At 53.7% G+C, this 57,671-nt stretch carries 53 protein-coding genes, 1 tRNA gene and 2 pseudogenes (1 of these 56 only partly in view); 36 read left to right on the top strand and 20 right to left on the bottom strand.

Going from position 1 to position 57,671, the window contains the following annotated elements:
• The 3 genes from RKA07_RS01065 to RKA07_RS01055 all read left to right on the top strand — a co-directional run.
• Positions 1-294: the 3' portion of a neutral/alkaline non-lysosomal ceramidase N-terminal domain-containing protein gene (locus RKA07_RS01065; protein ID WP_310965323.1), read on the top strand. The gene continues 2,112 nt to the left of window position 1, outside the view; 294 of the gene's 2,406 nt are visible here — the last part of the coding sequence; the start codon falls outside the window, past its left edge; its stop codon occupies positions 292-294.
• A gap of 100 nt (positions 295-394) precedes the next feature.
• The gene (locus RKA07_RS01060) at positions 395-1,441 is read left to right on the top strand and encodes a polyamine ABC transporter substrate-binding protein (RefSeq protein WP_200370387.1); all 1,047 of its coding nucleotides are present in this window, start codon (positions 395-397) and stop codon (positions 1,439-1,441) included.
• 15 nt (positions 1,442-1,456) lie between these two features.
• On the top strand, positions 1,457-3,943 hold the full coding sequence (locus RKA07_RS01055) for a bifunctional diguanylate cyclase/phosphodiesterase (RefSeq protein ID WP_200370385.1): 2,487 nt from the start codon (positions 1,457-1,459) through the stop codon (positions 3,941-3,943).
• A gap of 36 nt (positions 3,944-3,979) precedes the next feature.
• Here the strand turns inward: RKA07_RS01055 and RKA07_RS01050 are convergent, their stop codons facing one another.
• From RKA07_RS01050 to RKA07_RS17930, 5 genes and pseudogenes are all read right to left on the bottom strand, one after another.
• Entirely contained in the window at positions 3,980-6,343 is a 2,364-nt protein-coding gene (locus RKA07_RS01050; protein ID WP_310965322.1) for a M66 family metalloprotease, read from the bottom strand.
• 17 nt (positions 6,344-6,360) lie between these two features.
• On the bottom strand, positions 6,361-6,801 hold the full coding sequence (locus RKA07_RS01045; RefSeq protein WP_310965321.1) for a putative Ig domain-containing protein: 441 nt from the start codon (positions 6,799-6,801) through the stop codon (positions 6,361-6,363).
• A 159-nt stretch (positions 6,802-6,960) separates the two neighbouring features.
• The gene (gene codA / locus RKA07_RS01040) at positions 6,961-8,217 is read right to left on the bottom strand and encodes a cytosine deaminase (protein WP_200370382.1); all 1,257 of its coding nucleotides are present in this window, start codon (positions 8,215-8,217) and stop codon (positions 6,961-6,963) included.
• 130 nt (positions 8,218-8,347) lie between these two features.
• Complete coding sequence (locus RKA07_RS17935) at positions 8,348-8,662, bottom strand: hypothetical protein (RefSeq protein ID WP_353962130.1); 315 nt, start codon at positions 8,660-8,662, stop codon at positions 8,348-8,350.
• Positions 8,663-8,725: 63 nt separating this feature from the next.
• Positions 8,726-8,839: pseudogene (locus RKA07_RS17930) on the bottom strand (CarD family transcriptional regulator); the annotation flags it as partial.
• A 203-nt stretch (positions 8,840-9,042) separates the two neighbouring features.
• On the opposite strand from RKA07_RS17930, the gene RKA07_RS01030 reads away from it, so the two are divergent.
• The 10 genes from RKA07_RS01030 (at position 9,043) to RKA07_RS00985 (ending at position 18,538) form a co-directional block, all read left to right on the top strand.
• On the top strand, positions 9,043-9,735 hold the full coding sequence (locus RKA07_RS01030) for a MotA/TolQ/ExbB proton channel family protein (protein ID WP_200201335.1): 693 nt from the start codon (positions 9,043-9,045) through the stop codon (positions 9,733-9,735).
• Positions 9,725-10,123 (top strand): ExbD/TolR family protein, encoded by a 399-nt coding sequence (locus RKA07_RS01025; RefSeq protein WP_200201334.1) that lies wholly within the window; start codon positions 9,725-9,727, stop codon positions 10,121-10,123. Before RKA07_RS01030 ends, RKA07_RS01025 begins: the two co-directional genes overlap by 11 nt.
• A complete protein-coding gene (locus RKA07_RS01020) occupies positions 10,120-10,545 on the top strand; it encodes an ExbD/TolR family protein (RefSeq protein WP_200201333.1) in 426 nt (141 codons plus the stop codon). Before RKA07_RS01025 ends, RKA07_RS01020 begins: the two co-directional genes overlap by 4 nt.
• On the top strand, positions 10,542-11,399 hold the full coding sequence (locus tag RKA07_RS01015; protein WP_310965320.1) for an energy transducer TonB: 858 nt from the start codon (positions 10,542-10,544) through the stop codon (positions 11,397-11,399). The genes RKA07_RS01020 and RKA07_RS01015 overlap by 4 nt, the downstream gene beginning before the upstream one ends.
• A 143-nt stretch (positions 11,400-11,542) precedes the next feature.
• Positions 11,543-13,567: a TonB-dependent receptor plug domain-containing protein gene (locus RKA07_RS01010; RefSeq protein ID WP_310965319.1), complete on the top strand. Its 2,025-nt coding sequence runs from the start codon at positions 11,543-11,545 to the stop codon at positions 13,565-13,567.
• Between the two features lie 25 nt (positions 13,568-13,592).
• On the top strand, positions 13,593-14,756 hold the full coding sequence (locus RKA07_RS01005; RefSeq protein WP_310965317.1) for an HmuY family protein: 1,164 nt from the start codon (positions 13,593-13,595) through the stop codon (positions 14,754-14,756).
• Between the two features lie 5 nt (positions 14,757-14,761).
• Positions 14,762-15,853 carry a hemin-degrading factor gene (locus RKA07_RS01000; RefSeq protein ID WP_200370376.1) on the top strand — a complete coding sequence of 364 codons (1,092 nt, stop codon included), beginning with the start codon at positions 14,762-14,764 and terminating at the stop codon, positions 15,851-15,853.
• Positions 15,844-16,725 (top strand): heme/hemin ABC transporter substrate-binding protein, encoded by an 882-nt coding sequence (locus RKA07_RS00995; RefSeq protein ID WP_200370374.1) that lies wholly within the window; start codon positions 15,844-15,846, stop codon positions 16,723-16,725. Before RKA07_RS01000 ends, RKA07_RS00995 begins: the two co-directional genes overlap by 10 nt.
• Positions 16,715-17,755, top strand: coding sequence for a FecCD family ABC transporter permease (locus RKA07_RS00990; protein WP_200201328.1), 1,041 nt, complete (start codon positions 16,715-16,717; stop codon positions 17,753-17,755). Before RKA07_RS00995 ends, RKA07_RS00990 begins: the two co-directional genes overlap by 11 nt.
• A 12-nt stretch (positions 17,756-17,767) precedes the next feature.
• Positions 17,768-18,538, top strand: coding sequence for a heme ABC transporter ATP-binding protein (locus tag RKA07_RS00985; RefSeq protein WP_200370370.1), 771 nt, complete (start codon positions 17,768-17,770; stop codon positions 18,536-18,538).
• A gap of 43 nt (positions 18,539-18,581) precedes the next feature.
• Here the strand turns inward: RKA07_RS00985 and RKA07_RS00980 are convergent, their stop codons facing one another.
• From RKA07_RS00980 to RKA07_RS00960, 5 genes are all read right to left on the bottom strand, one after another.
• On the bottom strand, positions 18,582-19,343 hold the full coding sequence (locus RKA07_RS00980; RefSeq protein WP_227714856.1) for a M15 family metallopeptidase: 762 nt from the start codon (positions 19,341-19,343) through the stop codon (positions 18,582-18,584).
• 4 nt (positions 19,344-19,347) lie between these two features.
• Positions 19,348-20,625 (bottom strand): TRAP transporter large permease, encoded by a 1,278-nt coding sequence (locus RKA07_RS00975; RefSeq protein ID WP_200201326.1) that lies wholly within the window; start codon positions 20,623-20,625, stop codon positions 19,348-19,350.
• Positions 20,622-21,113 carry a TRAP transporter small permease gene (locus RKA07_RS00970; RefSeq protein WP_200201325.1) on the bottom strand — a complete coding sequence of 164 codons (492 nt, stop codon included), beginning with the start codon at positions 21,111-21,113 and terminating at the stop codon, positions 20,622-20,624. The genes RKA07_RS00975 and RKA07_RS00970 overlap by 4 nt, the downstream gene beginning before the upstream one ends.
• Before the next feature lie 77 nt (positions 21,114-21,190).
• Complete coding sequence (dctP, locus tag RKA07_RS00965; RefSeq protein WP_200201324.1) at positions 21,191-22,216, bottom strand: TRAP transporter substrate-binding protein DctP; 1,026 nt, start codon at positions 22,214-22,216, stop codon at positions 21,191-21,193.
• 126 nt (positions 22,217-22,342) lie between these two features.
• Positions 22,343-23,269 carry a LysR family transcriptional regulator gene (locus tag RKA07_RS00960; protein WP_200201323.1) on the bottom strand — a complete coding sequence of 309 codons (927 nt, stop codon included), beginning with the start codon at positions 23,267-23,269 and terminating at the stop codon, positions 22,343-22,345.
• 95 nt (positions 23,270-23,364) lie between these two features.
• Between RKA07_RS00960 and RKA07_RS00955 the strand changes: the two genes are divergently transcribed.
• On the top strand, positions 23,365-24,300 hold the full coding sequence (locus RKA07_RS00955) for a ketopantoate reductase family protein (RefSeq protein WP_200370369.1): 936 nt from the start codon (positions 23,365-23,367) through the stop codon (positions 24,298-24,300).
• Positions 24,301-24,373: 73 nt separating this feature from the next.
• Here the strand turns inward: RKA07_RS00955 and RKA07_RS00950 are convergent, their stop codons facing one another.
• A complete protein-coding gene (locus RKA07_RS00950; protein ID WP_200201321.1) occupies positions 24,374-24,553 on the bottom strand; it encodes an RSP_7527 family protein in 180 nt (59 codons plus the stop codon).
• On the opposite strand from RKA07_RS00950, the gene RKA07_RS00945 reads away from it, so the two are divergent.
• The 4 genes and pseudogenes from RKA07_RS00945 to RKA07_RS00930 form a co-directional block, all read left to right on the top strand.
• Positions 24,542-25,321, top strand: a complete 780-nt coding sequence (locus RKA07_RS00945) for a LysR substrate-binding domain-containing protein (protein WP_200370368.1) — start codon at positions 24,542-24,544, stop codon at positions 25,319-25,321. The two genes, RKA07_RS00950 and RKA07_RS00945, sit on opposite strands and share 12 nt — an antisense overlap.
• 617 nt (positions 25,322-25,938) lie before the next feature.
• Complete coding sequence (locus RKA07_RS00940) at positions 25,939-26,382, top strand: hypothetical protein (protein ID WP_200370366.1); 444 nt, start codon at positions 25,939-25,941, stop codon at positions 26,380-26,382.
• A 948-nt stretch (positions 26,383-27,330) separates the two neighbouring features.
• On the top strand, positions 27,331-27,570 hold the full coding sequence (locus RKA07_RS00935; protein WP_200370364.1) for a hypothetical protein: 240 nt from the start codon (positions 27,331-27,333) through the stop codon (positions 27,568-27,570).
• A pseudogene (locus RKA07_RS00930) lies at positions 27,563-28,453 on the top strand (IS3 family transposase); the annotation flags it as partial. The gene RKA07_RS00935 and the pseudogene RKA07_RS00930, both read left to right, overlap by 8 nt.
• On the opposite strand, the gene RKA07_RS00925 reads toward RKA07_RS00930, so the two are convergent.
• The 5 genes from RKA07_RS00925 to RKA07_RS00905 form a co-directional block, all read right to left on the bottom strand.
• Positions 28,363-30,045, bottom strand: a complete 1,683-nt coding sequence (locus RKA07_RS00925; RefSeq protein WP_310965316.1) for a DNA phosphorothioation-associated putative methyltransferase — start codon at positions 30,043-30,045, stop codon at positions 28,363-28,365. The pseudogene RKA07_RS00930 and the gene RKA07_RS00925 sit on opposite strands and share 91 nt — an antisense overlap.
• A gap of 426 nt (positions 30,046-30,471) precedes the next feature.
• Positions 30,472-31,785, bottom strand: a complete 1,314-nt coding sequence (locus tag RKA07_RS00920; RefSeq protein WP_310965315.1) for a hypothetical protein — start codon at positions 31,783-31,785, stop codon at positions 30,472-30,474.
• A 243-nt stretch (positions 31,786-32,028) separates the two neighbouring features.
• Positions 32,029-32,988, bottom strand: a complete 960-nt coding sequence (locus RKA07_RS00915; RefSeq protein ID WP_200371913.1) for a hypothetical protein — start codon at positions 32,986-32,988, stop codon at positions 32,029-32,031.
• Positions 32,989-33,650: 662 nt separating this feature from the next.
• A tRNA-Arg gene (locus tag RKA07_RS00910) sits at positions 33,651-33,727 on the bottom strand.
• A 100-nt stretch (positions 33,728-33,827) separates the two neighbouring features.
• Positions 33,828-34,367: a YaeQ family protein gene (locus RKA07_RS00905; protein WP_310965314.1), complete on the bottom strand. Its 540-nt coding sequence runs from the start codon at positions 34,365-34,367 to the stop codon at positions 33,828-33,830.
• A 75-nt stretch (positions 34,368-34,442) separates the two neighbouring features.
• On the opposite strand from RKA07_RS00905, the gene RKA07_RS00900 reads away from it, so the two are divergent.
• The 12 genes from RKA07_RS00900 to RKA07_RS00845 all read left to right on the top strand — a co-directional run bounded on the left by RKA07_RS00900 (position 34,443) and on the right by RKA07_RS00845 (position 45,969).
• Entirely contained in the window at positions 34,443-34,808 is a 366-nt protein-coding gene (locus RKA07_RS00900; protein WP_310965313.1) for a CidA/LrgA family protein, read from the top strand.
• Complete coding sequence (locus RKA07_RS00895) at positions 34,801-35,523, top strand: LrgB family protein (RefSeq protein ID WP_310965312.1); 723 nt, start codon at positions 34,801-34,803, stop codon at positions 35,521-35,523. Before RKA07_RS00900 ends, RKA07_RS00895 begins: the two co-directional genes overlap by 8 nt.
• Before the next feature lie 167 nt (positions 35,524-35,690).
• Positions 35,691-37,253 carry an ABC transporter substrate-binding protein gene (locus RKA07_RS00890; RefSeq protein WP_310965311.1) on the top strand — a complete coding sequence of 521 codons (1,563 nt, stop codon included), beginning with the start codon at positions 35,691-35,693 and terminating at the stop codon, positions 37,251-37,253.
• An 84-nt stretch (positions 37,254-37,337) separates the two neighbouring features.
• Entirely contained in the window at positions 37,338-38,387 is a 1,050-nt protein-coding gene (locus RKA07_RS00885; RefSeq protein ID WP_200371623.1) for an ABC transporter permease, read from the top strand.
• Positions 38,384-39,316 carry an ABC transporter permease gene (locus RKA07_RS00880; RefSeq protein ID WP_298453087.1) on the top strand — a complete coding sequence of 311 codons (933 nt, stop codon included), beginning with the start codon at positions 38,384-38,386 and terminating at the stop codon, positions 39,314-39,316. The genes RKA07_RS00885 and RKA07_RS00880 overlap by 4 nt, the downstream gene beginning before the upstream one ends.
• Before the next feature lie 2 nt (positions 39,317-39,318).
• Positions 39,319-40,329 carry an ABC transporter ATP-binding protein gene (locus tag RKA07_RS00875; protein ID WP_200371625.1) on the top strand — a complete coding sequence of 337 codons (1,011 nt, stop codon included), beginning with the start codon at positions 39,319-39,321 and terminating at the stop codon, positions 40,327-40,329.
• Positions 40,326-41,336: an ABC transporter ATP-binding protein gene (locus tag RKA07_RS00870; RefSeq protein WP_200371629.1), complete on the top strand. Its 1,011-nt coding sequence runs from the start codon at positions 40,326-40,328 to the stop codon at positions 41,334-41,336. Before RKA07_RS00875 ends, RKA07_RS00870 begins: the two co-directional genes overlap by 4 nt.
• 108 nt (positions 41,337-41,444) lie before the next feature.
• Entirely contained in the window at positions 41,445-42,359 is a 915-nt protein-coding gene (locus RKA07_RS00865) for a LysR family transcriptional regulator (protein ID WP_200203192.1), read from the top strand.
• A complete protein-coding gene (gene pepQ / locus RKA07_RS00860; RefSeq protein ID WP_310965310.1) occupies positions 42,352-43,644 on the top strand; it encodes a Xaa-Pro dipeptidase in 1,293 nt (430 codons plus the stop codon). Before RKA07_RS00865 ends, pepQ begins: the two co-directional genes overlap by 8 nt.
• A gap of 98 nt (positions 43,645-43,742) precedes the next feature.
• Entirely contained in the window at positions 43,743-43,949 is a 207-nt protein-coding gene (locus RKA07_RS00855) for a bacterioferritin-associated ferredoxin (RefSeq protein ID WP_200203197.1), read from the top strand.
• A 182-nt stretch (positions 43,950-44,131) separates the two neighbouring features.
• A complete protein-coding gene (bfr, locus tag RKA07_RS00850) occupies positions 44,132-44,608 on the top strand; it encodes a bacterioferritin (RefSeq protein WP_200203199.1) in 477 nt (158 codons plus the stop codon).
• 8 nt (positions 44,609-44,616) lie between these two features.
• Positions 44,617-45,969: a phosphohexomutase domain-containing protein gene (locus RKA07_RS00845; RefSeq protein ID WP_200203201.1), complete on the top strand. Its 1,353-nt coding sequence runs from the start codon at positions 44,617-44,619 to the stop codon at positions 45,967-45,969.
• Between the two features lie 82 nt (positions 45,970-46,051).
• Here RKA07_RS00845 and RKA07_RS00840 read toward each other — a convergent pair whose 3' ends face one another.
• A complete protein-coding gene (locus tag RKA07_RS00840; protein ID WP_200371634.1) occupies positions 46,052-47,176 on the bottom strand; it encodes a phospholipase A in 1,125 nt (374 codons plus the stop codon).
• Between the two features lie 13 nt (positions 47,177-47,189).
• Positions 47,190-47,528, bottom strand: a complete 339-nt coding sequence (locus tag RKA07_RS00835) for a hypothetical protein (protein WP_200203206.1) — start codon at positions 47,526-47,528, stop codon at positions 47,190-47,192.
• Between the two features lie 199 nt (positions 47,529-47,727).
• Between RKA07_RS00835 and RKA07_RS00830 the strand changes: the two genes are divergently transcribed.
• Complete coding sequence (locus RKA07_RS00830) at positions 47,728-48,141, top strand: c-type cytochrome (RefSeq protein ID WP_200203208.1); 414 nt, start codon at positions 47,728-47,730, stop codon at positions 48,139-48,141.
• A gap of 50 nt (positions 48,142-48,191) precedes the next feature.
• Here the strand turns inward: RKA07_RS00830 and rep are convergent, their stop codons facing one another.
• Positions 48,192-50,210 (bottom strand): DNA helicase Rep, encoded by a 2,019-nt coding sequence (rep, locus tag RKA07_RS00825; RefSeq protein ID WP_200203210.1) that lies wholly within the window; start codon positions 50,208-50,210, stop codon positions 48,192-48,194.
• Between the two features lie 149 nt (positions 50,211-50,359).
• Here rep and RKA07_RS00820 point away from each other — a divergent pair, with 149 nt between their 5' ends.
• The 4 genes from RKA07_RS00820 to rmf all read left to right on the top strand — a co-directional run bounded on the left by RKA07_RS00820 (position 50,360) and on the right by rmf (position 56,485).
• Positions 50,360-52,096: a putative bifunctional diguanylate cyclase/phosphodiesterase gene (locus tag RKA07_RS00820; protein ID WP_310965309.1), complete on the top strand. Its 1,737-nt coding sequence runs from the start codon at positions 50,360-50,362 to the stop codon at positions 52,094-52,096.
• A gap of 47 nt (positions 52,097-52,143) precedes the next feature.
• Entirely contained in the window at positions 52,144-54,501 is a 2,358-nt protein-coding gene (locus RKA07_RS00815; protein WP_200371640.1) for a Tex family protein, read from the top strand.
• A 68-nt stretch (positions 54,502-54,569) separates the two neighbouring features.
• The gene (gene gshA, locus RKA07_RS00810; RefSeq protein WP_200371642.1) at positions 54,570-56,123 is read left to right on the top strand and encodes a glutamate--cysteine ligase; all 1,554 of its coding nucleotides are present in this window, start codon (positions 54,570-54,572) and stop codon (positions 56,121-56,123) included.
• A gap of 143 nt (positions 56,124-56,266) precedes the next feature.
• Complete coding sequence (gene rmf / locus RKA07_RS00805; RefSeq protein WP_200203218.1) at positions 56,267-56,485, top strand: ribosome modulation factor; 219 nt, start codon at positions 56,267-56,269, stop codon at positions 56,483-56,485.
• 38 nt (positions 56,486-56,523) lie between these two features.
• Here rmf and RKA07_RS00800 read toward each other — a convergent pair whose 3' ends face one another.
• Positions 56,524-56,985 carry a flagellar basal body-associated FliL family protein gene (locus tag RKA07_RS00800; protein ID WP_413785011.1) on the bottom strand — a complete coding sequence of 154 codons (462 nt, stop codon included), beginning with the start codon at positions 56,983-56,985 and terminating at the stop codon, positions 56,524-56,526.
• 96 nt (positions 56,986-57,081) lie between these two features.
• On the opposite strand from RKA07_RS00800, the gene RKA07_RS00795 reads away from it, so the two are divergent.
• Entirely contained in the window at positions 57,082-57,588 is a 507-nt protein-coding gene (locus tag RKA07_RS00795; protein WP_200203222.1) for a disulfide bond formation protein B, read from the top strand.
• The last annotated feature ends 83 nt before the right edge of the window (positions 57,589-57,671 follow it).

The following is a 57,671-nucleotide window of genomic DNA, read 5'->3' as shown; positions in this document are numbered from 1 at the left end:
AACGACAGTTACGCGTTTGCTGAAAAGCTTGATGACGATGGCCGCTGGGCGGTGATTGCCACCGATCGCCATCCGGACCTGCTGTACACATGGCACCCCGAGTATTTGCCGCCCATGCCTTTGGATTTGCCCTTCACCGGAGCGTCGGAAGCCACGGTTAGCTGGAAACTACCCCGTAATTTGGCTCCGGGCAGCTATCGCCTCAGAACCAAAGGTGTCGCCAGCCCTGGTGGAGCCTGGGAAGGCGTGAGTGGAACCGTGAAAGTAGAGGGTGTGCAAGCAAGTTGCCCATAGCAGGGGATGGAAGCCAACGAATCCTGTAGCATTGTCGAAGGTTGGTTCGTGGCACAGGGCGGACAGTATGCGTTGTTGACTGTAGACGGTGGGAAAGAATATGCGCTCAAGAAAACCTCTATGGCTAACGCTTTGTTTGCTCGCCACTGCAGTGTTTGCCCAGGCCGCTGAATCAAGGGAACTGGTGTTCCTCAACTGGCAGGATTACATGGACCCTGCGATTCTCGAGGAATTTGAGCAGCGCACGGGCATCGCTGTAAAGCAAAGCTATTTCGATTCCGATACCTCCAGGGACGAACTGCTGCTTGAAACGGAAGGCAAGGGCTTTGATGTTGTGCTCATCAATGGGGCGTCCATCCGAATTCTGGCCAAGCGCGGCTGGCTCGAACCTCTTGGTGAATCCAGCATTCCCAATCTGGTGCATGTGGACCCGCGTTGGCGCTCCGCGTTTGAAAAAGCCGAAGAGTATGGTGTGCCTTATTTCTGGGGAACACTCGGCATTGTCTACCGTAAAGATCTGGTTCCCTTCGAGGTGACAAGCTGGATGGACCTGTTGCAGCCGGTGGCAGAGCTACAGGGCAAAATCGCCATGATCGGCGACAGCGCGGATATGATTGGCGTAGCGCTCAAGGCGCTGGGCTACTCGCTTAATAGCACTGACAGGCAAGAGCTGAGAGAAGCGGAAGCGCTTCTGCATGCACAGGCACCAGCGGTCGAAACCTATCGCTACATTTCCCTGAATGAGGACTCTGCCCTGCTATCCGGCCAGGTTGTCATGAGCATGATGTACAACGGCGACACTCGTATGTTGCAGGAACACAGTGACGATGTTGTGTTTGTACTCCCTGAGGAAGGTAGCAATATCTGGACTGATTATTTGGGGGTACTCCGAGCCTCCACCAGAAAAGCGGATGCCAAGCGATTCATCGATTTTCTCAATGAGCCTGAGATTGCCGCGCGGCTGGCCCGGTATGTCCATTATGCAACCCCGAATCAGGCTGCCGAAGCATTGCTTCCCGCGAGCTTCAGAGATGACCAGGTTATCTATCCAACAGGGGAGGCGCTGGACAACTCGGAAGCCTATAGCCGTCTACCGCCTCGTGCCAAAAAGAACCGTGCCGTTATCTATTCGCGCCTCGTCAACTGAGACTCAGATACGCCTATGCGTCTTCATGCCAAGGTTCTGCTAGTCGTCGTACCCTTAGCGGTAATTCCGCTAATGATTCTGGGCTGGCTGGCCTACGAACAGCTGCGCTCGACGGCGGTGGAACGTAGCTCAAGCCAGATGACAACGCTAATGGATCAAATGGCGCGCAACTTTCAGGTGCATAGAGACGTTGCCAAAGCCAACGTGAAACTGTTTGCCGATGCCTCGCTGATGCGGGCCTATGCGCTAACGGAGGATGAGGAAGAGCGGTATGCATTGATGTTGCCTTCACTGCTTAAACTGTTCTCCAGTTATCTGCGTGCTTACCCCGATTACACGGAGATTCGATACCTGCTGCCCGATGGTTATGAAGATGCGCGTGTCGCCTTGGCGTCGGCGTCAAATTTTGGCGAAGAGGAGGGGGATACACCGTTCTTTCAGAAACTTAGCCAGTTTGAGGGTGAGACGTTTGTGTGGGTTACCCCTACCCCTGGTAGCAGTGCGGTATCTCTGCAAATTGCGCGGCCCATGCGGCTAATCGACCCAACCACCCAGGACCCGCTCAACAGCAAGCCGACACTGCGCGGTTATCTGGTCGTCACCATGGGGCTGGGCTTCATGGTGGAGCAAATGGCTGCGAGCAGGATTGGCGAAGACGGCCACACCCTTATTATCAATGACGATGGCACGATTTTGTTCCATCAGGACCGCTCCCGTTTGGGTCAAAAAATACCTGAGTCCCTGTTGAGCAGGATCTCCGGAACGGAAAATAGTGAGCAGCTTGTGCCGGCGTCCTACCAGCAGGAAGCGAGTCTTCTCGCAACCCGGCGATTGCACGAAGGTTTGCTGATGATTGGCGTGCTGCCGGAGCGGGAATTGCTCAAAGAAAGTCAGCAGCTGGGGACAACGGTTGCCTGGATCATACTTGGCACCGTGGTGTTGATGATTGTCGGGCTGTTTATATCCATGAATTTGCTTATGGTTCGCCCATTGCAAACCCTGATGAGAGCCATACGCGAGATAGGCCATGGAAATCTCTCGCCAAGGATTGCGCTGTCCTCCAGAGACGAGTTAGGCCAGCTGGTGCAGAGCTTTCAGGAGATGGCTGGCAATCTGGACACCTCTCGCACCAGAATCGAGCGGCTGGCCTATCACGACAGTTTGACGGGCTTGCCCAACCGATTCCGAGCCCACGAGACACTGCGCCGTATGATTTCCCTCGCCCGCAGGGAGGATGGCAAAATGGCCGTGTTGTTTCTGGATCTCGATAACTTCAAGCGGGTTAACGACTCCCTGGGCCATCAAGTGGGTGATCTACTGCTCAAGGAAACGGCCGCTCGTCTCACATCGGTACTTAGGATGGAAGATGTGGTACACCCGGAAGTACCCCAGAACACGTCGGGCATCCTCGCCCGCCTGGGTGGCGACGAGTTCGTTATCCTGCTGCCCAAAGTTGATAGCTCCCAGGACGCGGCAAAGGTTGCTTCACGTATCCTTGATGCCCTGAAAGCGCCGTTCCACTTTGGGCATGAGGAGATTTACAGTAGCAGTAGTATCGGAATCTCCCTGTTTCCGGATGACGGCACCGGGGTGGACGATCTGATAAAACGCGCTGATGCCGCTATGTATCAGGCCAAGGAGCAGGGCCGTAATAATTTTCAATTTTATTCCGCTACCTACAACCGTGCGGCGCTGGAACATATCTCCCTGGAAGCCGGTTTAAGGCGAGCGTTGAGCAATGACGAGTTGGAGCTGTATTACCAGCCTCTGGTGCAAGCCTGTACCGGTAAAGTTGTTGGACTGGAAGCCTTGCTGCGCTGGAATGATCCCCGGGAAGGTGCCATCGCCCCGGACAGATTTATTCCGGTCGCTGAGGATAGCGGTTTGATTCTGCCTCTGGGTGAGTGGGTTATACGTGAGGCCGGGCGCCAGTTAAGTGTTTGGCAAGCCGCAGGACTCAGCAATGCCTGTGTATCCGTCAACGTATCTGCTATACAGCTCCAACGGCAGGATCTTGTAGCGATTGTTGATGATGTGCTGGAAGAGAATGGACTGAATCCCTGGCAGCTTGAGCTCGAAATCACCGAAACCGCACTGATGAAGATCCGGCCAGAAGTGATTGGTTATCTGGATAAGATGCGCCAAAAAGGTGTGACTATTTCGCTGGATGATTTTGGTACCGGGTACTCGTCCTTGAGCCTCCTTCAGGAATTGCCCATCAGCAAGCTGAAGATCGATAAAAGCTTTGTGCGGGATATGCTGATCGACCCAAAGGACGCCGCTATCGTCTCTGCGGTGCTTTTTATTGCCAAAAGTCTGGGGCTGAGTTCAACCGCCGAGGGCGTGGAAACGCCGGAGCAGGCGGCTTATCTTGCCAGTGAGGGGTGCGATCAGCTTCAGGGCTATCTGCTTAGCCGGCCGTTGCCGGCGGCAGAAATGACCCGGTTTTTGAAGAGCAGAAAGGCATTGGATCTACTCAAATCAACCCTGCAGGTGTCGTGACCCCATCGGCTGATAAACCGCATGGGGACACCCTGATCAGTCAGCCAGAATAACCCCGTAAACCCCGGTAAGCAGACTGCCATCCAGCAGTGCCAACAGCTTGCTTTGTGAAGTGGTGACTCCCGTCCACTGCTGGTTCCAGTTACCTGAGCAGCCATAAGTGATCAGCGTGCCGTTGTGACGAGCATAGTCCAGGCACTTGCCATTGTCTTCATTGCGCAACTGTAGTGCCTCAGGGGTGTAGGTCCACCGCTGTGCAGCGTTGTCCTGCTGGCAGAGTGCCAGGCCAAGACGCTCGCCGGAGGGGGTCAGGCATTGCCAGGGCGTTGCCACAGGATGAATGCGGTTTTCAAGATCCATTACCCAGTGGCTGGCATCTTCAATATTGTCTGGCACAGACGTCACGGCAACGTATTTGGCATCCACAAGATTTGTGTCGAAATACACATTGTTTCCCTGGATAACACCGTCAGTCAGCAGCAGTTCATCTATCGATTCAATTAATCCGTTAGCCGTCAGTGAGTGCGTCAACCGGTTTCTGGTTTCCTCTGGAGGCAGGTTCTCAAACCGGGCCTTGGCAATGATAACCGCAATCTCGGTCGTGAGCCTTTGGTCGTTTTTGATCTTCTCAAGCAGTCGCCATGCCGGGCCAGACAGCCCATTCTTTAACTCTTGCTCAGTATAGCTGGCTACCTGGGTTGCAAATTCTCCACTCAAGGTATTGAAGCGGTCGGCGTCCATGGCATTCAGCCTGTCTTCAATTTCGGCTATTTCTCGTGCGCGCAATTGCTGATGTCCCACTTCCTGACCAACAATCGCCACGGGTGGCAGTTCAGGTATTTCTCCGTTAAAAGCGGTTTCTGTGAGTTTCTCTTCGGTGCCATCGCGCCGGCAATAAAGGCTGGCACTGGTTGGCCTGAAGTCTGCCCGTAAATTGAAATGGAGTTGGTTGATACTGTCCGAACTGTGTCGGGAGGCCGCAACGCGGATTCGCTTTCGCTCGCCCTTGCGGTTATTGACCTCTACCCAGCACTGGTTGGCTGCGGAACTGAGATCAGGTTCCGGCAGGTCGAACAGGTTCCCGTAGTTGCCGTGGAATACCGGATAGATGACGGCGTTAGTGCCATCGGGATCATAGCCGCCAAGAATGGTCGCAACCGCCACACCCACGGCCACTGGTGCAGGATGTGAGCTGGCGTGATTCTCATACTGGCCGGTGGTTGTATTCCACTTTTTGTAACCAGCCGGGTGGCGGGTGTCTGGAATGGGAAGCCTGGCCAGATCGTTTTGAATGATTCTTGCGGTATAGCCCGTGTAATGAGTGTAGGCAGAGAAAGGCCCACGGTGAGAGCCGCCCGACATGGCGTCCCGCTTGTAGTTGTAGGCGCCTTCATTGTTCAAGCCAAACAGGTTTGCGCGCATCCGGTTGCGGTGCGCAATGTATCCCCAGCCACTGTCGGCATGATGGTAAGCCCAACGATGATCATCAGTCAGATTTTCACCCGGATAGTGACCGAGGCCATAGGCGTGACCCCACTCGTGGCTGGCTTCGTTGCCTCGGGAGTCGTAAAGCGTTCCGATTCCGTTGCCACCACTGAGGCCATGACCAACGCGACCGTTCGTGTACATGCCCCAGGCATGGTGATTGGTTATCTGTTTGAAGGCGTGAGGGTGCTGCTGCTTCATGTTGTTGCTGGTGTAACCGAAGTTGGCCATGTTTATGCCAACGCTGACCTGCGATTTGCCAACGTTCTCGCGCATATCGCCCTCGTATACGCTACCTGTAACCTGGCTGCTACCATCAATGTGTTTGTCGTATATGGTGCCCGAGCGGATGATTACCCGGTTGAGCACGGCATCAGCGTAGCTGCCCATGACGAGCTTCGAGACAGGAAGGGTCTGGAAGTAATCCGTAGCGGCCAGTACTGGGTCCCGAAGCGTGTAGTGCCCATCGCTCTGCCCGGGCTCGGTCAGCATGCCTAAACGAATGCTCTGGAAAACAATTCGGGAGGCTTCGCCAATATCGATATTGGCGGCAGGTAAGTAGCCGGAAGCTCTGTTTTCTGCGTTTTTATCAACAATAAATTCAAGAGACAAACCGTTTTTTACGGTATCCCAGGGCAGGTTCACGGACCATGCCTTAGTGGAGTACTGAATGGGTTGAGCGCCCGCAACGTCGGATTTCGGCAAGTCGTTTGGGTGGGCCATTGGCAGCGTCATCAGGGGCTGGCCATTAACGCTTACTTCGGCATGCATGGTAATTGGCTCAATCCCGTTTTTTGGGATAAACAGGAGCAGGGTATCCCGCAGCGCTGTTAGCCGGGGCATGTATTTGCTCTTGGTCTCATCGTTCGCGTTGCGCTCAAAATTATTGGTGGGCGCAACGGAATGGGATTGCACAAATTGAACTTCGCCTTCTAATTCGCCCCCGGAAAGATCGTTTCGCGGCTCCCGTGGGTTGCCATCGAAATCCTTGGCGTAGAAATCCAGTGCGGGCGGAGAAAGGCACCAGCGTGTTTCACCTGTATTGTGTCAGTAAGAATCAGGCGATGGGAGCCATTGGATGCTGCGATTGAAAGCTCGACCTGCGCCGATGCATGCTCCGGGCCGGGGGTGCCGGAAATGATTCCGGTTCTTGCATCAACGGACGCCCAGTCCGGGAGGTTGTATCCGCTATATCGTACGTTTCCCGGTAGCACCTCATGTTTTGGCTGATACTGATAACTGACCATAGAGATAGCATCAGGAAAGCTGACTGAGTGCCGGGATTCGGTGATTGTTTTGCTTGAGGAACTTCCCCCGCAGCCTGAAAGTAAAATGGCGGTTAACCCGAGTGCTGCAGCACCTCTGAAATACATCCTGAATCCCTTATCGCGGTTTTGGTGGTGTACTTTTCTTAATTGCGGGGATTCTGCTTAATTTACCGACTGTTACAAACAGCCAGATTGTTGTAGAAGTGTAAAAATGTGGGGAGCGTCACCTTTGCGCTCCCCTTTGTCAGTGTTGGCCAGTCGGTGTTACCTGGTTTTTCTGAACAGATCCAGTTCAATGTCGTAGCTGGGCTCTGATTTCCGAAACAGGTATTCCCCGTTGCGGATGGATGCCAGTACATCCGCTCGCTGGCGAACGGCTTCAAACGAGCTGGTGGCATCCAGCACCAGAAAGTTCGCCGGTTTGCCCACATCCAGGCCGTACTGGTCTTCAACGTTCAGGGTTTTTGCACCGTTGAAGGTGATCAGGTCCAGACAGGTATCGAGTTGATCCATCGACATGGTTTGGGCCATGTGAATGCCGTTATCCAGAATGTTCATCAGGTTTCCGTTGCCTACCGGATACCAGGGGTCGTTGATGGAATCCTGGCCGAAGCAGACGTTAATGTTGCTCTCCCAGAACTCTTTTACTCGCGTCATGCCTCGGCGTTTCGGGTAGGTGTCTTGCCTGCCTTGCAGGTAGGCATTCTCAGTGGGCAGGGCAATGAAGTTCAGACCTGATTTCTGGAACAGTCTCATCATGCGAAATGCGTAGGCGTTGTCGGCCGAACCGAAGGAGCAGGTATGGCTGGCCGCGGTACGAGTGCCTATGTCTTCGGTCATGGCCAGGGCGTTCAGAAGTTCAACAAAACGACTCATCACATCGTCTGTTTCGTCGCAGTGTACGTCGATAAGCTTGTCGTATTTGATGGCCAGCTCAACGGTGCGGTGAATGGATTTCTCGCCGATTTCACGGGCCCACTCGAAGTGGGGAATGCTGCCTACGCAGTCGGCGCCCATCTTCAACGCTTCTTCCACCAATTCGTCACCGCCTTTGTAGGCATACATCCCTTCCTGGGGAAAGGCGACGATCTGAATGGTGACGTTATCCTTAAGTTGTTCACGAACCTCCAGCATGGCTTTTAGCCCGGTGAGATTCGGGTCGCATACATCGATGTGGGTGCGGATGAACTGCACACCTTTTGAGACTTCTTCCTGGATGCCTTTTAGCGCACGTTCTTTTGCATCTTCGAACGATTGGTTCTTTTTCACATCGTGCCAGCGAGCTATGCCCTCGAACAGCGTGCCAGTGTTGTTTTTGGCCCCCTTGCTGCCGCCGGTGTAGACGTAGTCGAGGTGAAGGTGGGCATCTACATAAGGAGGCACAACGAGGCGGCCTTTCAGGTCGATTGTTTCCTCAGCCGGGGGGAGGTCGGTTCCAAGTACTCGAATAACGCCATTTTCCACGAGGATTTCGGTGGCATCGTTGTTGCGGTATATGTTTGCATTAATAAATTTCTTCATATAAACGTCCTCGTGTAATGGGTCGCTGAGAGCTCACCCCCACATTGTAACGAAAAAGGCCCTACGCTCTCGCGTAAGGCCTTAAAAGTACTGAGCACACGTTGGATTATGAGCTCGCGCTGCCTGTGGGTCAGGCTGCGGTTGGCTTTGACCTGGAAGCTTCTTCTATAAGCTGCTGTACCCGCTCTTGCGTTTTGCCCAGTGCACTGGAAAGTTCTTCACACAAAAACTTTATACCGAGGTTCAGGTGCCTGCGGTCTGTCATGCTCAGCGGGTTTTCCTCTTGCATAACGCTTAGGCCCTTAACCATCTCCGCATAACCGTAGGGGTCGCCTTTATCAATAGCGGCCTGGTTAGCGGTTGACCGGGTTTTCCACTGTTCGCTTAACTTTCCTTGCCAGCTCTTCACATGCTTGATGATCTTCTTCGCTTCCTGAGCACTCATGGGGAAGCGAATGTTGCTTGGGAGATCATTGGCGCGCACCAGCCAGGTGAGGTCGTCACGTTCGAAATAAAGTTTTACGAACTTGGTTTTGTCCTCGCCAGAGAAACTCTTTTTAAGAATGGATTCAACGATTCCGATGCCATGACCGGGGTGAAAAATACGATCGCCTTGATTAATAGTGATAATATTCTCCTTGTTTTACTAAGAAAATGTTCCTTTTAAAAAATAACTATAATCAGCATGTTACGCTATTTCTGCACAAAAATCAAACAGCCGGTTTTGTTGCCTGAAAGTCAAAGTTCTCTCAGTGCCCTTGCGAAGGCAAATGATAACAATTAGCATTCACGAATATTGTTGATGTTTACTCGAGGGGGAGCGTTGTGGGCGCTGGTATATCTGTTCCGTTTTTTGCACAGCTACAAGGGCTGTTGGTTACTGGCGGCCCGGTGGTGTGGATTCTGGCGGTGTTTTCTGTAGTTGCCATGACCATAATTCTGGTCAAAATGTGGCAATTCATGCTGGTGCGCGCGGAGAGTACTGCTGATGTGGACGCTGCGCTAAGCCTTTGGAAAAAGGGTGACCGCAGGAAGGCAATGAAGGCCCTGAATGTGCAGCGGCCCATTTCATCGGTTGTGGCTATGGCAATGCAGGGGCAGCTCAACACCACTGACGATGGCATCCTGCGTGAAGAAGTTGAGCGAGTGGCGACGGGGTACCTGAACGACCTGCGTAGCTTCTTCCGCCCTCTTGAGATGATTGGTTCACTTAGCCCGCTGCTGGGCTTGCTCGGTACGGTCATGGGAATGATCGTGGCGTTCCAGCAAATGGAAGCCGCTGGCAATCAGGTAGATCCTTCCGTGCTTTCTGGTGGTATCTGGCAAGCGTTGCTGACAACCGCCGTTGGCCTCTCGGTAGCCATACCTGTTGTTGCCGTGCACTCCTGGCTTGAGCGCAAGGTTGAGCGGGTATCTGCAACTATGAGCGATGCGGTCACAAGGGTTTTTACCTGCTCGCCCACGCTGCCGCCGTTTGAGACCGCGGCATCATCGGAGGCGCTGCGGAATGCAGCTTGATGCCTCACCGGTAAGGCGGGCCAAAGGCATCAGCCTGACACCGTTGATTGATGTGGTCTTCATTCTGCTGTTGTTTTTTATGCTGTCATCCACGTTTATTACTTGGCGGCAGCTGGATGTTGCATCGCCTGCCGACAGTAATTCCGCGCCACCGAAAGACATACAGCTGATTCGCCTAACCTCTAATCAGGGTCATTTTGAGCTGGAGGGGCGGGTCTACAGGGACCCCAGTCGCGATGAGCTGGCTGAATTGGTGTCGGCTAAACCCGATGCGGTGTTTGCTATTCAGGCTGATGCAGGTCTTCACACGCAGGCGCTTATCACCCTGCTGGATCGCTTGAAGAATGCTGGCGCTGCCCACGTGTCGCTTGCAGAGGGGCCGAAGTGAGGCTCTCGGCAACCGCCCCGAAAAAGGATCTGGCTTCGGATGATAACCTGGTGCCATTGATCAACATTGTATTTTTGATGCTGATTTTCTTCATGGTCGCCGGGCAAATCACTGCTTCTGATGCGGTGATGGTTCAAGCTCCCGAATCTCTTACAGCAGCTCAAGGAAAAGAGCACTCAGCGACGGTTTTGGTTGCGGCTGATGGTTCTATGTACCTGGATAACACCGAGGTGTCTCCGGATCTCCTGGTAGAAAAGCTCGGAAGCCTACTGGATGAAGCGGAAACCGTTGATGGAGTTTCTGTATTGGTTAAAGCCGATGCCATGTTACCGGTTGAGGTATTGCAGGAAGTGCTGCACCACATCAAAAAGGCCGGGCTGTTAAAGGTGGCTCTGCTAACCCGCCAAGGTGACGCTGAATGATTGCAAGGCGTCACTGGCTCGGTGCAGCGGTATTGACGCTGGCACTTCATTTGTTGGTGCTTGCGGCGTTTGCGCGCACAGCCACCCTTCCGGAAGGGGCTGAGTCTCCGGGGGAGGCGGGTGTTGAGGTCGATCTCGGTATGTTGGGTGATCTGGGTGTCGAGGCCGAAACCCAGGAGGCCGCTCCAGCCCCTGTCGAGCCACCCAAACCGATCCCGGCACCTCCCAAACCGGAGCCGGTAGTAAGCGAGCCGGAACAGCCCAGGCAAACAGCAGAGGTGAGCGTAGAAGAATCTCCAAAGCCTGAGCCAGAACCAGAATCAGAACCGGAGCCGGAGCCGGAGCCTGAACCAGAGCCGGAACCAGAACCAGAACCAGAACCAGAACCAGAACCAGAACCAGAACCAGAACCCAAGCCTGTGGTTCCGGAGCCTCCCATAACAACGACGTCTAGTCAGACGTTGCCGGACACCGAAGCAACCAAGGATGCCGCTGCTCCGGCGCGCAAGGCTGGCAGTGGCGAAAGCAGCGCCAGTGCCTCTGGAGGCAACCCCGGTGTCCGAAGTTCCTATCTGGCCGTGGTTGCAGCCAAGCTTGCCCGTGCTAAACGCTATCCACGATCCTCCCGCCTGCGGCGTCAGGAAGGGGTAGTCGGGCTCAGCTTCACCCTTGATCGCCAAGGGCGCATTGTGGAATCCAGTATTACCACGCCGTCCGGTTACCCTGAGCTGGATAAAGCGGTCATCCGTATGCTTGAAAACGCGGCCCCCCTGCCGGCCTTTCCGGATGATCTCGACCAGAACACCCTGAGCGTGTCCATTCCCGTGGCGTTCAAACTCAGCGATCGCCGATAGATACCATAGCCAGGCCTCTTTTTTCTTCCCTGCATAAAAGTCCTTGTTTTTTGTTGACAGAAATCAAAATCTAAACAAGAATGCTTCTCGTTACTGTTTGGGTGGCTGTTGTTGGCCTGCCCACTTGAGAGGAGTGGAAGTGAGTGAGTGCTGCATGCGGGAAGAATCGTTCGACACTGCCTTTGTTCTCTATGGCTGTACTTACTCTGAGTGTTTGCGGGCAGGCGGCAGCAGACACCGCGCCACAATCCTCCTACTACCTGGATGAAATCGTCGTTACCGGTACCCGCTCCAACCGCATGCTCAGTGACACCCCCGTGCGGACTGAAGTTGTAACAGACCGGGAATTGGAAAAAACCCACGCCAGAAACGTCGCAGAGGCGATCGAGAACGTTGCCGGAGTGCAGCTGCGGAACATTCATGGCAAGGCCGGGAAGGAAGTCTGGCTTCAGGGTGTCGGTGCTGATCGGGTGCTGGTGCTGGTAGACGGGTTGCCACTCACGGCCACAACCGGCTCGTCGGTGGATGTAAGCCAGCTGGCACTGCTGGATGTAAAGCGGATTGAAGTGGTGAAGGGCGCGGGCTCTGCACAATACGGTAGTGCGGCCATCGGCGGTGTCGTCAACGTTATTACCCGCGATCTTGAGCCGGGCGTCCGGGGTGAGGTTACCCTGGATGGTGGCAGTTATGGCGAGCAAAACCCCAGTGGCGACCGTGCTGATTTTGGTCGCTACGGTGCACGAGCCAATATCGACATGGGCAGTGAACATCTGCGGCTTCGTCTGAGTGGATCGCACCAGAAATCCAATGGTATTGATCCGGAGCCCTCTACCTGGGCGAGGCCAGGAGATGAATACGATCGCAACCAGTTCAATACCCGGCTGGAGTGGCTGCCGGAGAGCGATCACAAGTTGTTTGCTGAAGCCGGTTATTTTGATGAGGCCTCCGGCTCCCGGTTCTTGAACGAAAAAGCCGGCACTGTTGTCAAACAAGGAAAGGAAGAGTCGGTCGAGCGCTGGCGCACGGTGCTGGGTGGCGAGCATGTTGTGAGTGAAACGCAGGCTGTTTTCTGGAATTTGCTGCGGGAAGAACTCACAGACAATACCTATAAGTATTCAACCTTTGGCCAGTTTGATCATCGCGATGCGAATCAAGTGTTGTCCCAGGCATCGGCTCACAGTGAATTCGCCATGGGTGAGAGTCATCTGCTCATGGTGGGTGCCGATTTCCGCCATGAAACCCTGGAACAAACGATTGATGGCCAGATGGAACTGGATGGCGGCAAACGTTCGCGCAACAGCAAGGAAATCTGGTTTCAGGATACCTGGATGCCCTCGAGCCGTTGGGAGTGGGTCGCCGGAATCCGCGGTCAGCAGGACTCCGATTTCGGCGACCATTATGCCCCCAAGCTAAACACCCGCTATGAATTGACGCCAGATAGCCCCGCCAGCCAATACCTCCGTGCAAGCTGGAGTGGCGGCTATCGAGTGCCCAACCTGAAAGAGCGTCATTACCGATTCGACCACAGCCAGCTTGGCTATGTGGTTGAAGGCAACCCGGACCTGTTACCAGAAACGTCGCAAAACCTGCAGCTCGGTTGGGGTGTCAATTACCTGAACACCGGCTGGTTTGAGGTTAATGCCTTTCAGAACCTGATCGATGATCTGATCCAGACCCAATTTGATGCTGACGCAACCGCTGCCCGTGGTGATGGCGTGGATGTGTATCGGTACGCCAACGTTGATAAGGCGCGCACCCGTGGAGTGGAAACCACGGCTGGTTGGCAGTTCTCCCCTGGTTGGGAAGCAACCGCTGGCTACACCTATACCCAGGCAGAAGACCGGGCCACTGGCCTTGAGTTACCCAATCGGCCGCAGCACCAAGCCCGGCTTGGCCTGGATGGGCCAGGAGGCATCCCCGGGCTGAACTGGTCGGTGCGGGTGCGCAACCAGAGTTCGGAGTACGTGGATACAGACGAAACCAAAAAGTCCCCGGGGTACACCACGGTGGATCTGAAACTGAATCAGACCTTTAGCGACAACCTGCAACTGTTTGCCGGCGTCGACAACCTCACCAATAAACAGCGTGACTTCGACGATGCCGATGATTTCGGCCCAGTGGCAGGACGATTTGTGTACATGGGCGTGACGCTTGGCTTTGGAAACTAACGATCGATCAACAAGGAGAAAGTGCATGAGTGGTATTTACCGGGGGCTCGGGTTGGCAACAGCAGTGGTATTGCTGGCTGGTTGTGGCGGCAGTGATAACAGTCTTGGCGGGTCAGATGAGACTGATGGCAGCGCACAAACAAAGCGCCAGGTGGTGGATGCGAAATCTTATAGCCAGGCCACCTACCTGAATTTGAACACTGGCGCGACCATGCAAATGACGGTGGAAGAAGCGCAAGGCCGAACCGACTGGCACCTGTCATTCAAACGCGACACGGTGCAGGTGAATGGCGGCGCCTCGGGGGCCGGCAATGTGGCTGGGGCTGTTGCTAACTCCCAGGGCAAGTTTTATGACGATGCAGGCGAACCCAACTTCAATCTTCTGGTGAATGCCACGGCATCATCAGAGGAAGAGGCCTTATTGGCGGAGTATCCAGAGCCGGGCAGCAGGGACTGGGTTAGTGATTCAATCACCAACAGCTTTGGCAGTGATTGGTACAGCTACAACCCTGACGGCGGAATCATGAACGCCAATTCGGACAATGGTTGGTTGGTGCGGTCAGCGGAAGGCAATAGCTACGCCCGTATGCGAATGATCGAAATGGATTTTCCTACCCGCACGGGTGAGGGCATCAAGAGTTTTACAGTGGCCTTCGATGTTCAGGTTCCAGGTACCGACACTTTCACTCAAACGGCGACGTTTACCGGGTCGATCGGCGCGGCTGGAGGCGAAAGCTGCTTTGATTTTGATGCGGGCTCTTCGGTGGACTGTGAAACCTCTGCAAGTTGGGACGTAAAGCTGGGCTTCGCTGGCCGCGATATCTACCTGAGAAGTAACAGTGGCACCTCGGGTGATGGCGACGGTGGAGTATTCGGGCCCTTTGAATGGACCGTTCTGGAAGGCTACCTCAGCGCCACCATAGCGCCTGCTTCAGGCGAGGATCTGAAAAGCCGATACGCCGCGGACACAACAAGTGGCGTGTTCAAGGCCACAAGCTGGTACGCCTACGACCAGGCGGGTGGCCATCTGCTTCGTCCCAATTTCCGCGTGTACCTGATCGATACCGACTCCACCGATCCTGAAGCGTCTGTTTATGCCGTTCAAATTGTTGGCTATTACGGCGACGACGGTGTTTCAGGACAGCCCATCGTTCGTTGGACTAACGCATCACTAACCGCAGCAGAGTAAATATTATGAACGCAACCATAGAAGCCCCTGAGGTTCAGTCAGAAATTTCGCTAAAAGACCGCTGGCAGCTGCTGATGTCTGAGCAGCCAAATTTGCGGATTCGCAATGCTGCGGCTTTGCTCGGCGTTAGTGAAATGGAGCTGATGATGTGTCGTGAAGAAGGCGCACTTACGCCTCTGACGAATGATTTTGGTGCACTGATAACGGAGCTGGAATCTGTTGGCGAAGTTATGATGCTCGCCCGCAATGATGAAATGGTGCATGAGATTACCGGCCACCTGAAAGGGTTCAAGGTAACCGGCGGTGGTTCCATGGGCCTGTCCGTTGGTGAAATGGATCTGCGGGTGTTCTTCCGCAGCTGGGCCTTTGGTTTTCAGGTGGTTGAAGAGGTGCGTTCCGGCACACGCCATAGCCTGCAGTTTTTTGATGCCAGCGGGCGAGCTATCCAGAAGGTGTATAAAACTGCAGGCACAGATGCCGAAGCCTGGGATGCATTGGTCGCAAAATACCAGGCCGATCAGCCTGTAACGCCGGAGTTGAAATCCGCCCCCTCGCCGGAGCCGCGTGTGGACCCTGCCAGTGTGGACGTGTCAGCCCTGCAGCAGGATTGGGCAACACTGAAAGATGTGCACCATTTCCACGCCATGCTCAAACGCAACAAAGTCGACCGCCTGACTGCGGTTGAGTTGGTTGGCCCTGCCTACACCCGAAAGCTCATGCGCAGTACGGACTCGATTGAGTCGCCGCTGGATGAGCTGTTGCTGCAGGTAAAAACCAACCAGTGCCCGATTATGGTGTTTGTGGGTAACCCCGGCATCGTGCAAATCTGGACAGGTCAGGTGGATAACATTCGCCGGGTAGGCGAGTGGATGAATGTGCTGGACCCGGGGTTCAACCTGCATGCAAAGACCGGCGATGTGACAGATTGGTGGACCGTGAAGCGGCCTTCTGTGGACGGCACCATAACTTCATTGGAAGGCTATAACGCAAACGGTGAAATCGTACTTACTGTCTTCGGAAAGCGTAAGCCTGGCCAGACAGAATCAGCAGACTGGCAGGCCGAAGTGAGAGTTCTGGAGGCAAAGCTATGCGGTTGATAGGCATTTTGCTGACAACCCTGCTGGCACTTCCGGCTTATGCCGGAAGTGCCGGTGAAGTAGACGCTGGCAGTTCACGCATTGTCAGTGCCGACGGCGCGGTGACGGAGATCTTGTTTGCGCTTGGAGTGGAGGATCAGCTGGTGGGCGTTGATACCACCAGTAAATATCCGGCTGCAGCAAATCAACTGCCCAAGGTGGGCTATCTGCGTGCTTTACCCTTTGAAGGCGTGTTGTCGCTAAACCCGGATCAGCTGATCACCACGGAAGAAGCAGAGCCAGAGCAAACCTTGCAGCGGCTTGAACAGGTAGGAGTGAAGGTGACTCGACTACCCGTTGCCCAAAGCCCGGAACAGACGCTGCAGCGGATTACCGCTATCGGCGAGCTGGTGAACCGGGAAGCTGAGGCCGCAAAGCTTGTCAGCGACCTGCAAAGGGTATTTGACGGTATTGATAAGAAAGTGGCTGCGAGGGAATGGGCACCCAGCGTATTGATATTGTTAGCCGCAGGTAATCATGGTGTCTCATTCGGCGGCAGCCACACTGGTGCTGATGCCTTGCTTGATAGTATCGGTGCCACCAACGCAGTCAGTGATATTCGAGGCTATAAACCGGCGAGTCGCGAAGCGATCATCAGCGCCAATCCTGATGCCATTATTGTGGCGGAGACTGCTCCCGGGCAGTTCCGAATTACAGACTGGCCGGAGCTGGCACAACTGCCCGCCTGGAAAAACGGCCACCGCTATGTGGGTGACAGCATGTTGCTGCTGAGTTTTGGGCCACGGCTGGCAGAGGCCATGCTGGCCATTGATCAGATTCTCCCGGAAGGGCCGCGGCCAGAGAACACCTTCGCCAGCAATCATGGCGACTGATACGGCGCGGCGAGTTCCAGCTGGCGCCACCTTCGGGGTTCTGGCTGCGTTGGCTGTTCTGGCGGCTCTGTTTTCTTTGACCAACGGTGCTTATCCGTTAGGCGCTAAAGATGTGCTGAATCTGCTGGTGGAACCGGCTCTTGCAAAGCCCGCCACCCAGATGGTGTTTTTCGAGGTTCGCATGCCCCGCTTGGTTTTAGGGTTTCTCACCGGTGCTGTGCTGGCCGTTTCGGGAACTCTGCTGCAGGGGTTGTTTCGCAATCCGCTGGCAGACCCGGGATTAATCGGGGTTTCTGGTGGTGCCGCATTGGCCGCGGTGTCGGTGATTGTTCTTGGGGGCAGTTGGCTGTCTGGTTGGGCGTTGCTCACCGGCCGTTGGGCTTTGCCGCTGGCGGCGTTTCTGGGGTCGGTAGTTACAACCCTGTTGGCCTGGCGCGTTGCCAGTCGCTCTGGTGGAGTGGCTGTGGCAACTCTGCTGCTGGCAGGTATAGCCATTAATGCAGTGGCCGGTGCCTTAACAGGCCTGCTGACCTTCTACGCCGATGATGGGGAGTTGCGGTCGTTGACCTTTTGGAGCATGGGCAGTCTTGGCCGTGCCAGCTGGGAAGACATTCGCATCGCTGGCCCCTGGATGCTGGTGGCTCTGCTGCTGGCACCCCTGTTGGCCAAGCCTCTTGATGCTTTCGCACTCGGGGAATCGGTAGCGGGTCATCTCGGGTTTTCGGTGCAGTGGGTAAAGCGGGCGACGGTTTTGCTGTCTGCACTGGGTACGGGCGCTGCGGTGGCGGTAACCGGCCTTATCGGGTTCGTTGGGTTGGTGGTGCCGCACCTGTTACGACAAATTGTCGGCGCTGGGCACAGGGTATTGATCCCCGCCAGTGGACTGGCAGGCGGTGTGTTACTGGTGGCGGCAGACAGCTTGGCGCGGGTGGTTGTGGCGCCGGCGGAACTGCCCATTGGTTTGATGATGTCGCTGTTAGGCGGGCCATTCTTTTTGGTACTGCTTATGAGAATGCGCATTGGCGCATAGGGAGCTGGCACCATGACAGTTTTAAGGGCTAAGCAGTTAGGGCTGACCATAGGGCGAAGCCGAATACTGCAAGATGTGTCACTCACCGTCGAACCGGGTGAGCTGGTTGCGTTGCTCGGCCCTAACGGTGCCGGCAAGTCATCATTGTTGAAAACGCTGGCGGGAGAGTTGGCATTTGGGCAGGGCACCATTGAACTGTTCGGCCGCTCAATTCAGCAATGGAAAGGCGCTGAGCTTGCCCGCCAACGGGCGGTGATGCCCCAACGGGTGGATGTGAGCTTCCCATTCACGGTTCGTGAAATAGTGGCATTGGGATGCTCGGGCCTGGCTGCCGCAGAGCGCAATGAACTGATTGATTACCTGCTGCAGCGATTGGGCATTGGCAATATGGCCGGCCGTTTGGTGCCAACCTTGTCTGGAGGTGAGCAGCAGCGGGTGCAGCTCGCCAGAGTGTTGGCGCAAATCTGGCACACAAACGGGCCACGGCTATTGCTGCTGGATGAATGTACCTCGGCGCTGGATCCTGCTCAACAGCAAACCGTATTCAGCCTGCTGCGGGAGCTGGCGAAAGATCAGGGGTATAGCGTCGTAGCGGTGATACATGATCTGAACGTAGCGTCATGCTACGCCGACCGCCTGGTGATGATGGCGGCAGGGCGCATAGTAGAAAATGGCGCAGCAAATACCATTCTGGAGCCGGGGTTGCTGGACAAGGTGTTTGGTTTAAAGGCGCGAGTGCTGGCCTTGCCAGAGGGCTACCCTATGGTGATTCCGCAGGCATAGTACGGCCGATTGGCGCGCCAAGCCTGCATGTTCATATTAGCCGTTACGCCAGCTGTTGGCGCCAGCGGTTTTCAATGGTGTCCAATTCGGCCGGGCCGTAGCAGGCCTGGTCATGGGCGCCGTAGTAAGCCCATAGTTGATCGCCAAAATCGTAGTGCCACCATTCACTGGGCAGGTTGGTGAAACCCTGCTGTTTCATGGTGTTGAATAGCAAGCGGCGGTGATCCCGTGCTTTCTTCTGCTGCGACGTGAGGGTTTCGAGTTGCTCGAAATAATCGCTGTGGGAAGCCGGTAGTGCTTCATCAAACAACGTACCCATATCCAACGGCAAACCATCAGCATCGCAGAGCGTCACATCCACTGCACCGCCGGTAAGGTGCGGGCTTGGGGCTGTCGGTTCGCGGCTTGGAACCGAGACAAACTCCCTTGTTCTCTCAAGTAGTGCTGCTTCGTCCAGGTCGGGTTGCTGATGCTGAATGGCCTCATGCAGGGTGTCGAACAAGTACTGTTGCACCCGCCATGGGCGCCAGCCGTCCAGAACGATGATGCCGATCCCTTCGGGCAGACTGCGCGCCGCAGCGAGTAGTGCCCGGTACACACCTTCACGAACAAAGCATTCCTGTATCGCACCGGGTATGCCCATTCGGGCGTAGGCAGGAAATACCTTTATGGGTGCAGGAGCCAGGCTCATTGGCACCAGGCTCTCACCGTTATCTTCAATCGACACGGAGCGCAGAGTTTCCCAGCTGGGAGCCGGGTAGCTGGGGATGGGCGTCAAATCACTCAATAACGTAGTTAAAGGCATTGTCTTATCCAAACTGGGTAGGGAGCCACAGCGTCAGCGGTGGGAACAGAATTAATAGAATGAGTACCGCAACAGCCGTCAGCACAAAGGGCCAGATGGTTCTGAACAGCGAGACTATCTCAAGCCGGCTGACCGCCGCTGCGACGAAAACGCAGGCGCCTAGCGGTGGTGTTATCAGCGCAATGGTGATGTTCAGCGTGATGATGACACCCAGATGAACCGGGTCTATGCCGGCCATCATGGCCACGGGCACAAAGATTGGCGTAAGCAGCATCAGCGCCGACACTTCTTCCATAAACATGCCCGTGAAGAAGGTGATAAGGCTCAGCAGCAATAGAATGATCACACCATTGTCGACATAAGGTGCGAGCAGAGACACAAACTGCGCAGGAACCTGAGCGTAGGAGAGAAGCCAGCTAATGGTGGCAGAGGCTGCCATGATCAGGAAAATCGCAGAGGTCAGGCGTGCTGTATCAACGACCGCTTTCCAGCACTCCTGTAAACGTAGCCCGCCAAGCACGAAACCACACAAAGCCACATACAGAGCTGTGAGCGCCCCGGATTCGGTCGGAGTTACAAAGCCAAACACTATGCCTGCAACGATAATGAACGGTGCAATCAGAGCGGGCAGCGCACCAATAAATGCGACTCCAAGTTGGCCGAAGGAAGGTAGCTTTCCGCTTTTGGGCAGCTTCTTGCGCCAGGCATACCAGGCGTTCATGCCCATAAAAGCCACGCCCAGCAGCAAGCCAGGCACAACGCCCGCCAGAAACAGATCACCCACTGAAATGTTTGTCAGTGAGGCATAAAGAATCATGAAAATGCTGGGTGGAATGATCGGGCCTATGAGCGAGCTGCCTGCGGTCAAACCGGCGGCAAAGGCCCTTGAGTAGCCTTCTTTCTCCATGGCTGGAACTAACAGAGAGCCCAGTGCCGATGTGTCGGCCACGGCAGAACCGTTGATACCTGCAAAGAAGATGCTCGAAACCACGTTAACGTGGCCCATGCCGCCCCGTAAGTGCCCAACCAGCAGTCGAGCCAACCCCATCAAACGCTCGGTCAAGCCACTCACGTTCATCAGGTTGCCGGCGAAGATAAACAATGGAATCGCCATCAGGGAGAATACGTTGATCCCGCTAAAGAACTGCTGCGGCATCATCCGTGGAATCATCGACGGATCAACAAATAGGAAGCCTACAATTGCCGTTGTAATCAGCGCGATGAACAAAGGCAGTCCAAGTAAAACGTGGACAAGAAAAACGGCCAACATGGTGAGGATCATAGCTGGTCCTCTATGGTCTTGAGGGGGGCAGGCCCATACAGCAGTGCATGCCAGGCCAGCAGTAAAAAGCCGAGAGGTAATGACATCAGAGGGACTGTTCGGCTAATGCCGAGCCCGGATGTGGTGAACATGTTGACCGACAACGCATAGCGATAGCTGGCCCACGCTGCTCCCAGGGCAACAAACAAAGTAAGCAGCCATTGGTAGACAACCAGCACTCGTGCGATTGGTGCGGGTAGCAGCTTTTCCAGCAGGCCAACACGCATGTGGCCACCTTCAGCCCAAACCGCGCCAGCCCCGAGCATAACGGTGCCTATGATCAAAAAGCGTGAGAGCTCATCTGTCCAGATAGGCGCACCACCAGCAATGTAGCGTGCAAAAACCCCAAACAGAATGGCTGCGACATTAAGGGATAACAAAGCTCCCGCCAGAGTCAGGGTAGACGGGCAGCTTATAGCCAACAGGCGATAACGAAGCTTGGTGAGCATTGCAGCGTTCCAGTATGCGCAGAAAGATAAAGGGCTGGCGAAACCAGCCCTCTGTCGTGGTAAAGAAAAGGCGTGGTTTAGCGTTTCATGCCCGCATCTTCCAGAGCCATGTCAATCCAGCGCTGCTCAATACCGCGCTCTTTGAGCCATTTCAGGTAGGCGGGCTGGCCAATGTTCTGGAACTCGGCCAGGTCTTTTTCAGAAGGACGAATAACTTCCATGCCTTGCTCTTCCAGGAAGGTGATGCGCTTTTCAACTTGTGCTTCATTGAGCTCCCTGGCGTTGCGGTTGGCCTCGGCGACGGCTTCCATAAAGGCGCTGCGAATATCCTCATCCCAGCCTTCGATCATCTTGCTGTTGCCCACAAGGAACTGATCGGAGTACTGAATATTCGCAAGGGTCAGGTACTTCTGAACTTCATGAAGACTGCCCAGGGCGATGTACATGGGCGGGTTCATTTGGCCGTCAGCTACTCTGGTACGCAGAGCCATATAGGTTTCTGTCCAGGGGATAGGCGTGCCGGACGCACCAAATGCTTCATAAAGTGCTACCTGGCTTGGGTCCATGGCGCGGAAGCGCAAACCTTCAAAGTCAGCAGGACGGCTGATGGGCCTTTTGTTGTTGGTGAAGGCCAGAAAACCGCCTTCTTCAACAACAGCCAGCATATCGATGCCAGCACGCTCTTTCAGGGCAGCGCTTACTTCCTGCCAATATTTGCCTTCATCAAAGAATGTACGTGCGGCAGCAAAATCTTCGAACAGGAACGGGATGGCGCTGACAAAAATCTCATCTACCAGAGGCGAGACACCCGCAAAGGATGCGATGTTGAGCGACGGCGTGCTCATGGTTTGCTCCATGCGCTCCTGCTCTTCGCCCAGCATGCTGTTGGGGTACAGCGTCAGCTTTAGCTGGTCATTGGTTTTTTCTTCGACCAGCTCTTTCAGGTTCGTGGCAAAAACGTGAACAGCGTTCTTTTCCAGATCTGGTGCGCCGTTGTAGCTCAGGTTAATTGTGGTTGCTGCGAGGGCGTTGCCAGCCATCAAGGCAGAGCCAAGCAGGCAAGCTGAGATCAGGCGCTTGGGTGAAAAGAGTTTAGTCATCATATTTAATTTCCTGTTTTATTGTCATTAGTTGCGGGGCACCAAACACGAACCCACAGGTGCTTCAAGGATGCCAGTTAGTAGGCTATGTGTTGAAGTGTTGACTATGCAATACCTAAAGTGTGGACTTTATTGCAACAGTCGAGGGGCGTCAGCGGAGAAAAAACGCATTCCTTTTTGCAAATGGTCGATACACGCGGCTGCCGCAATCGTTAACTCCTGGCTTCTGAGGCTGACAATCTGGGCGCGAGTATCGTTCATAATCGGGTATTGCATGGGTAGCGGAATGATTTCTCCTCGCATTATTTCATCCATGACGGTGAGTTCTGGCATAAACGTAACGCCGATCCCTGAACGGACAAAATTCTTCAAAACAGAGACGGAATTTGTATGAAGGCGGGCCTCAAGGTGCACATGTTCCTGGTGAGCTGCCATATTCACCATCTGCCGCATACCAAAGGGGTTGTCCATAAGTGCCAGTGGCCACCCTTTCAGATCGTTGAGTGTTACGGGGCGGTTCAGCTCCGTTAGCGGGTGGTCTGGAGGCACAATCAGATCGAGTGGCTGGCGGGTTTCCACATGGCAGAAAAACTGCGGATCTGCCGGTGGCGCATAGAGTAGTGCTATGTCGACCTCACGATCTTTGAGAAGCGACATGGCTTCGTTAACGCCGGCCATGCGGATTTCAACATTGATCCCCGAGAACTCCGACATAAAAGTGCCTAGCGGGGCGGCAATCAAATCTGCGACAAAGCCTTCCCCCACGGCTATTCGAACTTCGCCTTTGGCCAGGTTTTGCAGAGCCATCAGTTGGGAAAGTACAGCCTCTTCGGAAGCTCTCTGGGAATGAAAGTGGTGAACAAGTAGCTGCCCTGCAGCAGTTGCCCGCATACCACGCCCATGCCGTTCACACAGGCGCGTGTCCAGCTCTTCTTCCAGAGCTTTTATCTGGCGGCTAACAGCGGAGGCGTCGACATTCAGATGGGCGGCTGCGCGCCTTAAGGAGCCGCGGCGAATGACCTCGTTCAGGTAGGCAAGTGCACGTTGGTTAAGCATATAAAACGCCGGTTGGTGGGGCAGTGCGTAATGAACTATCTTTACGGGCTTGGTGCAAACAGCCATTCGGTTGATGTAGAAGAGGGTAGGTAAACATGAGTAAAAAGCCAAGCATGCTGATTGTTGGCGCCGGAGCGATTGGTAGCTTCTACGGTGCCATTCTCAAGAAAGCCGGATGCGCTGTGAGCGTTGTGGTGCGTTCAGATTATGAAGCGATCAAAGAGCATGGCATTCGAATCGAAAGCCCGCTCGGTGACTTGTCCTTCGCGCCTGATCATGTCTATCGGTCTGGCGACATGCCAGAAACCTATCCCGACTTCCTGATTCTCTGTGTGAAAGTGCTTCCCGGCGTAGACAGGGCAGCCATGATTGCTCCCTGGATGGGTGAGAATACTCGCTTGGTACTGATTGAAAACGGGCTGGATATTGAACAAGAGTTGGTGGATGCCTACCCGTATAACCCGCTCATAAGTTGTCTGGCGTTTGCGGCGGTAAGCCGGGTGGATTCCGGAATAGTCGAGCACAAGGCCTTTGGAAAGCTGGTGTTTGGGCGTTACCCGCAAGGCATTGATGGGGGCTGCCAGATACTTGCTGCATTGTTTCGGGATGGCGGGATCAATGTTGAACTGACTGAACGCGTAGTGGGCGAGCGTTGGCGGAAATGTCTCTGGAATACTCCGTTTAACCCCCTGTCGGTCATCGCCAATGGTGCGGACACGCGAACCCTGGTGGACACAGATGGAGGCGAAGAGCTAATGCGGGCAATGATGCGCGAGGTGATGGAGGTAGCGGCGGCCGACGGCTACCCCATGGACGAGTCGTTGATCGACAAGAATATCGCGAGTACCCGTAAGATGCCCGCGTACAAGAACAGTATGGCGCTGGACTACCTGAACGGTCGCCCGATCGAACGGGACGCTGTGCTTGGCAGTGTGGTGGCCATAGCCAAGCGCCATGGTATTGCAGTGCCACACCTGAACACGGTGCTGGTCACTTTGAAAATGCGTGCTGCCCTCGAAGGGCGAGCTTAAACAGCTATCCTCGCAACATGAAATTTACTTTTATTCAGTTGCTGGACGAGCTCAGTTTCCGAGATTGCCGTTATTAATGGCTGGGAGAAACCTTGCCCGTTGCAGATTGCGCTGAAGAGCGAAAGATTGCACTCAGCTTTGCAGGCAGCGCGCTAATTAGCTCTGCCATGTATTCGCTGCGCTCTTTTTTGGCCAGTTCTACAGCCTGACTGATTTCTGTAATGCTGGGAATGTGTGATGCTTGAGTGTTCATAAGGATGGTCTCCTGAGTTTTCACCACATACTTGTTGAGCTAACGCCTTCTGGCAAGCAGTACCTGGTGTCTGTGAAGCATGCGCTGAACGAAATTGAAGTGGCGACTCACAGGCTCACGGCCAGCAAGGAAACGAATGTGGTCCAGATCAGCGTCGCGCCCAACTTCCTGACGCGCTGGCTTATGCCCCGTATGTCTCGTTTCAGAGAGATGTTTCCGGATATTGAGTTACGGATAAGTGCCTCGGTTGGATTGCTCGATTTCAATCAGTCGAGTACTGATATGGCGGTCTACTACGGCAATGGTGAGTGGGACGACATTGAGGTCTACTTCCTGCAAAAAGTAATGCTTGTACCTGTGTGTAGCCCCAAACTCCTGGAAGGAAAACACCCTTTGCTGGATCCGGCCGATTTGCGACATCACACATTGATTTATGTCAGCACCCGCATGTGGGAGTGGGAGAACTGGTTTCAGGTGGCCAGTTCGGAATACATTACGCCAAAAGACAGCCTTCAATTGTCGAGCAGCCAACTGACCACTGCCGCAGCGCAAGAAAATCTTGGCGTTGCACTTGCTGATCTCACATTGACCTCAAGAGAGATCAGTTCCGGGAGTTTGGTGGTGCCCTTTAATATCCCACTCGACACCCGGAAGGCCTTCTACCTTGTTCATCAGAAGCATCGCCCTTTAACGGCGGCTATGAAAGCGTTTAAAGAGTGGTTGATTGCCGAGATCCAGGCGTCCAATGTGTATGGTGTGGGGGCGTGAGCTTCGCTCAGGTATTTTTGTCAAAGCTAGTGCATCTGCTCATTTCCAATGAGCCCGACAAAAATGCTTTGCAGAACAGCAATGCCTTAACAGGTTTGTACTTGCCGTCCATTCCCATCCATGAATGGGTGAATCCATAAAAAAACGGTGATGGGCGCAGACGAGGCTGATCAGCTGTTTATTACCCGGGTAGCGAGCTGGCCGATATTCGTCGCAAAACTCCTTCCATCAAACTACTTAAGCCTTTAGCTTCTGGCGTAAGGTGCCGCTCTGCGCTTCAGCTGAGCTATCAGGTCAAACCCCCCATGCTTTCGAAGCGCGAATTTTTGCGAGATAAATGGTGTTATCTCTAGCTTGGGTGTGGTGTTTTTGTCGGATCTGGAAGCTCCTCCCGGCCTGGCAATTCGTGGCTTTAAGAAGAAATTTTTCGAGCCAACCAGAGCCAGGAATTCAAAAGAGGTGCTCGCGTACTTCCTAAAGGCATACTCCGTTGGCTCATGCGGCAACTTCACGCCCGGCGTTTGACCCGCATCCATACGCCCGGTTGCAACCGGCGGTATCCTGATAGGTGACGTTATCTTACAAGCGCCGCCAATTGGCTTATCAGGGAGAGCACAATGACAAACACAGAGAAAACCACCGGGCTCGACAGCTTCACCCGGAAGTATCTGTATGTGCTGGCCGGCTTGGTGCTGGTCGGTTTTGTTTTATGGCTAGGCAGCCTGGACTTCCGCGCCCGTGAAATAAATTCTGCGCTGGAAGCGGATTCAGAGCTGGCCGCCTACCCCTTTCCATTTCGTGTGCTCACGCTGGAGAACGGCGTGGCACGCATGAGCAGTCCGCGCTCGGCCCAGCTGTCGGTCATTCAGTCATTGCGCGTGATGTTTCCGGAACTGCAGCAAAAAGATCCCGTGTCTGACGAAATGCAGGCGGCGCAAGTAGAGCTGGCGCGTCTGCAGTCACGTGCCGCTGAACTGGTAATGAAGGAGCCGGGTGTTAGGTCGGTAAGATGGGTGCTGGATAAGCAGTGGCTGGCAAAGCGCGGGATTTACGTGGAGTAGCTTTGCGATTTTATCGATTCTTGAATTGGTAGCAGAAGAGTAAAAGGAAACAAAAAAAGGCCCCACGCTCTCACGTAAGGCCTTGAAAAATATGGCGCGCCCGACAGGATTTGAACCTGTGACCCCTGCCTTCGGAGGGCGTGGGGACACCGAGTTTCAAACTGTTCTTAATCGGTTCCGAATCCGCAAGATCAATCACTTATCCAAATAGCTGTTCGCATGAAAAACACCTATATATCAGCAATTTGACCGATTAGCGCCAGTTTAGGGCACGGTGTTGTCCGGTTGATGATGGTTCTAACTGGACAGTTTGATACCTGCCTTCCAAGCGAATTGTCACTTTATCCTGCTTTGACTAGTTCCGCAACGCCGTGAAATTTGTCCGGTATGGGGTGTCCGTAATTGGACGAGTATTTCTATACGGTGGGCAGCTTGGTGCGATCAGATTCTATGGGTGGCTAATGTTGTGAGCCTACGAAGCCCGGCAATCAATATTTGTCTTTTATCTCACTCGCTGAGATGGAGTGCGCCCGCAATGGTTACCGATACACATATAAATATACATAAAACATACAAGTATATTATTGGCAGTTAGCACGCTGAGCACAATGCACCAGGAAGCGCTCTAACAGTGAAATGACGTTCCTAAGTCACTTCAGAAAAAAGAGCGGAACTCCATGCTGCTGAGTGCCAGGAGCCGTTTTCGGCCGTATGCGGAAGTGCGATTATAAATATGAACATGTAAGATAAATTGACATGAAAGTGTGTGATCGTCATTTAGGCTGGAGTTTCAGGGCGCAAGGATTTAATTGGCAGCGCCAACCTAAAGAGCAGAAAAACAAGGCCAAGCGTTTATAAAACATTTGGCTGAATTCCTATAGTTATATAGAAAATATGGAAAGGAAGGTCATGGGCAACCAGCACAGCAAAACAAAGATATGCATCACAATGGCAATCGCAACAACACTGGCCGCCTGCGGTGGTGGGGGCGGTAGCGAAAAAGGCGCAACGACGCCGCAGGTGATCACAAACGAGGCCGCCATCAGCATTGCAGAAGGCCAGACGGCACTTTACGAAACAAGCGGTGCCAAAGTAACGACCATCACAGTGCAACGGCCAGCCAGCAACGTAACCTTGAGCAACGCAGGCGACACTGGCGGTGTACTGATTCAGGCAGGGCTCTCTTGATGTCGGACGAGATGAATCGTACGCGCTGATAGACCAGTTGAGTGAGCAGGAGCCGATTGAGATGGTCTGTAAAGCGTTTGAAGTATCAAGGTCCAGCTATTACAACTATCGCCGCAAGCGGTCCGTGGTGGATGCTAAGCGAGTGGTTCTGCGAGCCGATGTGAACCGGATCTTTCGTAAGAGCCGAAGCTCAGCGGGAAGCCGTATGATCACCACCATGCTTAATGAAGAAGGGGTTGTGATCGGACGCTTCAAGGTTCGCCGCCTGATGAGTGAGCTGGGACTGATCTGCAAACAACCTGGCCCACACGCATACAAACAGGCCACTGTGGAAAGGTCAGACATTCCAAACCGGCTGAATCGTGAGTTCAGCGTCAGCCAGCCAGACCAGGCGTGGTGCGGTGACATCACCTATGTGTGGGCGGGTCAGCGCTGGAGCTATCTTGCGGTTGTTCTGGATCTTTACGCCCGCCGAGTCGTTGGCTGGGCGCTATCAGACCGGCCTGATGCCGAGTTGGTGGTGAAGGCATTGGATCATGCGTATGAGCAGCGAGGAAAACCGACTGGGGTTCTGTTTCATTCCGACCAAGGCAGTCAGTATGCCAGTCGATTATTCCCTCAAAGGCTCTGGCGATACCGCATGGAGCAAAGCATGAGTCGCCGGGGAAATTGCTGGGATAATTCCCCGATGGAACGGGTCTTCCGCAGCCTGAAGAGCGAATGGATTCCTTCACTCGGATATCGATCAATTCCCGACGCCAGGAAAGACATTGGTGATTATCTGATGGACTACTACAACCGGCAGCGCCCCCATACATTCAATGACGGCATGCCACCTGTGGTCGCGGCAGAAAAACTTAAAATACTGTCCGGGATTAGTTGACCACTACAACCATCAAGCCAGCCCAGTCCTTTTTCCGCTGCTTCGGCACAAGCTGATAACACCTTTTGTTTGTCTAAAACCTGGAGCAGGCTGTTTTCGCCAGCTGATTGGGCATTGGCAAGATTGCCAAAAAAATGCCGTACATCTTCTTTAAACTGCTCCGGCATGGGGCGGGGCGGAGGGGTGCGGTAGAATTTATACTCGGCGAATTGAACAGTTAGGTCGTCGTAGCGGGTGAAATGTGCTTTCTCCAAAATGGCAACACCTTCATCACCTTTGACCGTCCTAAGGACCTTCAAGGCATTTGGGTAGGAGCCAAGAAGTCTTCGAATGTCTTCAAGCTTTTCGATTTCGTTCGATTTCGGTGCTCGCCCTAGGTTTACCCATGTAGTCCATAACTCTTCCAGAATTGCTGTGTTGTTTTGGTATTTTCTGAAGCTTGGAGAGACATGGGATTTTGGTTTGGTTCGAAATGCTGGCAATCTTCGAGAAGTGAAGTCCGACGGCCTCCTTCGTTGAGAGCCCTTTCGGGTCAAAAAAGCAGCTTTAGCCCCATCTGTTTTAAAAGCATAAAAAATACCTGGAGCGACTGGAACCGGTTCGACTCCAAGAACTGATTCAATAAAGGCGCCAAGCTCAGCCTGCGAGAAGTACTTTTGAAAGGTGTTTCTGGATGTCCGTACGCCATCTTTGAAAGGAGTGCCGCCGCGAGCATTCGCGTTTTCTAGCATCGCAGACACAACGAGGCAATCACCAGCGAGTTTATACGCAGAGGCAAGGGCAAGTTTACGCTCTGCCAGGTCTTCAATTACGTTGATGACGAACCCGAGATTGACGATGTCCGAATACTTCTTTATTGCATCGGGAGAGTAGTATGGATCCCAGCCTGAGGCATCCAAGCCGCTATCCCTAAGAAGTTCAACATCGCTGCCTTTTCCGCAGCCATAATCAAATACCGATTTGGATTGATCAAGGTATCCGTATCTCGCCAGGCTCTGCATGGGAGCAGAAAGCTGGGTTCGAGTTAGCGCAGTCAGGTGCCTATGGATTTCCTGGCTTTCTTCAATGTTGCCTGAGAGTTCTGACATGTCATTGGCAATGGGGAGAAACGAGTGATCGTTGACTTCATAGCCTTTAAGCTGGAGTAAGCGCTCCCACTCTCGGAGAAAACCAATTCTGCTAGTGTCGTCGAATAAGCCGATATGCTCAGCTTCTTTGGTTAAATCCGAAAAACGCTGAAAGTCAGGGTGGTCAGGCGCCAGGAGTAGTTCTTTGCGATGCAGAATCGGTGGGTTACTCGACTCCGAATAAGCTCGGTAACGATATAAAGATGTAGATATGTCGACTTTCCATGATTGTTCAAGAACAGGGAATGCTTCGTCAAAGAAAGTTGGATAGTTTAGGAGAGTAATTTCGGAGACGCTTTTTCTGAGCTTGACGACATTGAAATCAGTTTCGGATTGGAGTCCAGTTGCTTTGGCGGCGTTGTATACGGCTTCGACGATTTCACCACCAAGCTCGTGAAGGGCCGAGGTGTGTAGGTACCTGTATTCACCAATTCTCTTGCCAGCTACCTGAATGGATTTTGCCACGGAACCCCCTATATTAGTTAGTATCCCCGTGTTCGGGCCAGTGATATCAGAGGCTTAATTTTGTTCGAAAGTGTATGCCTAACAGAAAAATAATTGACGCTGCTTACGAATGCCACATAGTCGGACTATAGTTGAGAGAGTTTGAGTCTCGTTGTGGCAAAAAAAATACTTATATTGTTTCTATCGATGGTACGCATCGGTGGGCTACATGAAGCTAGGTCTTCAACGACTAATTGGCCATATGAATCAAGGCTTGGAAGATCATTTAATTGTGAGAAGGGAAGTCGAAAATAGCTGGCAGCCTGTCCGTTAGAGTAGTTTTGAAAAGAGGCCATTTGAAATGGCCTCTGCTTGAGACTCAGAGGTTTCACGCTGAACGCAGGGGGGAAGTGCAAAGTTTTTCCGTAAGCAACTTTGCACGCCATTCTACAGCATTAGATCCTTCGGAATTATGGGTGCCACTAGGACTGAATCTGGAGATCGCTGAACCGTAAAGAACTTGTCCGACCCCGAGTTATTGATGACCCGGGTTCTTTGATCGAAGACTCCAAATGTCAGACTAACCTCTTTTGTATGCGGTGGAAGGTCAATCTGGACATCTTTTGTCCAAGTGAGAACGTGGTACTCTGCTGAATCTGCTTTGACAGGGTATGCCTCCTTTACCGGAACCGTACGGTAAACGGGGCCCTCAATGGTGCAGTTTACATAGCCTGGCCTCCTGTCCAGCACGCTGCCTCTTTCTTCGACCCGAGCTCGATACCGAAGTCCCTCCTCAGTGGAATTGTTCCACTCGACGCCCTCACACCGTCCCGCTACGCCTTGCCCTTGCACGGTTTTGAACGCTTCGGGCGGCTTGGTCAAGTCCCACTTCCAGTCTTGGGGCGGCTTTGCGACTTTATAGACCCGTTGCTTTCGTCCCTCAAATTGCCCCATAGAATTTCTGTATGAATCGGTTTCGCGATGCTCATACTGCCGGTGGGCCACTAGGTGGAATTGGGCTACTTCAACAGGTAGGTGGACAATATTGATCTGGCGATGAACCGTTTCTTTGCCACCAAACATTCTTTTGAAGAACCCATCCGGATCTGAGAGGTAGGTCAGATTCAGTGTTTCAATCTTCATGCGGTGTTGATCGGGCTCAAATTTCTCCATAGATACAGTGAATTCTGCTTCAAGTGCCGAAGATTGAGATCTTCTAACCGATTCATCTGCAACTATCAATTTTGGGTCGGCGCGGTGAAGGTTGACACCTCTGATACGAACCTGAAATGAATCCTGCGCTGCGGGCGGCAACACCCTTGGGATGTAGCGAACTACGTAGCTACGATGGTTCGTTGGAAGACTTTCCACGATCTGATTGGCTTGATCCGCGATTTGATTGGCCGTTTCCAATGGAGGAGTGACACCTTTTATAGAGCGATCAATCGAGTCATTGATACCGAACAATACATCGCGTGTAGCTTTGTCGATTTTGTCGGCGGCATCATTGAGTATTGCTTTATTCGTCTCCTCCCAGGCATTCAATACGGATTTGAGGTCTGATAAGGCGCCTGCAAGCAGATAGTCTGCATCTGATATGGCCTTGTCCATTAATTCTCGAATTCGAGAATCAATGATGCTGATCATTTGCTTAGCCGTTGTCGCGGCGGCAAGTGAGTCGAGAGCGGCAGAGGTGGTTGTAGAGGTTAGGAGTGTTCCGCCCAGCATGCAGGCGAACATAAATGAGCGAAAATAAGACATTTTAAGCCCCCTTCGTCCAAGAGTAATTGATGTGCGATTGAGAACAACTCCCTACTCTCAATATCGATGGCACATCTCCTTAAAGAATAAAAGCTATTTTTTATTTTGCAAGTAATGCTACTAGAGACCGGTGCTCCGGCGGCGCCTGAAGTGTTCATCAATGAAGACGCCAGTTACGACTGTAAGACTTGGTGGTTATAAGTCTCGCCCTTATTTACATATTTATTGACCTTCGAATGTTAATTATTCGCTACGTGTAAGCTTGAGTCCAAGTAGAGAGATCAATAAGAACGGCCATCCCAATTTAACGATATTGCCAACTAGCTGATCCACCCATGTAAATCTGGTGGAATCCTTCAAAGACTTGAGTTCATTTTCCAGTTCCTCCAACTGATCCCGTAGCTGATTTTGGATCTCAAGTATCTGGTTCCTTTCACTACGTAACCTCTCATTCGAGCCGGAGTCGATAAGCACCTCATAGAGTTCATCGATTGTGTACCGATTAATGCCCAGAACGAATGAGACAGCGATGGGTATGTTCAGGTGTTCTTTCGCATTTTTAAAGTCATTTAACGACTCAACAACTAATAATCGATCCCATGCCGGGTGCTGGGCATAGCCCTCAAAGCGTTTGCATTCATTGGCTGCAAAAACATCGGGATGTCGATTGAGCATTAAAGAATCCTTCCCTTTATCCAAACCTGTCGGAGCCTCCAAACCTATCGGTGAAAACAGTATTTGACTCGCGATATCGCAGTGTACCTCCTGAATTTCTTCAGCATTCGCCTGAGCGCCAACAGCGCCTTTTTGAACGGCTGCAAGTACGGCGGCTTCGTTGGTTCTGACCGCCTCTTGAAGTCGTTCATGGCGATTGATTCGTTCTTCTAAAATAGAGTGTTTTGCTTCATTACCGGCAATTACGATTCTCGTTTGACGAATGTCACTCAAGAGATCCAGCTGCTGACGATCTGGGGTCTCATATATGAACACTAGGGCCACAGCAAGAGCGCCTACAGAATAGTAAATACGATCAACAGAGGTCTTTTGGAGAGCAGCCGTGCTCTGGGAATACCCTGACGAGAGAACAACAACAGCCACAGCATGTGTCACGACAGCGATGTTCGAGCTTAGTAAAGATGCGAAGACCGCTGCTATAAGGAGGAAAAAGGCTAAAACCGCGCCGACCTTGCCGTACTCATTCATATAGTTAGCCTTCACATTCTCGGTCTCAAAGGCCGTTTTCTTATGTGCTGGCTCAAACGCGATTTTGGGGCCAGCTGGGAATTATCAGGTCGGCGTTCGGTATTCGAGTTACCCGCGAATACTCGACACCTTCTACAGTTAAGGTAGTCCTTATTACGAGGGGCTTCCAGAATAGATATGTAGTGGTGTCCAGAAAAGTCGCACTAGATCGCCCATAAACAGTTGAAGATCGAAAAGCGATTCGAGTAATCGTAGGTTTCGTTGAGTACCTGTGGAGTGGAGTCTGAAAACCTGCCAGGATTTATCTACAGAGAAACACTTTGCCTGTGATTTGGACCATGGCATCAGACGGTAGGTATGCTAGGGCTATGGGTTCACGGCGATTTTCAATCCTAAGATGGGGTATTGGGAGAGCTAAAAGTATTTTGTAATTGATGTTGAACTGGCTTCAGTAAATGGCGTTTACCGCGCACTTTGCGGTGAGAGCTACAACTCTCCAAGGTCCCCTTTCTGTGCCCAAAAGGCAGTTTCTGGAGTCAGGGCAGGGGTCATAATTTTAGTGGTAAGAAAAGGTGGCTTGAAATCTTAGGCACACCACGGGCACCATTTGGGCACAGCCAAATAAAAAGGCCCCACGCTTTCACGTAAGGCCTTGAAAAATATGGCGCGCCCGACAGGATTTGAACCTGTGACCCCTGCCTTCGGAGGGCAGTACTCTATCCAGCTGAGCTACGGGCGCATTCGAATGCGACGGCTGTGCGTCAATTTCGAGAGCGCAATCTTACGTGTGCAGGCCTACGCTGTCCAGCCCTTGGTGCGATTGCCGGGGTTGCTTTTCGTCACGGGAATAGCGGGGCCGGGGTAATGTTTGCCAGTGCGTCCTCATTACTGAACGACACCTCGCCATCCTGAATCGTTACCTGATAATTCATGTTTCGTTCCGCCAGTTTGGCGAGCGAATCCGTGGATTCACTGGGCAGTTCGATAATCGTGAGGTTTTTGAAGCGACTCAGCTTGGAGTGGTGCTTTTCCAGCCAAAGGGGCACGGCGCGGCCGCCGTAAGCGTAAAGGATAACCTGCCGCGCGCGGTTGCAGGCTTTGCGCAGGCGGCTTTCGTCGGGCAGGCCCAGTTCAATCCACAGTTCAATCTCATCGCTCAGGCTTTTTTGCCACAGCTCCGGTTCGTCGTCTGTGCTGAGGCCTTTGGTAAACTCCAGATTGTCGTTGGCGTTCAGGGCAAAGGCCAGCAGGCGAATCATCATGCGCTCGTCATTCTCCGACGGGTGCTGCGCTATGGTGAGTTGATGGTCCGCATAATAGTGCCTGTCCATGTCGGCAATATTGAGCGTGGCTTTTAAAATGGTTGCTTTGAGCGCCATGGCGGTCCTGCATTGGTATCAAGGTGTTGGTTTACGTTAGTGTAATGCAATTCCTTGGGCGGTGAGCATGACGGCATGTCGATGTTGCGCGGTTTTCTGATTCTGGTTGTATTTTTTCTGTTTGGTGAGGCCTTGCGAGCGCTGTTTCTATTACCGGTCAGCGGTGGCGTTCTGGGCATGATTCTTATGACGTTGTCATTGATGCTGCGGGGCAGGGTGAGTGACGACTTGGCGTCAGCCAGTCAGGCGTTGATCTCAGTGTTGGTGTTACTGATTATGCCGGGGGTGGTTGGGGTGTTCTTTCTGGCCTCGCAGTTTTCCGGGCAGTGGCTGGCCGTTTCTGTCGCATTGCTGCTGGGAACCTTCCTGAGTGTTCTTACTACGCTTCTGGTCATGAAAACCGTGTTGCGCCAGTCGCTGCGGAGGCGGTCAAATGACTGAGTTTGCCAGCCGCTTTCTGGCTATTCCCGATGTGTTGTCCAGCAGCCCAATGTTTGCGGTCGGGCTTACCCTGGTGGCATTTTTTGCCGGCAACTGGCTCTTTGCACGCCTTGGCAAGCCGTTATGGATGCCGCCGGTGTTGCTTTCTGCCGTTATGTTATCGGCGGTGATTGCGATTTTATCCATAGACTATGTTCGTTATCAGGAAGGAGCGCACTGGATTACCCTGTTGCTTGGGCCAGCAACTGTGGCCCTGGGGATTCCCCTGTACCAGCAGATCCATCATATCCGGGCCATGTGGCTTCCGATTGTGGTCACGCTGCCGCTGGCGGCCACAATGGCGGCGGTGTATGCGGTGGTAATTGCCTGGGCAATGGGCGCTACGCCAGAGGTGTTGGCATCGCTTGCTCCCAAGTCTGTCACCGCCCCGATTGCCATAGGTATTACCGAGCAGTTGGGCGGTTCTGTACCGCTGATGATGGGCGGATTGCTAATCACCGGCGTGGTTGCCACCTTGTTTGTCGATCTGTTGGCGAGGTGGCTGCCGGTTGAGGATGAACGCATTCTCGGTTTTGCTCTGGGGCTCAATGGCCACGCGATAGGCACCGCCAGGGCGTTTGAAATCAGCCACACCGCCGGAGCTTTCTCCTCTCTTGGTATGGGCCTTACGGGCGTGTTCACTGCACTTATTTTGCCCCTGGTGTTCCGCATTTGAGCGCTCAAATGGCTTCCTGAATACGCCGTCATTCAGTTCGTGCATAGCGGTAAGTTGCAATTTCGATTGCCGTAAGTAGTTTCCGGGACTAGTTTCTATTACAGGCGTCCGGTGCGCCCGAGGTTCGGTGTGCCGTAAAAACTCGTAAAACAACGACGGAAAACGCAATGAAAAAATTACTTGCAGCATTTATTGGTACCATGGCGCTGGCAACTGCGCCTGTTGCTCTGTCTGCTGAGGCAACGAAAGAACTTAAAATGGCGTACGACGCCGATCCGGTCACTCTCGATATTCACGAGCAGCTCTCCGGTGGCATCCTGCAGTTGTCCCACATGTCTTTTGATCCGCTGGTGCGCTGGACCAAAGAGCTCGATTTTGAACCCCGTCTTGCTGAGAGTTGGGAGCGCGTGGATGACAAAACCATGCGATTCAAACTCCGTGAAGGCGTTAAGTTCCATTCCGGCAATGAACTCACCACCAAAGATGTGAAGTTCACTTACGACCGGCTGAAAGAAAGCCAGGACTTCAAAGCCATCTTCAAGCCCTTCAGTGGCATCAATATCATTGATGACTACACCTTTGAGCTGGTCACCAGCGAGCCTTTCCCGCTGCTGCTCAATACCGCCACCTACATTTTCCCGCTGGATAGCAAGTTCTATTCCGGTGAGACCGCTGATGGCAAAAAGAAAGATGCCATCCTGAAACACGGTAACTCCTATGCTTCCGACAACCTCTCTGGCACAGGCCCTTATGTGGTCAAGTCGCGCCAGCAGGGCGTGCGCATGGAGTTTGAGCGCTTTGCGAACTACTGGGATGAAGAATCTCCGGGCAACGTGAAGAAGATCGTTCTGACTCCGATCAAAGAGAACAACACCCGGGTATCCGCACTGCTGTCTGGCGGTGTCGACTTCATCGCGCCGGTGCCACCTACCGATCTTGATCGCATCAAGCGTGACAAAAACTCGGATCTGGTCACCATGAGCGGCACCCGCATTATCCTGTTCCACATGAACCAGGATCGTGTAGAAGCCTTCAAGAACCCGAAAGTTCGTCAGGCTATTGCTTACGCCATTAACCAGGAAGGCATTGCAGCCAAGATCATGAAAGGCTTTGCCACACCTGCGGCTCAGCTGTCGCCGGCTGGGTATCAGGGCTATAACGAATCCCTGAAACCCCGTTTTGACGTGAAAAAGGCTCAGCAGTTGATGAAAGAAGCGGGTTACGAGGACGGCTTCACCATCACCATGATGGCGCCGAACAACCGCTACGTGAACGATGACAAAATCGCTCAGGCAGCGGCTGCCATGCTGGCCCGCATCAACATCAAGGTGGATCTGAAAACTCTGCCCAAGGCCCAGTACTGGCCCGAGTACGATAATCGTGCTGGCGACATGATGCTGATTGGCTGGCATGCGGATACAGAAGATTCGGCCAACTTCTATGAGTTTCTGACCTTCTGTCCGGAAGCTGGCAGTGGTGCCGGGCAATACAACGCGGGTAACTACTGCAACCCGGAAATCGATGCGCTGGTTGCAAAAGCCAATGTTGAAACCGACATTGCCAAGCGCACAGCCATGCTGCAGGATGTTGAGCAGCGCCTTTACGACGATGCTGCGTTTATTCCGCTGCACTGGCAGGATCTGGCCTGGGCCAGCAAGAAGAACGTGAAGATTGAACCGATTCTGAACGTGATGAACTTCCCTTATCTGGGTGATCTGGTCGTCGAGTAACGGGGCAAACTGCCCCCTCTCTCCCGCCTTCCTTCAGGTAAAGGGAGAGAGGCTTTTTAAATACTCATCAGTGGTAATTCCTGCATGTTAGCGTTTTTGGTACAGCGCATATCCCAGGCCGTTCTGGTCATGTTCGTGATCAGCGTGATCGCCTTTGCCATCCAGGATGGTCTTGGTGACCCGCTTCAGGAAATGGTTGGTATGTCGGTCTCCATGGAGGAACGGGAAGCCCTGCGCGAGGAGCTGGGGCTGAATGATTCCATGGTGGTTCAGTACCTGCGTTTTGCAGGTAAAGCCATACAGGGGGATCTGGGCAATTCTTATTTTTACGGCAAACCAACCCTCACAGTAATAGCCGAGCACCTGCCGGCAACTCTGGAGTTGGTGATTGGTGCCAGCCTGATCATTATGCTGTTATCGGTACCCATCGGCGTTTATGCCGCCATCCGGCCGCAGGCCTGGTTGGCCAAGTTTTTCATGGGCGTGAGCACGGTTGGAATTTCCATTCCCGTGTTTCTTACCGCCATTGTTCTTATCCAGATATATTCCATTGGCATTACCGTTGAGTGGTTCCCCGCAGACACCGGTTGGGGCCAGTGGCTGAACGGTGCCCTGAGTACCGACGGCGGTATGCCATCTTACGGCCGTGGCGATGATCTGACGCATCTTTTTGGAACCTGGAATTCAGGCTTTTTCTCAGAGCTTGGGTTGATGCACCTGGTGCTGCCCTGCGTGTCTCTGGCGTCCATCATGCTACCGCTGTTTATCCGTCTGATTCGGGCGGAGATGATGGAGGTGCTGCAAAGCGATTACATTCGCTATGCTCGGGCCAAAGGCCTGAGTTCTGCCCGCATTAACTTCCTCCATGCACTCAAGAACACCATGCTGCCGGTTATCACCGTAGGCGGTGTGCAAGTGGGCGTGATGGTGGCTTACACAATTCTTACGGAAACAGTATTCCAGTGGCCTGGGGTCGGTTTGATGTTCCTGGAGGCCATTACCCGCAGCGATATTCCGCTAATTGTTGCCTACCTGATGGTAGTAGGGCTGATTTTCGTTATCACTAACACACTGGTGGATCTGGTTTACGGGCTGGTGAACCCCACGGTGAAACTGACAGGTAAGAAAGCATGACAACGGCGACCCTATCCCGCTGGAATCGCTTTCGCGAATCCTTCCTCTGGTACAGCTTCAAGCGCGACAAGGTGGCGATTGCCAGCTTTATCGTGCTGCTTCTGATGGTGTTTGCAGCTGTGTTCGCGCCTCTGTTCGCGCCAACGAATCCTTACGACCTGGCGCAGATCGATATCATGAACTCGGAACTGCCGCCGGTGGGTATGTCCGGGGCTGATCCGGCCTTCCCTCTGGGTACTGATGCCCAGGGCAGGGATATGCTCTCTACCATTCTTTACGGTACACGGGTGTCCTTGTTGATCGGCTTTGGCGCGGTGGTGCTGCAGGCGGTGCTGGGTATATTGTTCGGCCTGCTGGCGGGCTATATGGGCGGCAAAGTCGACTCTATCCTGATGCGGATTGCAGATGTTCAGCTTTCCTTCTCCACCCTGATGGTTGCCATCATTGTGGGCGCGGTGTTCAAGGCCAGTTTCGGCAACCTGATGTTTGGTGAAATCGCCATTTACATGCTGATTTTTATTATCGGTGTAGCTGAATGGCCGCAAATTGCCCGAACCGTTCGGGCGTCTGTGCTGGCGGAGAAAAAGAAAGAGTACGTGGATGCGGCCAAGGTGATGGGCTTTCGCACCAACCGCATCATGTTCCGTCATATTCTGCCCAACACGCTGTCGCCAATTTTTGTTATCGCAACGGTGCAGATTGCTAACGCGATTATTTCTGAAGCGGCTTTGTCGTTCCTGGGTTTGGGTATGCCTGAAACCCAGCCGTCGTTGGGTTCTCTGATCAAATCCGGCTTTGATTACATTCAAAGCGGTTCCTGGTGGATAACTCTGATTCCCGGCCTGGTGCTGGTCGTGCTCGTGCTGGTCATCAACCTCTTGGGTGACTGGTTGCGGGATGTTATGAACCCACGGCTGTACAAGGGCTAGATATGAAAAACGACACACCACTGTTGGAAGTAAAGAATCTGGATGTTCGCTTTGCCGTTCGTGGCGGCGATCTCACGGCCCTGCGGGGAATCAGTTTCAGCCTCGATAAAGGCGAGCGGCTAGGATTGGTAGGGGAGTCTGGTGCCGGTAAATCGGTTGCAGCCTTCTCGATCCTCAATCTGATTGCCCGCCCCGGTTATATTGCTGGCGGGCAGATTTTGCTGGAAGGCAAGGACTTGGCGGCCATGAGCGAGCGCGAGCTGCGCAAGATCCGTGGCAATCGCATTGCCATGATCTTCCAGGACCCCATGATGACGCTCAACCCGGTGCTGACCATTGGCACCCAGATGGTTGAAGCTATCAAGGCGCATCGCCGAATCAGCACCAAGGCAGCGCGGGATATAGCACTGGATAAGCTGCGCAAGGTGCAGATCCCCTCGCCGGAAAAGCGTCTCGACCAGTACCCTCACGAGTTATCGGGCGGTATGCGCCAGCGTGTGATCATTGCCATCGCCTTGCTGCTCGACCCGGAAATTATCGTGGCTGATGAGCCCACTACCGCACTGGATGTGACCATTCAGGCGGAAATCATGGCGCTGCTGCTGGATTTGTGTGAACAGGAAAATGTGGCGCTGATGCTGATTACCCACGATTTGGGCGTTGTCTCTCAGGTCACCCAGCGCATGCTGGTGATGTATTCCGGCCGCATTATCGAGCAAGGCCCCACCCGGGAAATCATCAACGATGCTCAGCACCCCTATACCCAAGGGCTGATCAATGCCTTGCCACAGATGGGTGAACCCGGCGCACGCTTGTTCCAGATTCCCGGCTCCATGCCATCTCTGAAAAATGTACCCACTGGCTGTCCTTTCCATCCACGCTGTGACTTTGCTACCGATCAGTGCCGCCAAGCCATGCCGGACTATGTGCGCTCCGGGAATGTGGATGTAGCGTGTTACGAGGTCAGCAACCTGATTGAGCAGGAGAAACGCATGCAGGAGGCCGGATCATGACCTCCCCGTTGGTAGAGATTCGTGGGCTGGAAAAGCGGTTTGATTTGTCTGGTAGCCTGCTTGAGCAGATTACCTTTAAAGGCGGCCGGTTCCAGCGCAAACAAGAAGCCGTTCATGCCATTAACGGTGTTGATCTGCAGGTACAGCGGGGCGAGGCACTGTGCGTTGTGGGCGAGTCTGGTTGCGGCAAGTCTACGGTTGCCCGCACTGTGATGGGGCTGTTATCACCCAGCGCGGGTGAAGTGCATTACGATGGTAAGCGCATTGACAACCTGAAAGGTCGGGACGTACTGCCGTACCGCCGTAAAATGCAGATGATCTTCCAGAACCCCTATGCCTCCCTGAATCCGCGTATGACTATTCAGCAAACGCTGGAGGAGCCGATTCAGTTCCATCGTCCCGAACTGTCCCGCGATGAGGTGCGCAGCAAAGTGCACGAGGTTATGGAGTCTGTGGGTATCGACCCGGATTGGGGTAGCCGGTTTGGCCACGAGTTCTCCGGTGGCCAGCGCCAGCGTATAGCTATTGCCCGCGCTCTGGCGGTAGACCCCGAGTTTATTGTGGCGGATGAGCCTATTTCGGCGTTGGACGTATCCATTCAGGCTCAGGTGTTGAACCTGCTGATGGAGGCGCAGGAAACCCGCAATCTGACGTATCTGTTCATTACCCACGATCTGGCTGTGGTAGAACACTTTGGTACCCGGGTGGCGGTGATGTATTTAGGGCGGGTGTGTGAACTGGCGGACACCAAAACCCTGTTTGCCGAGCCGCGCCACCCTTATACCCAGGCGCTGCTTTCGGCTATACCCAAGCTGGAAGACGACCGGCCTAACTACATTCGCCTGCAGGGTGAAGTACCAACGCCAGTGAACTTGCCATCTGGTTGTGTGTTCCATGGCCGATGCCCATATGCCAATGACCGTTGCCGCCAGCAAATCCCCCAACTGATTGCTACAGACAGTGGTACCCAGGTGGCATGCCATGCGGTAGAGGAAGGGCGACTGTAAGCGAGCAGGTTTTAAGAGTGCGGTAGCAATAGGCTATGATGCGCCGAGCGACATAGCCTTATTAAAATCCATCTACCGCACATCTACCTGTCATTCGCTGGGGAGCTCATGGAAATACGTTGGCTGGAAGACTTTATGGCACTGGCCCGTACCCGCCATTTTTCCCGCGCGGCTGAACTGCAGCATGTAAGCCAGCCCACCTTCAGTCGCCGCATAAAGCTGCTTGAAGAATCTATGGGGGCCACGCTGATTAACCGGCAAACTCTCCCCTTGTCGCTTACCCCCGCCGGAGAACGGTTTTTCGAGCTGTGCCAGCGGGTGACCCGGGATGTTCGGGACGTGCGGGCTCAGATTGCCAGTATGGAAGCAGAGGTATCTGCCCGTATCAGTGTTGGCTCAACCCAGGGACTGTTTTCTCATTTTTACCAGGGCTGGGCCAGTGAAGCTGGCGTTGCAGAACGGCTGCAACTCAACCTGAAAGCGACCAGCTGGATAGGGGAGCAGTTTCTGGATGCCCTGGATAACGGCGAATGCGATTTGGTGCTGTGTTACTGGCATCAGGATTTGCCATGGTGCGGCCGCCTGAGTCGCGGTGACTACGAGACCATCACGATCGCGAGTGAGCGGCTGGTGCCCATGAGCGTTGTGGCGGATAACGGTGAGCCCCGATTCCCATTACCGGGAGCAGCAGGCCAATCGGTGCCGCTGATTGCCTATCACTCCCGGGGCTTTTTGCAGTCTGCTATTGAGGCGCACCTGTCCCGTAGCAAGGAGTCTGTAAATCTTTTACCGCTCAATGAAAACACTCAGTCGGCAAGTATCAAGGCACTGGTGAAACAGGGCTATGGAATGGGCTGGCTGCCCGGCCGGATGACGGAAAAGAGCGAGCAGTTCGGTAGCCTGACCCGAGCTGGCGATGAACGCTGGGATGTGCCGCTGGAAATCCGCTTGATTCGATTGCGGGAGCCCCGTTCAGAAGACCTATTAACCCTCTGGAAAACACTGGAAGACCAACATGCCTGATACCGACTTGCTCTCTCTTCAGATTGATCACGTGGGCATTTTGCAGAGCCGCTACGAACAGGTTCTGGAGGATCACGGATACGACGGCCTGCTAATTAGCTCTGGTGCAGCGCCCATGTGTTATGGCGATGATCAGTCCTGGCACTTTCAGGGCTATGGACCTTTCCTGCACTGGACAGGGCTTGCTGGCTTTGAGCACGCCTGGCTGCTGATTCGCAAAGGCAAGAAACCACAGCTTTCATTACATCAACCCGTTGATTTCTGGCATGCCAGCCTGGAAGTCTCGCAGGAGCCGTGGCTGGAAAAGTTCGATCTACGCTTCAGTGAAAGCCCGTCGGCGCCTGAGCTGGAAGGAATAAGCCAGCTAGCAGTTATTGGTGATCCCGCTTTGCTTGCGGGCTTGCCCGGAGACGAAAACCCGGGCGCGCTGTGCAATGCGCTAGACGAAACCCGGGTGCACAAAACTGCCTACGAGATAGCCTGTCTTGCCCAGGCCAATAAACTGGCAATCGCAGGTCACCATGCAGCCCGCGATGCCTTTCTGGCGGGAGCTAGTGAATTTGAAATCAACCTGGCCTATCAGCGTGCGACTCAACAGCGCGAGGTAGATGCGCCCTATAACAGCATTATTGGTGTGAACGGGCATGCGGGCATCCTGCACTACCAGTATTACGACACGGCAGCACCGGCTAAATCCCGTAGCCTGCTGATTGATGCGGGCGTGCGTTATCGGGGCTATTGTTCTGATATAACGCGCACCACTGCAGGTGTGGGGGAAGGGCGATTTGCGGCACTTGTGCATGGGCTTGAGCAATTGCAGTTCCGGCTTTGCAAGATGGTAGCTCCGGGTGTTGATTACCTGGACATACACCGGAAAACCCACTTCGGCATTGCTGCACTATTGAGTGCCGCCGGGCTGGTGGAGGGTTTGAGCGATGAGGAACAGGTTTCAGAAGGCATAACCCGAGCCTTTTTCCCCCACGGAATTGGTCATTTCCTGGGCGTACAGGTGCACGATGTTGCTGGTAAGCCGGTAGCGCCGCCTGACGATGCGCCTTTTTTGCGCCTGACGCGCACGTTGGAGGCGGGCATGGTAGTAACCATTGAACCTGGTCTGTACTTCATTCCCTCCTTGCTGGCGCCGATACTTTCTGGGCCACTGGGGCATCACATTAACCGCTCCCTGCTTGATGAATTGCAGGGCTGTGGTGGCATACGCATAGAAGACAACGTGGTGGTGACCGAATCAGGTTATCGAAACCTTACCCGGGAGGTCGAAGCCTGAAACATCCTGTTGCACAAAATTAACACAACAAGCTTGCAATCTTTGATGCTAATGATAATAATTGTCATTAACTTTAGTGTTGATGGTGAGATTGCATTATGTACGTATGCCTATGCCACGGAGTGACAGACAGAGACATCCGCGCAGCCGCAGAAAATGGTGTTTCCTCCATGCGCCAGCTTGGTAAAGAGCTGGGCGTAGGCACCCAGTGCGGGCGCTGCGCCAGCATGGCGCGGGGCATACTGCGCGAAAGCCGCTCACCGGATTACCTGGCTCTTGCGAACATGTTGGCAAGCCCCGCCTGACACCTTGAGCGTTTATTTCCTTTCCGCAATTTTGTAATGCGCCCTAACGCGCTATCCTTGTCGGGTGACGAGAGAGTTATTCAAACAGAGCGTTGAGAGCTCACCGAACCCGAATCAACCAGCCAGGCAGACCTTTCGACAGTGAAAGGCGAAGTAGCCGGCTGAGATCAAGGAGTGCTGCAATGAAAGGCGACAAAAAAGTCATCCAGTATTTGAATAAAGTTCTTGCCAACGAACTGACGGCCATCAACCAGTATTTCCTGCACTCGCGCATGTACAAGGATTGGGGCATTACCAAGCTCGCTGCCAAGGAATACGAAGAGTCCATCGATGAGATGAAACACGCTGATCAGTTGATTGAGCGCATCCTGTTCCTGGAAGGCCTGCCCAACCTGCAAGATCTGAACAAGCTCATGATCGGCGAGAACGTTGAGGAGATGATTGCCTGTGACCTCAAAATCGAACACATCGCCCATGTTGATCTGAAAGAAGCCATTGCTTACTGCGAAGAAGTTCAGGATTACACCAGTCGTCAGTTGTTCCGCAGTATCCTCGATAGCGAAGAAGAGCACATTGACTGGCTGGAAACCCAGCTTGAGATGATCAACCAGATGGGCATTCAAAACTATATTCAACTTCAGTCTTCTGCTTCGGAGTAAATCAGACAATGGATTTGTCCTGTTTTAAAGCCTATGACCTGCGCGGCAGTGTGCCAGAGCAATTGAATCCTGCTCTGGCAGAGCGCATAGGGCGAGCCTACGTGGAAGTCACCGGCGCCAGGAAGGTCATTGTTGGATACGACATTCGCCTCTCAAGCCACGAAATCACCGAAGCCTTGAGCTCGGGCCTGATGGCGGCAGGTGCGGACGTATTTGATATCGGCTTGTGCGGCACGGAGCACGTGTACTTTGCTACCAACCATTATGGAATGGACGGTGGCATTATGGTTACCGCCAGCCACAACCCCAAAAATCACAACGGAATGAAAATGGTTGGGCCGGGATCCCGCCCTATCAGTTCTGATAATGGCCTGAACGACATTCGCGACAGGGTGCTCGAACCCTTCGGGGATGCACCGGTGCAAGGGCGATATGAGCCACTGGAAGTCACCAGTGCCTACATAGATCATCTTTTGGGATATGTGGATGCCGCAGCTCTGAAACCCATGAAAATTGTCGTCAACGCCGGCAACGGTGGTGCTGGGTTGGTGATCGACCAACTCGAAAAGCACTTGCCCTTCGAATTCATCAAGGTGCACCACCAGCCAGACGGCAACTTCCCTAACGGCGTTCCAAACCCCATCCTCGAAGAAAACCGCGCGGCTACAGCCGACGCAGTCATCGAGCATGGTGCCGCCATGGGTATCGCCTGGGACGGCGATTTCGACCGCTGCTTCTTCTTCGACGAAAACGGCCGTTTTATTGAGGGCTATTACATAGTCGGCCTGCTGGCAGATCAGTTCCTGCGCAAAACCGGCCCCGGCAAAGTCATCCACGACCCGAGGTTGATCTGGAACACCCAGGACCTGGTAGAAGCCGCCGGCGGCGAAGCCATTGAAAGCAAAACCGGCCACGCCTTCATCAAACAGCGCATGCGCGACGAAGATGCCGTATACGGCGGGGAAATGAGCGCCCACCACTACTTCCGAGACTTCGCCTACTGCGACAGCGGCATGATCCCCTGGCTACTGCTAGCCGAGCGCCTGTGCCAGTCCGGCAAGCCGTTCTCATCCCTCATTGACGCCCGAATCGAAGCCTACCCGGCCAGCGGCGAAATCAACCGCACCATCGATAACCCGCCCAAGGTAATCGCTGCGATTGAAGAAAAATACGGCGCCGACGCAAAAAGCGTTAGCTACGTAGACGGCCTGAGCGTTGAGTTCGACAACTGGCGCTTCAACCTGCGCATGTCCAACACCGAGCCCGTCGTTCGCTTGAACGTGGAATCCCGTGCTGACATACCGCTGATGAAGGCTAAAACTGAAGAGCTGCTTGCAGAAATGGAGCGGTTGAATAAATAAAGGCGAGGGGGGTAGTGGAAAGCTATTCCTGAGTTGGGGTCGGGGTGCCGGCACCCCGGCGAACTCCAAAACTAAAGAAAAATCATAGCCAATCGTTCAGCATAATCCCAAGCCCAAACCGCTCAATCCGGTGGTTGTAGTCAATCAGGCTCTCTCCATAGCCATTGTAATACTGGAAAAACCCCTTAATCGTATCCCCCAATGGGAAGCTGTAACCAAACTCCACCGACGTATGGTTATCTGAACGCAAATTGTTCATCAGTTGCAGCGAAAACGTCCGATCCTCCGCAAGCTTGTAAACCATATTGTAGGTCGCGTAGCCCAGATACTTCTCAATGTCTGCGTTATCATTCTCGCTGCTGCTCTCCGGAATCCGGTACCAGGGTTTTACCGCAAACAGCCAGCGATCGTAAGTAACGGCAGCACCCGCCACAATCCGGTTCCAGCTCCGCGACCGGGGCTCCGACTGGCCGTTGGACTGATGGTTGAGGCCAATCGTCAAACCGCTAAGCGTCACCCCGCCCATATTCCAGTTGGTCTGGTGCCGAAGAAAAATCTCAGGCTCGTAGTTGGTCTCACGAAAAGGTGCAGACTCATCCTGATTGTAGACCTGCCAGAAAGAGCGCTGGGTATACCCGAACCATAATGTGGTGCGCTTATCCAGCCAGCCTGTCAGCATTGGTACCTTGAAACTGATCTGATACTTGGCTTCCTCGTTCTCAAGCCCGTAATCATAACCAGTTGTACCCAGCCTGGGGCTTGTTGGTGTCGGGTTGGGATTATCGACCCAGGTGATCGGCATGATGTACGTGGGGCGATGACTGATGAAGCTGCCGGAGAACGAAAACAAAGCCCTCTCAGCGGTTAGAGACTGATCCACTATATTGGTCATCACCCCGCTGTCGGGATCATCCTCGTCAATGACCTCAGCTAATCGTTCCTGACTTTCCCTGTTCGGGGCCAGTGTGTCGGCTGCCTGCTCGGCTTTTTCAACAGCCTGCTCACTTGCCTGCGTACGGGCTGCCTTTGGGTCGTTAAAAGAGTCATAACAGGCCAAACGCTGAACGCCATCCTGAATCAGGGGGCATTCATCAGAAGAGGTAGCCTGTCGGTTCTCTGCGGGAGTGGGTTCCTGGGCAATCGCCACTGCTGGCCACAAAACCAAAAGTATGGCGGTCTTCAGAACCTGGTTGGGGCGTTTGTACATCCTTCTAATCTCTCTATGCTGCATTGAGGCTGAGCCATGTGCTGGCGATACCGTAAACCCAGACACCCAGCAGGGTAAGGGCGAGTAAGAAGAAAACAATTTTATGCCGGAACTGGTTCGCGGCGCTCACTGCCACTACCCAGCGCAGGTACATAAGGCCAATAAAGCTGATGAAAACACCGAGGCTTGCAAGAGCGGGTATCAGCAGCCACGCCGGATTGATACTATGGCCGGTGTCTGTCTGACTCGAGAACCAGCCCATAGATATCAGCAGCACTGCCAAGGCGCTGAACTCTGTAATCAGCAGCGCTTTGCGCAGGGGATGTGGGGAGGGTTTCTCCGGGTTATTCATGGGTCGGATCCTGGAAGTTCTGAGTAAGCTGCGACATGGTAACCGGATGGCCCGAAAGAGTCTCCACGCTTACGAAATGGCAATAAAAATGGTGGAAATCAATTTATGATTTTGCTATTCGGTTTTTTTGCCGGGATTCAGTCGCTATAATGCGGCAACCAAAAGATTATAACGCTCAAATGCGAGGTGCATTGTGAAGATGAAGAGAGTCCTGGCTGTCGTACTGCTTGGTTTCGGCATTACTGCCGGTGCCGTCATGGCAAGTGTTGATGATGAAATCCGCGCGCGCATTCAGCCGGTTGGCGAAGTGTGTCTGCAGGGTGAAGAGTGTGGCGAAGCCGCAGCCGCTACCCAAACGGCCAGTGCTGGACCTCGCTCAGGCAGCGAAGTTTATAACGCCGTATGCATGGCCTGCCATACCACAGGTGCAGCAGGTGCGCCGGTCATTGGTGATTCTGCAGCCTGGGCGCCGCGTATAGCTCAAGGCATGGAAACACTGTTCAACCACTCTCTTAACGGCTTCAATGCCATGCCCGCCAAAGGCGGCTGTGCAAGCTGCGCTGATGAGGAAATCACGGCTGCTGTGGAACACATGGTGGCAGAGAGCCAGTAATTCCTGCGCTCACACCCTAAAAAACCCCGCGTCTGCGGGGTTTTTGCATTTTATAGCCCCAAATCACCAAGCAGGGCGCTCAGGGTTGCCTTGCCTTTTTTCTGGTTGGCTTCAACATCCAGATCTCCCGTACCCTCCCAGCGCACGTCGTCCGGGGGAAGTTCATCCAGAAACCGGCTGGGAATAGTCTCGATCTTTTCGCCGTACTGCCTGCGTTGGGCGGCGTATGTCAGGGTCAGGGTTTCTTTTGCGCGGGTAATGCCCACGTACATCAGGCGTCGCTCTTCTTCTACGTTGCCTTCTTCAATGCTGGAACGGTGGGGCAGGATTTCTTCTTCCAGCCCCAGAATAAACACATGGGGAAACTCCAGCCCCTTGGAGGCGTGGAGTGTTAGCAGTTGCACCTTGTCGCTGTCATCCTCTTCTTCCCGCTGCTCCATCATATCGCGCAGAATCAGTTTGGTGATGGCATCCTCTATGCCCAACTCATCGGCGGTGCCTTTGCCGTCCTCCAGCATGCGCTGGATTGACTCCACCAGATACCAGATGTTCTCCATGCGGCGCTCCGCCTGTTTGGGCGTGCCGGAGTGCTGATGCAGCCATTCCTCGTACTCGATATCCGTGAATAGCTGCTTGATCACGGGCACCGGGTTTTCGCTGTGCAGGCGCTCGCAGGTGACATCCACCCAGTGAGCAAACCGGCGCAGGCGATCCAGGCCTTTCTCGGTTACGTGGGATTCCGCGCCCATGTCACCCAGGGATTTAAACAGACTGACGTTGCGCGCACGGGCATAGTGGCTGAGCTGTTCAAGGGTGCGCGGGCCGATTTCACGTCGTGGTACGTTTACTACGCGGAGGAATGCAGCATCATCATCCGGATTGATCAGCAGACGCAAATAAGACATGGCGTCTTTGATCTCGTTTTTCGAGAAAAACGATTGCCCCCCCGAGATGTGATAGGGAATCTGGTAGGCCTGTAGTTTCATTTCCAACAGACGAGCCTGATGGTTGCCCCGATAAAGCACTGCAAAATCCTTGAACGCCAGACCCTTTTTCAGCTTCTGGTCGAGAATTTCTGTGGCCACCCTTTCAGTTTCTGCGTCTTCATTCCGGCACCGCACAATACGGATTTCGTCGCCGATGGTGTGGTCGCTCCAAAGGGCTTTTTCGAATACGTGTGGGTTGTTGGCGATAACCGTGTTGGCGGCCCGCAGAATGCGCGATGTAGAACGATAGTTCTGCTCAAGCTTTACAATCTTCAGGCTCGGAAAGTCTTCTTTAAGTTGAGCCAGGTTTTCTGGTCGCGCCCCTCGCCAGGCGTATATCGACTGGTCATCATCACCAACAACAGTAAATGCTGCACGCTCGGCAACCAGCATTCTCACCAGCTCGTACTGGCAAATGTTCGTGTCCTGGTATTCGTCCACCAGCATGTAACGTATTTTCTTGCGCCACTTCGCCAGGATTTCCGGGCTGTTTCGGAAGAGTTGCACTGGCAAAAGAATCAGATCGTCAAAATCAACCGCGTTGTATGCCTTCAGGTACTCGTTATAATGCTTGTACACGATGGCAATGCGCTGCTCCCGCTCATCTGCAGCTTTGCTGTAGGCTTCAGCTGGCCCGCGTAAGGCGTTTTTCCAGGACGATATGGTCATCTGCACTTCGTTAAGCTCGTCGCCTGCATCGGCGCTGGCTTCCCGAAGCATCAGATCCCGTATCAGGGCTTTGGCATCTTCTGCATCGAAAATGGAAAAACCGGGGTGGTAGCCCAGGTGAGCATGCTCCTCCCGGATCATGTTCAGACCGAGGTTGTGGAAGGTGGATACAATCAGCCCGCGGGCCAGTTTGCGGTCGACGATCCGGCCTACCCGCTCTTTCATCTCGCGAGCTGCCTTGTTGGTGAAGGTGACAGCGGCAATGTGGCGCCCCGGAATGCCAAGGTGCTCTATCAGGTAGGCGATTTTGCGGGTGATTACGCTGGTCTTCCCGCTGCCTGCACCAGCCAGCACCAGCAGAGGGCCATCGGTGTAGCGGACTGCTTCATTTTGTCGCGGGTTGAGTTTGTTCACGAATACATTGCCAGAATGGTTTGAGACGGGGGTGTTCTCTCACTAGGACATTAGTCTACACCAGCCAGACTTTCTGTACCTTGTCGATCTATCAGCTATTCTTTTTAACAGAACAGGATTGTTGTTCACGCACCCATGGACTCTGCTTAATGACCTTGCCACTGGAAACTGTCGAACATGACCAGCTTCGTCTTCTGGTCTTGACGCCGGATTATACCGATTTTCTCTGGCTCAATGCGCTGCTGGCGGATGAACCGGAGATCCACGCGGATTCAACCTGGTGTCCGGAGCTTATGGATTGCGACGATCTTATTCGCAATGCAAAGTTCGATGTTCTCGTTTGGGACTGTGCGTTCCACGGTGGCTCAGAAATCGCATTTTTGCAGTACCTGGCTGTTGCCAGCGGCGACAGACCCATACTGGCAATGGGTGCGGAAACATCCCGTGAGCGCGCGGCAAGCATGATGTCCAGTGGGGCATCCGATTATTTGAGTCGTCAGGAACTTGATTCCTGGAATTTTCGCCGCGCAGTAAAATGCCTCTGGTATCGGGAACAGTTGGCAAACTCCGCCCACAGCCTGCTGGGTCGAGGGGTAGCAAGTGGGTTCATTAACCGGGATTTGTTCTTTGACAGGCTGCAGCAAGCGCTACACAGGGCTCAGCGAGGGAACTATCGGCTGGCGCTTTTGCATCTTAATATCGATGATTTCCGCAGTATTAATGAGTCCTTTGGCTACCAGAAAAGTGATCAGCTGATGATCAAAGTGGCCGCCAAGGTTCGACAGGCATTGCGCCGTGTGGATTCCCTGATGCGCATTGGTGGTGACGAACTGGCCATTATTGTTGAGAAACTGGAAGATACCCTGGATATCACCCAGATTATTCGCAAGATTGTGCAGGTGCTGGATGAGCCAATATCGATAGATAGCCAGAGTGTGGTTGTCAGTGCCAGCCTGGGTGTGGCGACCTATCCGGAGTCCGGAGATAGCCCTGAAAATCTCATGCGCCGGGCAAACCGGGCAATGTTCGAGGCCAAGCGTGACCCGGGCAGCAGTTATCGTTTCTACGACCGGCAGTTACACATTTCAGCCGGCTACCAGCTCAGGTTGGAAGCAGACCTTCGTAATGCGCTCCGGGGTAATGAACTGGAGCTGTATTATCAGCCAAGAATCGATCTGGCCACTAATGAGGTGCGCGGCGTTGAGTGCCTGTTGCGCTGGAATCACCCGGAGCGAGGGCTGGTGGGGCCAGATGAATTTATACCTGTTGCCGAACGCAGTGGGTTGATCGTTCCGATTGGCTATTGGGTGATTGAACAGGCCTGCAAACGCTTGCAGGAGTCTGCAGAAATCGGTTATCCAGGGCTGGTGTTTGCGGTGAATCTTTCATTCCGCCAGTTCCATGACCGCAAGATGACGGAAACCATATTCCGCATTATCTTCAATGCCAACGTGGATACCAGTTTGCTGGAGTTGGAATTGACCGAAAGCGCCATGATGCACGACCCGGAGTACGCGCAACGCTGCCTGCGGGAGCTTAACCAGCTGGGCGTCAGTTTTGCGCTGGACGATTTTGGCACTGGCTACTCCTCTCTCAGCAACCTTCAGCACCTGCCAATCTCGCTGGTGAAAATCGATAAATCATTTGTGCAGGCGCTCGGTAAATCTGCTGATGCCGAGCACATTATCCGCGCGATTATCAGCCTGGCTCATAGCCTCCAGATCAGTGTGGTGGCTGAAGGTGTCGAGACAGAAGGCCAGCTTGAGTTTCTGCGCCAGCAGCACTGTGATGAAATTCAGGGATACTATTATGCCCGCCCCATGCCCTGGGCTGACCTTGTGCAATTCCTGAACAAGCGTGGCGAGTCCGCTTGCCTGCAACTGTAAGCCGCTGTACCTTTGCTGCTTTATCAGAAACGCATCACAGAGGTTGCATGAACAGTATCTCCAGGCGCATAGCTGACGAACTCGGCGTACGCGAGCAACAGGTTAATGCCACCGTCGCCCTGCTGGACGAAGGTTCCACCGTTCCGTTTATTGCCCGCTACCGTAAAGAGGTGACGGGTTCTCTGGATGACAGCCAGTTGCGGTCGCTTGAAGAGCGCCTGCGCTATCTCCGGGAACTGGAAGACCGCCGCAGCACCATCCTCAAGAGCATTGAAGAACAGGGCAAGCTGACCGACGAACTGCGCAGTAGCATTGAAAGTGCGGATGCAAAGAACCGGCTGGAAGACCTGTACCTTCCTTACAAGCCAAAACGCCGTACCAAGGCTCAGATTGCCCGGGAGGCAGGCCTTGAACCTCTGGCCGACGCCCTTTACGGCGATCCCACCCTTGAGCCGGAAGCAACCGCTGAAGGCTATATCAATGCTGATGCCGGTGTTGCAGACACCAAAGCCGCGCTCGATGGCGCCCGCTTTATCCTGATGGAGCGCTTCGCCGAAGATGCAGAACTTTTGGGTGAACTGCGTGACCTCATCTGGAATCAAGGCCAGTTAAAGGTCACCGTGATTGAGGGTAAGGAGAACGAAGGTGCCAAGTTCCGTGATTACTTCGATCATGTAGAGCCTTTGAAAAAGGTGCCTTCACACCGGGCGCTGGCCATACTTCGTGGTCGCAACGAAGGCGTTCTCACCTATAACCTGGTTGTAGGCGATGTGGAGGATGACCGTCGCCAGCCGCATCCAGCGGAGCAGCGGATTGCCGCGCGCTGGAATATCCGCGATAACGGCCGCGCTGCCGATAAATGGCTGTCAGACGTTGTGCGCTGGACCTGGCGGGTAAAGCTGTCCACACAAATCGAGACAGATCTCATGACCCAGGTACGTGAAGCGGCTGAAACCGAAGCCATCAACGTATTTGCTGCCAACCTGAAAGATTTGCTGTTGCTGGCGCCTGCTGGGCCCCGTCCGACCCTTGGCCTGGACCCCGGGTTACGCACCGGCGTTAAGGTCGCCATCATTGATGGTACTGGCCAGGTGGCAGGGCATGGGGCTATCTTCCCCCATGCGCCCAAGAACCAGTGGGACAGCTCCATTGAGAAACTCGCGGCCTGGTGTCGTGAATACAAAATTGAGTTGGTGGCCATCGGTAATGGCACAGCCTCCCGTGAAACCGAAAAGCTGGTGGCTGATCTCAGCAAGCGCTATCCGGAGCTCAAGCTGGCGCGAATAGTTGTAAGTGAGTCCGGTGCTTCTATTTATTCCGCTTCAGAGTTTGCCTCCAAAGAACTGCCTGACCTGGATGTGACCATCCGTGGTGCTGTTTCCATCGCCAGACGGTTGCAGGACCCACTGGCCGAGCTGGTAAAAATTGAACCCAAGTCCATTGGTGTTGGTCAGTATCAGCACGACGTATCCCAGGTTCAGCTTTCCCGTAGCCTGGATGCCGTTGTTGAAGATTGCGTTAACGGTGTTGGTGTTGATTTGAATACGGCCTCTACGCCTTTGTTGGCGCGAGTGTCAGGACTGAATCAGACCATTGCGCAGAACATCATCGAATACCGCAACCAGAACGGCATGTTCCGCAACCGCAAGCAGCTGCTGAAAGTACCCCGCCTTGGCGCACGCACGTTCGAGCAGGCCGCAGGCTTTCTGCGTATTGCCAGCGGTGAGAACCCGCTGGACCGCTCATCTGTGCACCCGGAAGCATACGGGGTGGTTGAGCGCATCGCGGCAAAGAACAATCGGAAAGTTGAGAATATTGTTGGGGATTCCGCGTTTCTGCGTGGTCTGAATCCCCAGGATTACGTAACAGATCAGTTCGGTGTGCCGACCATTCGGGATATTCTCTCCGAGCTTGAAAAGCCTGGTCGCGATCCGCGCCCCGAATTCCGTTCCGCAAGCTTTGAAGAAGGCGTGGAAACACTGGGTGATCTCGTGCCAGGCATGATTCTGGAAGGTTCTGTTACCAACGTGACCAATTTTGGGGCGTTTGTAGACATTGGCGTCCATCAGGACGGGCTGGTGCATATATCGGCACTTTCCCATACCTTTATCAAAGACCCCCGGGAAGTCGTCAAAGCCGGGGACATTGTTAAGGTCAAAGTGATGGAAGTGGATATCCCCCGTAAACGGATCGCCCTGTCCATGCGGATGGACGACCAGCCAGGTGAAAAGGCAGATTCGAAACGCTCGGCTTCGGGCAAGTCCGCTGATAATCGTGGCGGTCAGTCGGCAGGTCGTTCTGCGCCGCAGGGTCAGAATAAAAATGCAGGTTCGGGTGCCGGGCAGAGTGCCATGGGAGGCGCACTGGCCCAGGCATTTGCATCGGCTCGCAAAGACAAGCGTTAAGCCGTTTCAACTATTTCCAACAGCCGGCACCGCCCACAAGGCACAGCCGGTTGCAGCAGGAGTCAATCATGGCCGAATCCCGCCACTCTGTATTCCGCCAGTTCGCAGCCAGCGACTGGAACGGATTTCTGAAAGGGGTAGAGAAAGAAGGTTTGCGCGTTGACCGCAACGGTTTCATTGCACAAACACCACATCCGGAGGCCCTGGGCTCTGCGCTAACGCATCCGAGCATTACAACGGACTATTCCGAAGCCTTGCTGGAACTTATAACGCCTGTGTGCAGCAGCACGTCCGAGATGATGGAGTCTCTTCGCAATACCCATCGGTTCGTACAACAGAACCTGGGCGATGAGGTTTTTTGGCCGGCCAGCATGCCTTGCGAGCTAAATGGCGACGCCAGTATCCCTATTGCGGAATATGGCTCGTCCAATACCGGCCGGATGAAGCATGTATATCGTCAGGGGTTGGCAGTGCGGTACGGGCGCATGATGCAAAGCATCGCCGGCACCCACTACAACCTCTCGTTACCTGACAGCTTTATGGAAATCTGGCAGCGCGCGCTGGGTGACCAGCAAAGCATGAAAGACTTCAAGTCTGATCAGTATTTTTGGCTGATTCGCAATTTTCGCCGTAGAAGCTGGATGCTGATGCTTTTGTTCGGTGCCTCGCCGGCCCTGGATGCGAGTTTTGTAGACGGAGTCCGTCATGACCTGACCCGGCTGGGTGAGCGGAGCTGGTTTGGCGAAAATGCCACCTCCCTGCGCATGAGCGATCTGGGATACCACAACAACGCCCAGTCGTCGTTGAATATCTGTTTCAACAAGCTCAGCACCTATACCCAGACATTGGATAGAGCCATTCACACCAATTGGCCGGCTTATGAGGCGATTGGTACTCAGCGTGATGGCGAGTTTATTCAAATCAACACCAGCATTTTGCAGATTGAGAATGAGTACTACAGTGCGGTGCGCCCCAAGCGTACTGCCCGAAGTGGAGAGAAGCCGATTCACGCGCTGGAATCCCGTGGTGTGGAATACATCGAGGTGCGCTGTCTGGATCTCGACCCATTCTCTCCAGTAGGGGTCAGTGAGGCTCAGGTCGACTTCCTTGATCTCTTCCTGCTGGACTGTCTGCTATCCGAGTCGCCGCGTATCGGTGATGAGGAGTGCATCATGTTGGATGACAACTACAAAGATGTTGTCGCTAAAGGGCGAGATCATGCGCTAACGCTTTGTCAGGCTGGCAAGCGTACGCCTATTGGTGATGCTGCAACGGCAATACTGGATGGCCTTGAGCCGTTGGCAGAAATACTGGACGGCTGGAGTGGCGGAGAGGTTTACCGCAAGGCTCTTTCAGCCCAGAGAGGTGTTCTGTCGGGTGATGGCCAGGTGCCGTCTGCCAGGGTTGTTGATGCGATGCAGGCGTCTGGGCTTGGCCACCGGGACTGGACAATGGAGATGGCGCTCAAACACCAGAATACACTTCGCAAGGAAGGCATGGACGCTGCTGTAAATGCTTCATTTATTGCCGCGGCCAAGGACTCGCTGGCGCAGCAACAACAGATTGAAGCGTCAGACACCATGGCGTTCAGTGATTTTCTGGAGCAGTATCTGCGCTCCTGACCGGAATAGGCTATTGTTTTGAATCAGGCGGATTTTACAGAATTGTAAAATCCGCGGGCCTGCTTCACAGAAGGTGTGCAAATGTTTGTCACTTTCTGACGCTGGTGCTAAATTCATTAGCATTGGCTTAAGGGAGAATTGGCATGGCAAGGGATATAAAGCTCGGCTGGGATGTTGAGGCGCTGAACAAAGCCTATCGTCAGGGGTATATGGCAGCGTCCATGGGAATGGATAAAACCCGTTGCCCCTATCGTGGCGAAGTTGTTGTAGCCGCCTGGGAGTCTGGTTGGGAGGATGCCGGTGAGGTTATCCAGGAAGAAAACGCCAACGTGGATAGTGGCCTGTATTCCCGGATTGCCTGAAGCGCACTGGTCCCGTGCCAGTTCGCGCTTTACTTTTACTATTTCTGTACAACAAATTCCGTAAACAGCACGCCGGTAATAGCCTCACCGGTTTGCTGCTCTTCCAGTACCCCGTTTATTCTTGATTTAGCTTCTTCCCGTAGTGCCTGCTGGCCGTCCATGGTGGTCAGCTTATCCGTATCTGTCTGTTCACCAAAAAGCATCACAAGCTCATGCCGAAGCCGTGGCATGTGCGCTTCTACTGCGGGTCGAGTTGTCTGCTGAGAGGCCCTGAGGCTTACCGCTGCCTTCAGATAGGTCAGCTTGCCACCCGGGCTGCCAACGTGGGTTACAAACGGTGGATCCATGGCAATATAATCGGTGATACCCGCTTTGTCTGTGGCGTCCCCTTCTCCATTGGCAGCTTCTTCAGCTGAGGCTGTAGAACATACTGAAAACAGTAGGAAGATACTGAGTAGAACGAATTTTGGCTGAGGTGTCATAGGCTTGCAGTTCGTTATGGTTTAGGGTTTAGTGACAAAATCAGCAGCGTTTCCGCCGGATAATCCGAGAATAGCAGGCCGGACAACGTATTTGTGTAAAACTGAGGAAACTTTGTGAAAGTAAGAGCAATCTTTGCACTCGTTTTTATTGTCTGCGCCGGGTTGTTGGGTGTGGCGTTTTATATGGAGCACGTAATGGGGCTTGAGCCCTGTCCTTTGTGTTGGCTCCAGCGCTTTGGCTTTATGGGTGTGGGTCTGGTGAGCTTGCTGGCGGCGTTACATGGCCCCGGAGAAGTGGGGGTGCGTGTATACGGCTTGCTGTTGGCAGTAACGGCAGGTGCCGGGTTGGGCGTGGCGGGTCGACAGTTGTGGCTGCAGAACTTGCCTGCTGATCAGGTGCCTGCCTGTGGTCCCTCTGTGGACTATATGCTTGAGGTGCTGCCGTTTATGGAAGTCTTGTCTACGGCTCTCAAAGGCACAGGAGACTGCGCCGCCGTGGTTTGGCGCTTCCTTGGTTTGAGCATTCCGGGATGGAGCGCTGTGTTTTTCGTCCTGTTGGTGATTATGGGTCTGACGATGCTCTTTCACCGGGGTCGCGTGAAAAACTGGCTGGTGGGCTGAAACGGTTGCGAGCGGCAGCCAGCATGGGGTAACTTGACGTGGACTTAACCAATATCAGCGCCGGGGCTGAATGTCAGGATTTC

This window comes from Marinobacter xiaoshiensis (assembly GCF_031631795.1).
In the GTDB taxonomy this organism is placed as follows: Bacteria; Pseudomonadota; Gammaproteobacteria; order Pseudomonadales; family Oleiphilaceae; genus Marinobacter; species Marinobacter xiaoshiensis.
This window is presented reverse-complemented; position numbering and strand designations above follow the sequence as displayed.

Bases quoted from the DNA above. Each gene is read 5' to 3' on its own strand.
- RKA07_RS00915 (WP_200371913.1), bottom strand. From the start codon at position 32,988: ATGAATGAGTACGGCAAGGTCGGCGCGGTTTTAGCCTTTTTCCTCCTT.
- RKA07_RS00980 (WP_227714856.1), bottom strand. From the start codon at position 19,343: ATGCCTTTAACTACGTTATTGAGTGATTTGACGCCCATCCCCAGCTAC.
- RKA07_RS00820 (WP_310965309.1), top strand. From the start codon at position 50,360: ATGACCTTGCCACTGGAAACTGTCGAACATGACCAGCTTCGTCTTCTG.
- RKA07_RS00990 (WP_200201328.1), top strand. From the start codon at position 16,715: ATGGCGACTGATACGGCGCGGCGAGTTCCAGCTGGCGCCACCTTCGGG.
- RKA07_RS00995 (WP_200370374.1), top strand. From the start codon at position 15,844: ATGCGGTTGATAGGCATTTTGCTGACAACCCTGCTGGCACTTCCGGCT.
- RKA07_RS00855 (WP_200203197.1), top strand. From the start codon at position 43,743: ATGTACGTATGCCTATGCCACGGAGTGACAGACAGAGACATCCGCGCA.
- gshA (WP_200371642.1), top strand. From the start codon at position 54,570: ATGGCCGAATCCCGCCACTCTGTATTCCGCCAGTTCGCAGCCAGCGAC.
- RKA07_RS00900 (WP_310965313.1), top strand. From the start codon at position 34,443: ATGTCGATGTTGCGCGGTTTTCTGATTCTGGTTGTATTTTTTCTGTTT.
- RKA07_RS00880 (WP_298453087.1), top strand. From the start codon at position 38,384: ATGACAACGGCGACCCTATCCCGCTGGAATCGCTTTCGCGAATCCTTC.
- RKA07_RS01025 (WP_200201334.1), top strand. From the start codon at position 9,725: ATGCAGCTTGATGCCTCACCGGTAAGGCGGGCCAAAGGCATCAGCCTG.
- RKA07_RS00815 (WP_200371640.1), top strand. From the start codon at position 52,144: ATGAACAGTATCTCCAGGCGCATAGCTGACGAACTCGGCGTACGCGAG.
- RKA07_RS17935 (WP_353962130.1), bottom strand. From the start codon at position 8,662: ATGAGTGCTCAGGAAGCGAAGAAGATCATCAAGCATGTGAAGAGCTGG.
- pepQ (WP_310965310.1), top strand. From the start codon at position 42,352: ATGCCTGATACCGACTTGCTCTCTCTTCAGATTGATCACGTGGGCATT.
- RKA07_RS00865 (WP_200203192.1), top strand. From the start codon at position 41,445: ATGGAAATACGTTGGCTGGAAGACTTTATGGCACTGGCCCGTACCCGC.
- RKA07_RS00840 (WP_200371634.1), bottom strand. From the start codon at position 47,176: ATGTACAAACGCCCCAACCAGGTTCTGAAGACCGCCATACTTTTGGTT.
- bfr (WP_200203199.1), top strand. From the start codon at position 44,132: ATGAAAGGCGACAAAAAAGTCATCCAGTATTTGAATAAAGTTCTTGCC.
- RKA07_RS00890 (WP_310965311.1), top strand. From the start codon at position 35,691: ATGAAAAAATTACTTGCAGCATTTATTGGTACCATGGCGCTGGCAACT.
- RKA07_RS00940 (WP_200370366.1), top strand. From the start codon at position 25,939: ATGACAAACACAGAGAAAACCACCGGGCTCGACAGCTTCACCCGGAAG.
- dctP (WP_200201324.1), bottom strand. From the start codon at position 22,216: ATGATGACTAAACTCTTTTCACCCAAGCGCCTGATCTCAGCTTGCCTG.
- RKA07_RS01005 (WP_310965317.1), top strand. From the start codon at position 13,593: ATGAGTGGTATTTACCGGGGGCTCGGGTTGGCAACAGCAGTGGTATTG.
- RKA07_RS00985 (WP_200370370.1), top strand. From the start codon at position 17,768: ATGACAGTTTTAAGGGCTAAGCAGTTAGGGCTGACCATAGGGCGAAGC.
- RKA07_RS00835 (WP_200203206.1), bottom strand. From the start codon at position 47,528: ATGAATAACCCGGAGAAACCCTCCCCACATCCCCTGCGCAAAGCGCTG.
- RKA07_RS00935 (WP_200370364.1), top strand. From the start codon at position 27,331: ATGGCAATCGCAACAACACTGGCCGCCTGCGGTGGTGGGGGCGGTAGC.
- RKA07_RS00970 (WP_200201325.1), bottom strand. From the start codon at position 21,113: ATGCTCACCAAGCTTCGTTATCGCCTGTTGGCTATAAGCTGCCCGTCT.
- RKA07_RS00885 (WP_200371623.1), top strand. From the start codon at position 37,338: ATGTTAGCGTTTTTGGTACAGCGCATATCCCAGGCCGTTCTGGTCATG.
- rmf (WP_200203218.1), top strand. From the start codon at position 56,267: ATGGCAAGGGATATAAAGCTCGGCTGGGATGTTGAGGCGCTGAACAAA.
- RKA07_RS00920 (WP_310965315.1), bottom strand. From the start codon at position 31,785: ATGTCTTATTTTCGCTCATTTATGTTCGCCTGCATGCTGGGCGGAACA.
- RKA07_RS00870 (WP_200371629.1), top strand. From the start codon at position 40,326: ATGACCTCCCCGTTGGTAGAGATTCGTGGGCTGGAAAAGCGGTTTGAT.
- RKA07_RS00975 (WP_200201326.1), bottom strand. From the start codon at position 20,625: ATGATCCTCACCATGTTGGCCGTTTTTCTTGTCCACGTTTTACTTGGA.
- RKA07_RS00830 (WP_200203208.1), top strand. From the start codon at position 47,728: ATGAAGAGAGTCCTGGCTGTCGTACTGCTTGGTTTCGGCATTACTGCC.
- RKA07_RS01055 (WP_200370385.1), top strand. From the start codon at position 1,457: ATGCGTCTTCATGCCAAGGTTCTGCTAGTCGTCGTACCCTTAGCGGTA.
- RKA07_RS01060 (WP_200370387.1), top strand. From the start codon at position 395: ATGCGCTCAAGAAAACCTCTATGGCTAACGCTTTGTTTGCTCGCCACT.
- RKA07_RS00955 (WP_200370369.1), top strand. From the start codon at position 23,365: ATGAGTAAAAAGCCAAGCATGCTGATTGTTGGCGCCGGAGCGATTGGT.
- RKA07_RS01045 (WP_310965321.1), bottom strand. From the start codon at position 6,801: ATGTATTTCAGAGGTGCTGCAGCACTCGGGTTAACCGCCATTTTACTT.
- RKA07_RS01000 (WP_200370376.1), top strand. From the start codon at position 14,762: ATGAACGCAACCATAGAAGCCCCTGAGGTTCAGTCAGAAATTTCGCTA.
- RKA07_RS00895 (WP_310965312.1), top strand. From the start codon at position 34,801: ATGACTGAGTTTGCCAGCCGCTTTCTGGCTATTCCCGATGTGTTGTCC.
- codA (WP_200370382.1), bottom strand. From the start codon at position 8,217: ATGAAGAAATTTATTAATGCAAACATATACCGCAACAACGATGCCACC.
- RKA07_RS00875 (WP_200371625.1), top strand. From the start codon at position 39,319: ATGAAAAACGACACACCACTGTTGGAAGTAAAGAATCTGGATGTTCGC.
- RKA07_RS01015 (WP_310965320.1), top strand. From the start codon at position 10,542: ATGATTGCAAGGCGTCACTGGCTCGGTGCAGCGGTATTGACGCTGGCA.
- RKA07_RS00905 (WP_310965314.1), bottom strand. From the start codon at position 34,367: ATGGCGCTCAAAGCAACCATTTTAAAAGCCACGCTCAATATTGCCGAC.
- RKA07_RS00950 (WP_200201321.1), bottom strand. From the start codon at position 24,553: ATGAACACTCAAGCATCACACATTCCCAGCATTACAGAAATCAGTCAG.
- RKA07_RS00960 (WP_200201323.1), bottom strand. From the start codon at position 23,269: ATGCTTAACCAACGTGCACTTGCCTACCTGAACGAGGTCATTCGCCGC.
- RKA07_RS00845 (WP_200203201.1), top strand. From the start codon at position 44,617: ATGGATTTGTCCTGTTTTAAAGCCTATGACCTGCGCGGCAGTGTGCCA.